This is a genomic window from Streptomyces sp. CNT372 (assembly GCF_000377145.1).
Genome location: NZ_KB897779.1, coordinates 230,136 through 287,806 on the forward strand (window position 1 = coordinate 230,136; position 57,671 = coordinate 287,806).

The window sequence follows — 57,671 nt, forward strand, 5'->3', positions numbered from 1 at the left end:
CAGATGCGGGGCGTGGTGGGGTGCGTCATGCTGGGGGTTCCTTCCGGCTCTTCGGGGTTCGGCAGGGGCAGGGCTCCCGGGCGGCGGAGACTTGGCGGTTGAGGCCGCCCGGGGGCCGGTCAGTGGCGCTTGGCTTCGGTGTTGATGAGCGAGCGGACGACCAGGGCGCAGACGGCGACCGAGGCGCCGGTGACGGCGACCGCGAGGAGCATCGAGACCAGAACGGCGCCGACCACCAGGACCACGGCCGTGCCACCACCGACCAGGGCCACGACTGCGCCCGGAGTGAGCTGGACCGTGGGCCGGGCCGACATCGCAGCCGGGGTGACCGGTGCGGGTGTGGTGGTTGGCTGGTGCTGGATGACGGCGGTCGGCTCGATGGCGGCGGGCGGGGTGATCAGGCCGGTCGGCTGGGGCATGGTCGGGATCTTCGGGCGGAACATCAGCGGATCTCCCTTCTCGGGCGGGTTACTTGACGGCGGTGTCGATGACGGGGGCGAGGAGGCTGTCGGCGATGAGGTAGCCGCCGAGGAGGAGGACCAGGACCAGCCAGAGCGGCGGGCGGATGAGCTTGATGCCGAGGTAGCCGATGGCGGCGAGGGCGAACCAGAGCGGTACTTCCACGGGTGGTGGCCTCCTAGCGGACGGTGCAGCGGTGGGTACGGGCGGCGAGCTGAGCGGCGGAGGAGCTGGAGTAGTCGGCGGACCAGCCGCAGCGGTCGTTGGTGCACACGGCGGCGTGCTTGGTGCGGCCGTTGCGGTCGCGGTGGGTGCCGATCTGCACGGGGCCGATCCGCATGACGGAGTGGAAGTGATCGCGGGCAGGCATGTCCGTGGTTCTCCCTTCGGGTCAGGCGAGTTGGGCGGCGATGGCGTCGGCCAGCTGCGGCGGGACGCCGAGGCGGGCGCGCAGGGTGTCGCTGTCGATCGGCGATCCGGTCCGGGCCTGGTGGTCGTCGGCGACCTTGCGGGCGTGGTCGACGAGCGCGGCCGGAACGGGCGGAGCGGTAACCGCGGGCGGAGACGGGACGGGCGCAGGTGCGGGAAGGGCCGGAGTGTCCTCAACCACTGGCGGCAATGAGGTCGAGGCGTCCAACTCCGTTGCTCCGATGTCCGGTTCGGGGTCGGGGTCGAGGTGGAGCGCGGGTGCCGGCGGATCCGGCGCCCGGTCTTCGGCGGAGTGGGCGAGGAGGGTGCCGCCCATGAAGGCCAGCGCGGGCCAGGCCGCGACGAGAATCCGCAGCCAGGCGGGGACCTGGTCGAGGTCGAGGAGTCCGGCGGTGGCGACGTTGGCGCCGAGCGAGGCCACGAGCGCGATCACGAACCAGCACCAGGCCAGCCGGGACGGGCCGTCGATGCGCAGGCGTCGCCAGGCGGCGACGAGGAGCAGGTCAACTGAGACCGGGTAGGCCCAGGCCTTCCAGCCGTCCTGTCCGGCAGCGGCGGCGAGGTCGTGAAGGTGGGCGAAGGACAGAGCCCCCGCAATGACCGCCTGGACGAGCACGGCGTCGATGCGCAGTCGCGAGGCCATCGCGGTCACTCCGCCACGGGTCGGCCGTTGGCCAACGTGATGGCCTTCAGGACCAGGGCAAGGTTGGTCGTGTCGAGGCCGGTGACGGCGTCGCCGAGCGGGATCCGGGCGGCGGTGTCGGCGAGCGATGCAGCGAGGGCCAGGATGCGCAGTTCCCCGCTGGAGGCGGGCATTTCCTTCGCAGCCAGGGCCTCGACGACCTTGAGCCAGTCGACGCCGTACGGCTCGGGGTCGGGCCCGGAGTAGTCGATCAGGAGCAGGCCGGGCCGTTCGGCCAGGCGCTTGATCCACAGGCCGTGGTCGACCAGGAGGCCGATCGCGGCACGCAGGGCCGGGGAGCCGTCGGCCGTGGCCTGGAGGGTGATGGTCAGCTGGTCAGGGTCGATGGTCACGGAGCCGTTGTCGGTGTCGTACCAGGGGCAGTCACGCTCGTCGTGGTCGATGCCGGTCTCATCGCCGTCGACGTCGCCGCAGTGCTCGCAGAACACGAGGAGGCTCCTTCCTGTCGTAAGGCATGGAGGGGGTAGGGACTTGGCACGAAGCGGTCGCGCCAGCCGGGGAAGCGGGGGTGAGGTCAGGCCGTGGCAGGGGCTGTCTTGGACGGCGGCACCGGGGCCGAGGGCGCCGGGGCGAGCGCGGGCCGGAAGGCTGCCAGGGCGGGCAGGTCCGGCGTGCGCTCAGCGTGCTTGTTGCAGATGTTCACGGCCTCGCGCAGCGAGGTGTGCGGGGCACGGATACGGGCCCAGCCGCCGGACGCGTCGCCCGTGACGGCGATCCCAGGGGTGTCGGTCGGGATCTGGATCGCGGCGAGGACGGCGTCCGGCGCGATGTCACCGAAGGCCATGTTCGCCGAGGATTCGTCGTTGACGCGGTGCGCGGTCCGGCCGGTGAGCTGGGCCCGGAGCATCGTGATGCCCTTGCCGAGTTCGGACCCGAAGCGCTGCCCGCAGATTTCCAGGTAGATGCCGGCGGCGCGGCCGAGCTGGGCGAGCCGGACCAGAGCGGTGATGATGCGGTCGCGTCGTTTCTCGTCGTCCTTGGTGGCGAAGAGGGCGAGTTCGGCGACCTCGTCGACCAGGACCACGACCGGGACCGGGCGCAGGTCGGCAGGCAGGTCCCAGATGTCGGCGGCGATCTCCGCATCCGGCACGTTCACCGTGATCCGCTGGTTGGCCCGGATCAGCTGATAGACCTCCTCCATGTGCGTGACGAGCGCTTCGAGCAGGGCGAGGGCGGTGTCAGGGTTGTCGGCGAGCGCGGAGAACCGGCGCGCCAGCGGGAACAGTTCCACCCCTTGCTTGCAGTCGATGCCCACCAATGCGACATCCAGCGGAGCCAGCCCGGCGACCAGATTGCGCTGGTAGACAGACTTCCCCGATTCGGTAGCACCGAGGGTCAGGCCGTGTGGGACGGTCCGGTAGTCGCGGTAGTGCACCGACCCGTCCTCGCGCAAGGCGACCGGAACCCGCATCGGGCGGGCGTCGGTCTTCGCGGGCATCTGCACCCGCCTGAGCACGTCGTAGCCGGTCATCCGCACCTCCACCACACCCGAGCGCAGCTCACGTGAGGTGACGCCGTACAGGCCGAAGGAGTGGCGCAGCCGGTCTGCGGACGCTGCGACGTCGAAGGCGTCCTGTCCCGGACGCAGACCCAGGCGCAGGACCAGGCCGGTGCGGGTCGGACGTATCCGCAGGATGCGCGGCGGGCGGGACTGCGGTACCTCCCGGTTCGCCACCCGGGCCAGAGCCAGACGCCAGCGGGACGGCGGAACCGTCAGCCCGCAGGCATCCATGACCGAGGCGTAGCGGACCAGGACCCTCACCGTGGCGAGGGTGACCCCGAAGGTCAGCCAGTACCAGGCGGGACGCCGCCACCGCAGGATCACTGCGGAGGCGACGACCAGCAGCAGAGCGACCATGAACCAGGTCATGATCAGGCAGCCTTGGGCTTCGAGGCAGCAGCGGCGAGCGAGGTGACCGCGACCGCGCGGAACGCGATGCCGTGGCGCTTCTGACCGTTGAACTCGTTCTCCCACGCCGAGGCGACCAGGCCCGTCAGCGCGACCGGGGTGCCCATGGTCAGGTCCTCGGAGACGCCCGACTGCGGGACGGTGAGCTTGAGGATCTCGACCTCGTCCGGGGTGGAGAACATGACCTCCACGGTCATCAGGGTCACGCCGTCCTTGTCGAGGGCGATCTCACCAGTACGGCGGTCCTTGACCTTCGGCTGCGGAGCCTTGGCCATCATCACGGTCGCGGCGGAGGTGTCGACGGGAATCTGACGCATGATGGAACTCCCTTTCAGGGGTGGGAGCGGCGTACTTGCTTGGCGGTGGGTCGCCGCTCCCGTGCGTTGGCGATGTGCCCGCAGCTAAGCCGCAGGCCTTTGCGCTTCCAACTGGTGCGCACCAACAGACTGCAACTGGTGCGCACCAGATGTCAAGCGGTGTCGCCGGTCCGGCACTTCAACTCGCCTTACGGCGACGATTCAAGAGAACCGTTTCCGCCAACGACCCGGTAGCCAACAGGGGTTAACACCTGTCGCGTTAACCCCTGCCGACCTGGGGTGATGTGAGGGATGCTGCTAGGAGGTCTCAACAACCCAAGCAGGGCGGCGCGACGTGACGAACGGACTCAAGGCAGCAAGGAGCGCACGAGAGTGGTCGCAAGAGCGGCTGGTCCGCGAGATTGAGCGCCATGCGCGACAGCACATGCTCACCGTCGCATCAACGGCGAGTCTGCGGGTGTACGTCTCGGAGTGGGAGAACGGTCGGCGCCCTATCTCGGCCCGCTACGCGAAGATCCTCCGCGCTCTGCTCGGCATCACCGACGACGAACTGATGGGCAGGACGGACACCGCAGCCGCGCCAGCCACGGCGGACGGATACGACGAACTCATGGGCCGGATCGATGCGGCTCGCACCGTCAGTCTGACCATGGTGAAGACCTTCATGGACCAGACGGAGCTTTTCAGGACCATGGACCGGCAGATGGGGGCTGCGAGCCTCGTAGACCAGATGGGCGCCCATCTGACTACCCTTGAGGACGCACTCACGTTCGCTGTACTCCCTGAAACCCGGCGTCCGGTCGCTCTGGCTCTGGTCGGGGCAGCGACGCTGGCAGCGTGGCAGGCGCTGGACGTCGGAGCGGTAGAACGCGCCTGGCGGCACTATGAGTTGGGCAAGCGTGCCGCCCAGGAAGCCGACGAGCCGATGTATCTCGCGCACGCCACAGCCGAGCAGGCCTACGTGCTCTGCGACGCGGGCCGCGCCCCCATGGCGGTCGAGTTGATACGCGACGCTCAGCGACTTGGAGGCAAGGCCATGTCCCCGCGCCTCACAGCGTGGTTGTACGCGGCCGAAGCCGAGATATGCGCCCGAGCGGGTATGGCGGACGAGTGCCGGCGGGCGCTGGAGAACGCTGCGCGATGCCTGCCGCCAGGAGAGGAAGCTCGGGACCCGGACATGCTCAGCATCTTCCTGAACGAGGGCCACCTCACCAGGTGGCGCGGCAACGCGCTCGCCCTCATAGGCGACGACGAAGCCGTCAGCAGCCTCTATGCGGCCCTCGATACTGCCGATCCCACGTTCATACGAGCCTCTGCAGGACTGCGCTGCGACCTCGCACAGGCGCACATGGCCCGCGGCGAGTACGACCAGGCCCACGACCACCTACGCCAGGCCCGCTTGCTCGCCAGCCGCACGGGATCGGTACGCCAGCGACGTCGAGTCGAACAGCTCACGCAGCGGTTGTAGGCGAAGCTCCAACACCCCGTGACGCGAGGACATGGAGTAGGGCGACGAGCGTCCCGGAGCCCATCAGTTCGCCGCGCGCCATGAGCCCTGGAATGTCGGAGAGGGGAACCCAAGCGATGTGCCCAGCTTCTTCGAGATCTGTCGGTTCACCGACGAGCTTGGCACCCTGGCCGACGAAGATCTCATGCGGCGAGTCGACCATGCCGACCATGGGCTGATAGGTGATCACGTGCTCAAGAGCGTCCGGGCGCCAGCCGGTCTCTTCCTCGACCTCACGCAAAGCCGTCTGCAAGGGCTCTTCGCCCTCGTCGACGATGCCGCCGGGCAGCTCCCAGCCGAACGAGTTGGGGACGAAGCGGTACCGCCACATCATCAGCACGCGTTCTCGGTCATCGATGATGGCGGCGATGGCCACGTGGTGCAGCTTCACTACGTGGTGCTCGAAGCGCTCAACACCGGGAGGCTCGACGTCGACGAGGCTGAGCGTCACCCAACGGTTGTCGTACAGCGTCCGCTCACCATGGATCTGCCACGGCTCGACATCCGTGGGCGCCTCAGTCGTCACAGACCGATCAGGCACCCGGTACGAGCTACGGCCATGCACCTCGATGGCGCCTTCGGTGATGAGCTTGGCGAGCACCTGGCGGAGTGCCGTACGGCCGATGTCCAGCTCTTCCGACAGGGTCCGCTCAGACGGGAGCTTGGAGCCTGGCAGGTACTTGCCTGTCGCGATCCACTCTCGGATCGTTCGGTAGACCCGCTCTGACTTCGGTCCCATCCGGTGAGCACGCTCCCTGTCGTCGTGTTGCGTACGCCAGCGCAAGCGTAGCGAGAAGGAGCACGTACGGAAATCCGTATGTGGTGGGTACGACCGCGTAGATCATCAAGGGGGCGCGGTACAACTTTCCCTACATCATCAAGAGCCCGCGCACGGCGCGGGCGCGCGCCGCCTCTGCGGCGCGGCCTGCCTCCTGTCTGCGCCCCGGCTGGCCGCGCCCGGCGGCGCGCTCGGCGGCTGCGGGCATGAGGTGGGAGACACCCCCTGTGGCTGGGGCGGTCGGCTCCACGGCTTTAGGCAGCCACTTTGGGGCGAGCCTCGAAGATCATGGCCCCAACGTCGTGCTTTACGGGCAGGTCCACTGACTGCCCGACTCGCCATGAGCTTACGGGGCCATGATCACTCGCCCCAAAGCAGCTCCAGCCCAAAGCCGCTCCACCGACCTCAGGCGTACCCCTCCTGCTTTGGTCCCGGAACCCACGGAAAGCCTGCTCGCTTCTAATCAGACGTCAGGATCCGGTACATCGCCTGACCATCTGCCCGGGCTTCCGCATCCTCCAGCGCCCTCCAGGCCTGGTGATCTGCAGCTAACAGAGCGCTTGCCAACCTGAGCCTTTTGCGATCTCCATTCGTCAACTGCTGCTTGATGCCGAAGGGGTCGACTGGCAATGAGAGCAAGAATGCCAGGTCACGATAGTGTTTTTCCTTAGGCGAGGTAGGGATCCCTAGGGCCGCAGCCTTGCCGACAATCGCACCTAGCAAGCTAGGCCGATGGATTGTTCCGACGCGATCGCCGAGCTGTACAGAGATGCTTTCACTGCGCTGCACCGCCTGCCGCCCCCCAGGGACTTCCAGCGTCGTACCTGGGGGCGTGGTGGTGAGATCAGCGCGCAGCCCAAGGTTGTCTGGAGCAAGCAAGTCAACGACGAGATTTCCCGTGGGATCATCACGCTTATATCTGTGCGTCTTACCTTCTGGAGATACTCCCGCGGGTTCAAACCCCAACTCGCCCAGGGCAGCTACGAGCATGCGCAGACTTCGCTGATCAGAGATGACATCTGCTAGCACGTCAAGATCAAGGCTCGCTGCAGGCGGATTTCTTTCGTGCTCCAACCCGTGCAATAGCACCATCTGACCGCCGATAAGCGTCCAATCCTGGGGGACCTTCTCAGAAAGGTCCAAGAGGGTCCCCCAAAGACCCACCAGCGGCCCAGTCAGTAGATCCGACTCAATTCGGACCTGGACATCCCTCACGCTGCCCCCGCCAGGCTCGCTGCAGACGAAGCAAGCAACGGTTCGAGAATGCCTGCTGCTGCAACGACCGCTCGGTCTTCCTTCGCATCGAGCAAGTCAGCCGCAATCACCGGAGCTGGAGCGTCTCTCCCTTCCTTCGCTTCTTGTACCGCGGACACAAGGAAAGACCAGGCGCTGGCCGGCGGCACTCGCACAACAAGGTTGCCTTTTTCTGCATCGAGGACGAGGCCAAATGCGGCCTCCAGCCGTACTAGCCGGTCTGGATGCACATAGACCTCAGCGCGCCCAGGAGCCACATAGTCAGCGCCCACCCTTGGAGCGGCGCTGGCGCCTGCACGCACTACATCCGAGTCAGCCAGCAAGACCTGCAACGCACTGCGGTGGACGCGGTAGCGTCGTACTTCAGCCCTAGCAGCAAGGAGCTTTTGCATACGCGCAGCTGGCAGATCCCCATGGGCAGCGAGATTCCGTAGGCGGGCGAGCAGGCGAGAGCGCTCCGGGTCCGACAAACCAGGAGGCCGACAGCCCGACAGCATGGCGAGAGCACCCCACGCGTTCCGTGCCGACAAGGGGCGACCAGGCTCAGGAGAGGCCAGCCTGCGTTCACGGACGCTGTCTTCGTCTACGATCCAGCGCCCACCAACCCGCGTGCCTCGCAGTTGACCGTCATGCAGCAACTGGCGCACGCGCGAGTCATCCACACCCAGGCTCTGTGCAGCTTGCCTAACGGATACGAAGTCCACGTCACACCTCCTTGCGCGTATCCTCCCGGCAGCAGGAGGGAACACGCAACCAGTGTCCACCCCTCCTTGAGTTGCGTCAAACCTCTCGACTCCAGGAGGGAACACGCAATCGACCGCACACTGCAAAGTTTCAGCCAAGTATAGGTAAAATTTCGACCAATGAGTGGCTGACTTCGGGTCTCCCTGGATACGCTCCGTGATCGTAGATCAGCGTAGCGACGGAGCGTATCCAGGGAGACCCATACAACTCCCCCATGCTGTGACTGTCCGTAGTCTCGGCAGGTCAGAGCCTGAGCAACCGCTGACATGATCGAGGCATCCCGCCCGCTAACGGCGATGTGACCTCCGACTTCGTGCCCTCCTTCGCAGAAGGCTCGAATCCCAGACGGTCGGCTGCCTTGCCAGCCCGAAGCGTGGACTCCAACGCACGGTGCCAACACTGCCGCTCTAGACCAAGCTAGCCATTCGTCTTAATCGACGGACTCGCCCGACCTTCTCGGGCCTGAAGAGCAACTCGTCGTGATGGGTCTGTAGCTCGCTGTGGCGGTGTACAGGTCGGCATGTCTGGTTGCGCTGGACCAATTGGTCAAACGGCCTCTTAGATGCCTGCCCAGTTCCAGAGCTGTTCTGCTGACATCCAGCGCTGACATCAACGAGCCCGGACAGCGGCACACAGCAGCACCCCCGCACGACCGCCGAACCAGCCGACGACGAGGCCAGGCGCGGGCGTAGATCGAACTCCTAAAGCGGGTGTCGCAGGTTCGAATCCTGCCGGGGGCACAACACGAAGGGCCGGTTCAGAGGAGCGATCTCCTCGAACTGGCCCTTTCGCATGATCGCGGCTGTGCCACGGACGTGCCACTACGACCCCGCGCCGCCCGGTCTCTCACGGATCATGGCTCCCAGTCGATCCGCAATGGCACGGTCCCGGTCGGCGGTCATGTGCTGATAGATCAGCGCGGCCCGCGCAGTGCTGTGACCCATGCGGGTCATCAGCTCACGGTGCTGGCACCGGCCGCCGCCAAGGTGTTGCCCGTGTGTCGAAGATCGTGGAAGTGCACATCACCGGAGAGCCCGGCCTTTGTGCGCGCCTTGATCCAGTCGTCGCGGAAGTTGCTACGCCGGAGTCGCCCACCCTGGGGCCCGAGGAAGACGTGACCGTCGCGGCCGGCCCCCGCGTAGCGCTCCAGGTGTTCGGGCACGTCGGCCAGGAGCTCGTCCGGGAAGGCGACGGGGCGGACACCGGCCGCGGACTTCGGAGCCTTGTCGAAGAGCCTGCCGTCCTGCATCTCCGCTTGGGCCCGCTGGACCAGGACCACGCGCCCGGCGAGGTCGACATCCCGTCGGCGCAGCGATGCCGGGCATTGTCGCCTGTTGGGGGCGAGACGAAGGCCGGGAATCGCGGCGGGCCCGGAGTCACCGGCACCCACGTCGGACAGTTCCCACTCGACATCATCGAGTCCGTCTGCCCTCACGGCGATGCCGGGAGGAAGCGTGAGACACCGGAAGAGCTACGGTCTCGCTTTCCACGGATGGGCCACCCGTGGTCACCAGAGGACGACGCCCACCTCCTCGCGCTCTACCAACAAGGAGAACGTGACTTCGACGCCCGTAGGAAGCAGTTCGGCCGGAAACGCAGCGCCATCCGGTCGCGACTGGCCAAGCTCGGCCTCGAGAGCCTCACTTGACAGCGGTCAAGGCTCAGACGGCTGTGGCTGGGGCGGTCGGCTCCGCGGCTTTACGCAGCCGCCATGGGACGAGCCTCGAAGATCGGGGCCCACATCGGGCTATTGCGGGCAGGTACAGAGACTGCCCGATTCGCGGCCAGCGTACGGGCCCCGATCTCTCGCCCCATGGCAGCTCCAGCCCAAAGCCGCTACACCGACCTCTGCCGGACCACTTGCCCTCACCGGTACGGTCCCGCCATGAAGCCTCAGCCCGGTAAGCGACAACAGTGGTTCGGAACGTTCGCCAGCGTCATGCGTCACGTAGGGCGGAAGCCTCTGCTGATTGGCTGGGGTGCGGTTCTCATCGCCCTGAATGTCATTGCTCAGCGCAACGTGCCACAGCCGTGGTCCGGGGTGATCAGTGCTGCGGTCTTGCCCTGTTGGATCATTCCGGCCTCTGCCAGCTATCAGCGCAGCCGAGCACACACTGAGGGCGCAGACCACTGACGCTCGTGCCGTACAGCAGAGACGTACAGCAACCGTCCCGACCGCTACCGTCCATAGTCGACTCTCAGGCCCCGGATGGGCAGGCGAGGAGACTCCAGCGACCTCCCTGCCCGTGATTCGCATCGAGAGGGTCAGCCCGTGCCACAGGCGTACCAGATGGAACGGGGACTCACGGGGAACGGTGGCTGGCAGCGGGGCTCAGGTGCCGCAGGCACCGAAGTCAGAGTTACCCAGGTCAGCGCCCAACTAGCCCCACCGTCTCCTAGAGCGGGTGTCGCAGGTTCGAATCCTGCCGGGGGCACCAACGCATGGCCCTGACCTGGGGATTCTCTCTCCAGAGAGAGTGCTCCTCGGCCTCGGACGCCTCGTCCGGGGCCGTTTGCGTAAGCGGAGGGAGAGATGGTCTCCGAAATTTCTCCCACAGAACTGGCTCTCGTCGTCGCGCTGCAGCTCGAAGGTCCATGTGCAGGTCTCGGGCGCCTCGCCGGACTGGAGGTCGAGTCGCCGGCCGGGTTCTGGGGTACGACGCGTGGTCGACGCCGTACGTGAGGTGGGAGTCAGCCGGACGTGCTGACCGTCGTTCCACCCGGCACGCTCGTCGGCCAGTTCCCACTCCCCCGTCCCCGAGGGCCGCCATCGGTCGTCGAAGTCGAACTCCTGCCAGTCCAGGAGCCTGACGGCCGCTCGTCCGTCGGGCCGCAGAGTGACCTCCGTTCCGTCGATGGCGACCCACGACCCCACGATTTCCGCCGACTTGACGTCGTGCCGCGCGGGAAGCGGGTCGTACATGCGGGGACCGCACCCCGCCAGGACGAACAGGCAGGCGATGACGGTCGCGACCGGCCGCATCGGGACACGGGAGGACCTGGGGCTTCTGCATCGCGTGGGAGGCGTAGTTGCGCGCCGTCCCGGCCGCCGACTTCCTGAGCCCGCACTCGTGACGCAGAACGCCCCGCCCGGCGTACAACCCTCGGCGCGCGCCGGTGGTCACCACTGCACCGGACGGCACAGGTGCGCGGGGTCCGCCTTGCTGTTCGGCACGGACCCGCGGCGCGGTGCTCGGTCCGGCACACCGGATCGGACGGCCGTCACGGCGTCCCGCGTGCCGTAGGAGAAGAAGACACGCATGCAGCAGTACCTCCGCACCACCCTCGCGACCGCCACCGCGGCCGCCCTCGCCGGCGGGCTGCTGCTCGCCGCCGGCGGTCCGGCCGCCGCCGCGCCGGCCGGGACGCCGGGCGACTTCAACGGCGACGGCTACCGCGACCTGGCCGTCGCCGCGCCCCTCGGGAAGGCCGGCGGCAAGGCGAAGGCCGGCTATGTCGCCGTCGTGTACGGCACCAAGAACGGGCTCGACAAGTCCAAGCGGACGATCATCAGCCAGGCCACACCGGGGATTCCCGGGGTGCCGGAGTCGGGCGACTACTTCGGCGACCGGCTCACCACCGGTGACCTCGACGGCGACGGATACACCGACCTGGTGGTGGGCGTGCACGGCGAGCGGATCGGGAAGACGGACTCCTCCGGCGTCATCACCGTGGTCTGGGGCGGCCCCGACGGGCTGAAGTCCGGCGTCGACATCTCCTCGCCGCTGCCCGAGTACCGCACCGAGCTGGGCTGGAGCGTCGCCACCGGGGACTTCGACGGCGACGGGCGCACCGACCTCGCCGCCGCCAACATCTCCATGCCCGAGCTGAACGTCTTCAAGGGGCCGGTCTCCCGCACCGGCAAGGCCGCCGGGCTCACCGGCATCGACACCTCCGCGCAGACCGGCATCAACGCCGACAGGCTCGTCGCGGGGAACGTCAACGGCGACAAGGCCACCGACCTGCTGGTCATGGGCCAGCAGGCGAGCGGCAGCGGGTACGCGACCCGCAGCGTCCTCTACAAGGGCGGCGCGACCGGTCTGAAGGCGGCGGGCAAGCTCGCGGGCGGCTACGAGGCCGTCATCGCCGACGTCGACAAGGACGGCTACGGGGATGTCGTCACCGGCAACTTCATGGAGAAGTCCGCCGGGGAACCCAACGGCGGTCCCGGGGGCGCGATCACGGTGACCTACGGCACCGCCGCCGGGCTCTCCGGCCGTACGCCGGCCCGGATCACCCAGGACACCGCCGGAATCCCGGGCACCGCGCGGAAGGGCGACAGCTTCGGCTGGAGCCTGGCCGCGGGCGACACCGACCGGGACGGCTACGCGGACATCGCGATCGGCGTGCCGGGCGAGGACGTCGGCGGCCGGACGGACGCGGGCGCGGTCACCGTGCTGCGCGGCTCGTCCAAGGGGCTGACCGCCACCGGCGCGAAGACCTTCACCCAGGACACGGCGGGAGTGCCCGGCGCCGCCGAGGCCCGCGACCGCTTCGGCGCCGCCGTGGAGCTGACGGACGCCAACAAGGACGGCCGCGCCGAACTGGTCGCCGGGGCCTACGCCGAGAACGACGGCGCGGGCTCGGTCTGGTTCTTCAGGTCGGGGACGGGCGGGGTCACCGCGACGGGTTCGACGACCTTCGGCGCCGCGTCGGTCGGCGGCCCGGCGGGCCTGGCCTACTTCGGCGACGTCCTGGCCGGGTAGCGCCCGGCGGGACGGCACGGTCACGGGTCACCGGCGACCACGCCACTGGATCCCAGGCACAAGGCCCACCCGGACCCGAGGAACCGGACCCGAGGCACCGGCCCACCCGAGCCGGAACCACCGGATCCGAGCCGGATCGGCCCAACCGGGCCTGACGCACCGGACCCGGGCAGGAACCACCGGCCCACCCGGACCGGACCAGATAAAGACACACCACCCCTCACCACCCCCACCGAAGGACTCACAACCCCATGCGCACACCCTCCCGAGGCGCCCTGCTCGTCGGCGCTCTCGCTCTCTGCGGCTCCGCCCTCGGCGCCGTCGCGCCCGCCCACGCGGCGGAGACCCCCGTCGTCATCAAGAAGGTGTCCGTGAACGGCGGCAAGGCCGTCGTCTTCGGCACCTCCCGGACGGAGTCGTTCACCATCGCGGTGACCGCCTCCGACGACTCGGGCATCAGCACCAGGCACGCGTTCCTCCAGCTCGACCGTGAACTGGGCGACGACTACTGGTCCTTCCACGGCACCCCCTCCTGCAAGGCCGACAGCGCCACCACCTCCACGTGCAAGCTCACGGTGAAGCTGCGACGCGACATCGACCTGCCCCGCAACACCCTCGCCGGGCCGTGGAACGTGTACGTGCAGCTCTCCTCGAAGGACGGGGACTACTACGGCGGCGACCACTCCAAGCACCTCGTGCAGCGCCGCTCCACCCTCACCGTCGACGCCTCGCCCGAACCCGTCGTCAAGAACCGGACCATCACGGTCACGGGCAAGCTCGCCCGTGCCAACTGGGACCGCTACGTCTACGCGGGCTACACCCAGCAGCCCGTGCAGCTCCAGTTCCGCCCCAAGGACAGCAACACCTACACGACCGTCAAGACGGTGAGGAGCGACGGGACGGGCAAGCTCCGCACGACCGTCAAGGCGACCCGGGACGGCTACTGGCGCTGGAACTTCGCCGGCACCGTCACCACCCCGGCGGTCAAGACGGCGGGCGACTTCGTCGACGTGCGCTGACCGGCTGAGCGGGTGCGTCGGTTGACCTTCACACCGGTGTGAGGGGCGACAATCCCCGGGAAGCCGACGGCCACTCCCGGGAGCACCGATCACATGAGGCAGACGCCCGCCCAGCACGCCCCGTTCGACCCCCGAGCCCTGCTCGCCGAGAGCAGGCTCGGGGTGCTCGCCACCATCAAGTCGGACGGGCGGCCCCAGCTCTCCCCCGTGATGCCGTTCTACGACCGCGAGGCCGAGCTGCTCTACGTGTCGATGACCGAGGGCCGGGCCAAGACCGTGAACCTGCGCCGCGACCCGCGGGCCGCACTGGAGGTCACCGGCCCGGACGGCCGGACCTGGGCCACCGCCGAGGGCGACGTGACCCTCACCGGCCCGGGGACCGACCCGCACGGGCCCGAGGTGGAGGCGCTGGTGGACTACTACCGCAAGGCCGCCGGAGAGCACCCGGACTGGGACGAGTACCGGTCGGCGATGGTCTCCGACCGCCGGGTCCTGATGGTCATGGCGGTCGCCCACGTGTACGGCGCCGACATCCGCTGACCCGGTCCACGAGGCGCGTTCCGCCGGGCCGGAGATGTCCCGATGAGTCCGTACAGCCGGGCGGAAGACGCGCAGAAACGATCCCAACGGGGCATTCACGGGCGGTAATCGGCGTCCCCGTGAGGCGTCCGGAAGCGCCCACTAGGGTGACGCGGATGAATCGACTCCCCGACCACAACCGCCTGCGGATATGCGTCGTCGGCGCCGGGCCCCGGGGGCTGTCCGTCCTGGAGCGGCTCTGCGCCAACGCCCGGGTCCTGACGCCCCGGCGGCCCGTCGAGATCCATCTGGTCGACCCCTGCCGGCCCGGGGCCGGACGGGTGTGGCGGACGGACCAGTCGCGGCGGCTCCTGATGAACACGGTGGCCTCGCAGATCACTCTGTTCACCGACGAGAGCGTCCGCGTCGACGGCCCGGTGGAGCCGGGGCCGAGCCTGTACGAGTGGGCCCGGCGGCTCGCGGACGGCGAGGCGGAGTACGCCGGGCCGGCGGAGTACGAGGAGCCCACAGTCCGGGAGGCCCGCGCCCTGGGCCCCGACGCCTATCCGACCCGGGCGCTGTACGGGCACTACCTGGAGTGGGTCTTCAGGCGCGTGGTGCGCGGCGCGCCCGCCGGGCTCACGGTGCGGACGCACACCGGCCGGGCCGTCGCCGTCGACGACACCGACGGCACGCGGTGGCAGGAGGTCCGGCTGGCGGACGGCACCCGCCTCGGGCACCTGGACGCGGTGGTGCTGACACAGGGTCATGTGCCCGCCCGGATGTCCGCCCCCGAACGGGAACTGGCCGGCCTCGCCGTCGACCACGGGCTGGCCTATGTGCCCCCGGCCAACCCCGCCGACCTCGATCTGGACCGGCTCGCACCGCCCGGCGAGCCGGTCCTGCTGCGTGGTCTCGGGCTCAACTTCTTCGACCACATGGCCCTGTTGACCGAGGGGCGCGGCGGAACGTTCGTGCGCACGGCGCACGGGCTCGTGTACCGGGCGTCGGGGCGGGAGCCGCTGCTCTGCGCCGGGTCCCGGCGCGGGGTGCCGTACCACGCGCGGGGCGAGAACGAGAAGGGCGCGCACGGCCGCCGGCTGCCGAGGCTGCTCACCCCGGACCGGGTCGCCCGGCTGCGCGCCGCCGGGCCGCTGGACTTCCGCCGCGAGCTGTGGCCGCTGATCGCGAAGGAGGTGGAGGGCGTCTACTACGAGGCGCTGCTCGCCTGCCGGGTCAGCGCGGGCGAGGTCGAGGAGTTCGCCGTCCGCTGGCCCGGGGCCGCGCCCGGCGTCGAGGAGGACCGGCTGCTCACGGCCGCGGGTGTCGGGGCCGCCGAACGCTGGGACTGGAAACGTCTGGACCGCCCGTACGGGGCACGGCGGTTCACCGGTCACGCCGACTTCACCCGCTGGCTGCTGGACCATCTGCGCGCCGACGTGCACGAGGCCCGCCGGGGCAATGTCTCCGGTCCGCTGAAGGCCGCCCTCGACGTCCTGCGGGACCTGCGCAACGAGATACGCCTCGCGGTGGACCACGGCGGTCTGGAGGGGCGCTCGCACCGGGACGACCTGGACCGCTGGTACACCCCGCTGAACGCCTTCCTCTCCATCGGGCCGCCCGCCCTGCGGATCGAGCAGATGACGGCACTGATCGAGGCGGGCGTGCTGCGCGTCGCGGGCCCGGGCACCCGGGTCGTCGCGGGCCCGGACGGCTTCGCGCTGGAGTCGGCGGTGCCGGGTGTGCGCATGACGGGCCGGCTGCTCGTCGAGGCCCGGCTGCCCGAACCGGATGTACGCCGTACGGCGGACCCGCTGCTGCGCCATCTCCTGGCGACCGGCCAGGGGCGCCCGTTCCGTGTTCCGGCCCGGAACCCCGCACCGCCCGGGAACCCCGCGCCGACCGGGCACCCCGCGAGCTACGGCGCGGGCAGCCACGGCACAGGCGGCTACGGCACGGGCAGCCACGGGACGGGCGGCCACGGCGCGGGCAGCTACGAGACCGGGGGCCTGGAGGTCACCGGGCGGCCGTACCACGTGGTGGACGCGGCGGGCCGGGCGCATCCGAGGCGGTTCGCCCACGGCGTGCCCACCGAGTCCGTGCACTGGGTGACCGCGGCCGGGATACGCCCCGGTGTGGACTCGGTGACCCTCGGCGACTCGGACGCGGTCGCCCGCGCGGTCCTGCTGCCCGCGACGGCCCCGACCGCGGCCACCGCCGCGCCGGCCGCCCCGGCCACGAGCACGGTGGTGGCACCGGGCCGTGCGACCGGGCTGGCGGAGGTGACGGCCTGACGCGGCCGCCCCCGGACCGGTGTCAGGCCCCGCACTCCGCCCGCATCTGCGCCGCCGCGTGGTGCGCCCCCGACCTGCCCCGCCCCCAGTCCACGCCTCGGTCGACGAGCCGGACGGTGAGCCGCCGGTCGTGCACCGGGACCTTCTCGATCACCACGCCCTGCCCCCGCAGCGCCGTCTGGTCGACGTCGAAGGTGCGCACCGCGCTGTCCGGGTCGCCCGGGTCCGCCAGGACGAGATACGTGGCCGGGTCGCCGGCCACATCGCGTTCCCGCCCGCGCGCCGGTTCCGGGACGACGACGGCGACCGTGCAGGTCCGGTAGCCGCTGCCGACGAACCAGGACCAGGTCGCCGAGCCGCCGCCGTCCTCCGTCCGCGAGCCGGACATGGGGACCGCGCTGAAGCGGCCGTCGCAGCCGTCGCCCTCGTGCCCGCCCGCGTGGACGGTGTACCAGCCGTCGTCGCCGTCCGTGTAGCGCCCGTCCTCCTCGTAGCGACCGCCGCCGGTGCAGCCGGGCCCGGCCCACGCCTCGTACGAGGGACCGTCCGGGTGCTCCGGCGGGGTGGCGGAGACCGGCGGCTTCGGCCGGGGGCGCGGCAGGGACGGGGAGGCGGAGGGTGAGGGGTCGGAGGGTGAGGGGTCGGGGGCCGAGGTCCGGTCGTCCGGGGAGGGGATGATCCGCTGCGGGGGTCCGCCGAGCCCGGGGCCCGCGGCGGTGGGTACGACCGCGCCGGTCGGCGGGCCGTCCTGGTCGCCCGGTCCGCAGCCCGTCAGGGCGGGGCCCAGCGCGAGCAGCGCCAGGGCCACCACCCCGGTGCGGAGCACCCGTGCGGCACCGTCGCCGTCGTTCCGTTCGCGCAGCTCGTGCCGTTCGCGCAGCTCGTGCCGCTCGTGCCGCTCGTGCCGCTCGTACGCCATGTCGCACCGGACCCCGTTGGCCGACTGATCGGTATGCCGTGAAGGCGGCTCCACTATGCACGAGCCCGCGAGGGCGCATAAGTGTTAACGGCGGTAAGAATCACGGCCGTTCACACCGCCGCGCACATGAGGTGCGGAGCGGGCGGCCGGTCAGCGCAGTTCTTCGGGGCAGGGTGTCCCGCGCGGGAGCTGATAGGGGGCGGCCAGGCGGTAGACGCCCGCGCGGGGGGCGAGCAGCTCGGTCCACTCGTCGCCCTCGACGTCCTCGTCGGCCTTCAGCAGACAGCCGTGCGGATTGGTGAAGTCCCTCGGCGCGCCGTCCTCGCGGAGCCTGGACGCCTCCGTCTCCTGCGGAACCTCGACGCTCTCGCCCTCCTCGTCCACCAGGCTGAGCCACGGCGAGTACGGAACGCGGATCAGGACCCGCCCGGGGGACGTCACCTGGATCGTCATCTCGCCCGCACCGGCGTGCCGCACGGTCGCGGGCGGGTCGGCGAGCGGTACCGGGGACTGGACGGCGAACACCTGCCAGTTCCGGTCGCCCCACACCCGGGTCAGATAGGGCAGGCCGCCGCCGACGAGTTCCGCCTCCTGCACGGCGCTGTTGTCCGGCCGGCCCTCGGGGAGGACCACGTAGTGCACGGCCCAGCGGTCCAGCCAGGCGCGGTAGTCGTCGGCGGTGAGGACCTTCTCCTTGTCGTAGAAGAGCGGGTTGCGCTCCATGTCGGCCTGCCGGTTCCAGCCGCGCGCGAGGTTGACGTACCGGGCGAGGGCCGAGGACTCGCGGTGGCTGCTCGCCGGGACCACCTCGACCCGGCCGCGTTCCGCGCCGAGCCGCTGGAGCCGGTCCACCAGCGGGGCGAGTTCGCGGTTCCAGGACGCGGTGGGGGCGGTGCGCACGATGTCGTCGACGCTCTTGAAACCGATCCAGGCGTTCAGCCCGGCGAACGCGAGCACCAGGGCGTACCAGCGGCGGGAGCGCGGCGCGGTCCACGGCAGGGCGGCGAGCAGCACCACCCCGGCGAAGAGCATCGGCAACCGGGAGACGTTGGACCCGATCTGGGAGTCGATCAGCCAGGTCAGCAGGGTGCCAAGGGAGTAGACGGCCGCCGCGACCCGTACGGTGCGCCAGTCGCGCGGCACCAGCAGGAAGGTCAGGACGCCGAAGAGGAACGGCAGCGAGGTCGTACCCAGGGACATCGGCTGGGTCCCCGAGAACGGGAACAGCCAGGCGGAGAGCGCGACCACGACCACCGGCGGGATGCCGATGACGTACGCGCCCGGGCGCCGCCCGCACAGGAACAGGGCGGCCGCGACGACGCCGAGGAAGAGCCCGGCGACCGGGCTGGCCGCCGTCGCGAGGCCGGCGAACGGGGCGGCCACGGCCGCCTTCGCCCAGCGGTTGTGCCGCCACCGGTGCGGCCAGCAGAACACCGCGCCCACGGCGGCGAGGGCGAACATCATCCCGAGCCCGAAGGTGACCCGCCCGGACAGCGCGTTGCACAGGAACGCGAAGACCCCGGCGAACCCGCAGGCCACCGGGTTGCGCACCTCCCGCAGCCGCACCAGGATCAGCGCGGTCAGCGCGGAGGACACGGTGCCCGCGAGGATCATCGTGGTGCGCACCCCGAGGACCGACATCAGATACGGCGAGACCACGCTGTACGAGACGGGGTGCATCCCGCCGTACCAGGCGAGGTTGTACGCGGAGTCCGGGTGGCGGCCGACGAACTCGGCCCACGCGTCCTGGGCGGCGATGTCGCCGCCGGTGTTCGCGAGGAAGAAGAACCAGAGGAGATGGACGGCGGCGGCCGCGGCGGTGACGACGGTGACGGGGTGCCTCAGCAGCTCCGCGCGCCGCCTCCGGGGGACGCCGGGTCGGGGGCCCTGGCCGAGGTCCGGGTCCTGGTCGAGGTCCGGGTCCTGGTCGAGGTCCGGGTCCTGGTCGAGGTCCGGGTCCTGGCCGAGGTCCGGGTCCTGGTCGAGGTCCGGGTCCTGGTCCGGCTCCGGGACCGGTTCCGTGGCGGGCGCGGGGATGGGGACGGGTGCCGGGTGTGCCTCGGGGTCGTGGGCGCGGGTCGGCTCGGCGGTGGTCACTGCGGCTCTCCCCGTCCTGTCCCTGTCTGCCTCGCCCCTGAGGACGCACCCCGGACGCCCCCGGGTTGCCCCGGCGCCCCGGACGCCGGGACGCTAGCACGCGGGCGCCCCGGCGGACCGGGGCGCCCGGGCGTCGTTATCCGATCCGGGTCAGTTTGTCGGAGAACCCGGGTTCGGTCTTGTCCGCCTGGAGGGCGACCGGGACGCTGATGGTCCCGGCCCCCGATCCGGCGGTCAGGCTGCCGACGACAGTGCCCGCCTCGGCGTTGTGCGGGATCGTCCTGCCGCCGTCCGTGATGTCGGACTTCACGGTCAACCCGGACCAGCCGACGACGGTCATGTCCTTGGTCGCGACGACCGGCGTCCGGCCGCCGAGACCGTCGTCCACGTACCCGACGACATCCCCCTTGGAGACGACCTTCCTGGCCTCCAGCGTCTCGCGGGTCTTCGTCAGAACCGCCTGGCTGACGTCGTTGGCGGTCTTGAGGATCGGGCTCTTGTGCTGGCCGAGGACCGCGCCGACGATCGTCTGCGTCGAGCCGCCGACGTCCTTGTAGGAGGCGAAGAGGAGGTTGCCGCCGGCCTTGGTGGTGGAGCCGGTCTTGATGCCGATGGCACCCATCTTGTACGGCAGGTGGTTGTAGTTCGGGTGGACCTTGCCCGAGGGGTCGGTCCACTGCGCCTGCCGGGTGATGTCCACCATGGCCTTGTTCTTCACCAGGGCCATGCCCAGCTTCACCTGGTCCGCCGCGGTGGAGACGGTCGTCGCGTCGAGCCCGGACGGGTCGGTGTAGGTCGTGTTCGTCATCCCGAGCTCCTTGGCGGTGTCGTTCATCTTCTTGACGAACGCCTCCTCGGAGCCCGCGTCCCAGCGGGCGAGGAGCCGCGCGATGTTGTTCGCGGACGGAATCATCACGGCGCTGAGGGCGTCGCGCTGGGAGATCTTCTGGCCCTCCTTGACGGTGTTGAGGGTCGACTCGTCGTTGGTCGCGTCATAGCCGCCCTCCTTCTCCGCGAGGGCGTCGATCGTGATGGAGGCCCCGTCCTCGCCCCGCTTGTAGGGGTGGTCGCGCATGATGATGTACGCCGTCATCGTCTTGGTGACGCTGGCGATCGGGACCGGCTTCTCCTCGCCGAACTGCCCGACCGTGCCGAGGCCGGACACCACGATCTGGCCCTGGCCCTCCCCGGGCCACGGCAGCGAGGGACGCTCGCCGTCGAAGGCGTACTCGGAGTCGGCGGTGAGCGCGAGCTGCGGCTCGGGGAGCGGGCGGAAGGACTGTGCGACCGCGAAGACGATCAGCAGGAGCAGGACCAGCGGGGTCCAGATCTTGACCCGGCGCACCAGGGTGCGGGTCGGCGTCTCGGGCGGCGGAGGTGTGTTGGTCAGCTCCGCGAGCAGGTCCAGCGGGGGCAGCGGCGGCATGGGCTGCTGCCGGGTGCGCTCGGCCTCGGCCAGGGAGGCGGCGGGCGCGCCGGCGGACGCGTCCGCCTCGACGCGGGCGACGGGCTCGGCCCGGGTCGCGCCCGCCGGGGCGGGGGCGGGCTCGTCGCGCCGCAGCGGCACGAAGGTGCTCGCGGGGCGGTCGGCCTCGGCGTCCGCCTCGGGGGGCGCGGGCTTCCCGGGGCTCGTGCCGGTGCCGGCGGGCTCCCCGGGGGCGGTGGGCTTCCCGGGGGCGGTGGCGGTGCCGACAGGCTTCTCGGTGCCGGTGGGCTTCCCGGGTTCGGTGGGCTTCGCGGGGTCGGCGGCGGGCGTGGGGAGCTTCAGCGCGGTGGTGGGCTGGTCGACCACCGGGCGCTTCGGCATCGCGAACATGGCGGTGGGCTGGTCGACGGGCTTCTCGTCGTCGGTCCCGGGCTCCGCGCCGGCGTCCGTGGCGGGTTCCGCGTCCGCCTTGGGGGTCGCGGACTTCGCGCCGGCGTCCGCGGTGGGGGCGGCGGGCTTCTCGTCGTCGTCACCGTCGGGCTCCGCGCCCGCCCTGGGGGCCTCGGGCCCGTGCTCGGTGTCGCCGGAGGCCGCCGGGACCTCGCCGGCGGCCGGCTCGGGCTCCGCGTCGTCTGCCTCGTCCGCGTCGGCACGGGCGGCGGCGGGCTCCGGCTCGGCGTCGCCGGGCGCCGGGTCCGCGCCCGTGTCCACGTCGGCGGTCTCCGTCTTTGCGGCGGCGGAAGCATTCTGCTTCGGCGCCTCCGGCTCCCCGGAGGCCGCCTCGGGGGTGTCCTCGTCGTCGTCCGAGGTCGCGACCCACGCCGCCACCGCTTCGCGCAGTCGCGCGTCGCTCCCCGCGGCGGGCGCCCCGGCAGCGGCGGCGGCGTCCGACCCGGCGGGCCCACCGGCGCCGTCCCCTCCGTCGCGGGAGGAACCGTCACGGGAGGAACCGTCGCGGGAGTCACCGTCCGCGTCGCCCCCGTCACCCGACGGTGACGCGTCCGCGTCCGCGTCCATGTCCACGTCCGCGTTCACGTCGGACGCCTCGCGCTGCGGCAGCCGGAAGACCGCCGTGCGCTGGTCCGTCGCCACGGGGGACGACGCCCGCTCCGCCTCCGGTTCCGTCGACGAGGAGGCCGGACCGGCGTCCGCCGGGGACCCCGGGGCCCCCTCGCGGAGCACCGCGAGACGCGGGTCCCGCCCGGTCTCCGTCTCCCCCGACGACTCCCGCTGCTCCGACCTGTCGGGGGACTCGCCCGCCACCGTGCCTCCTCCATGAGTCATGCGACATGCATCCTGCGTATATGCCACCGGTATGCCACTGGCGCATGATGCGTGTCGTACAGGTATCACTACGAGCGCTCACCGCCGAGCGCTCGCCGTGTCCGAACCATCTACCAGTGTCCTGTGTGAGCGCTTGGCCCTCGTGCTAGACGAGAACGACATACCTATCGGTTCCCTAACAAAGCACCCGGGCCCCCTCGACAGACCAATGTGAGAGGGGTCACCCTGTCATTCATCCACGCGGGGAGGCATGGATGGGCAGGAGCCGCAGAACACTTCCGGAAGAGCTGCTGCTGCTCGCTCTGGACCCGGCCACGGGTACCACAGCGCAGCCGCAGTCGCTCGACCTCGGTCTGGCAGGAGCTCAGCTAGTGGAGCTGGCCCTGGCAGGACGGATAGCCCCTGACGGGGATCGTATCGCCGTGGTGATGCCACGGCCGACCGGAGATCCGACTCTGGACTCCGCACTGGAGCTGTTGCGCAGGCGCGGCAGCCCGGTCCGCGCGGTCCACTGGATCGGCGGGCCCCGGCTGGGGCTGCGCCAGATCTATCTCTCGCATCTGGAGCGGTGCGGCATGGTCCATGCCGTCGAGGGCCAGATGTGCGGGGTGCTGCCGACGACTCGCTACCAGGCGACGGACACGGCCATCAGCCGGGACATCAGGGCCCGGCTCGACAGTGCGATCCGCACCGGTGTACCGCCGGACCCGCGGACCGCGGCGCTCGCCGCCCTGGCCCACGCGGTCGGGCTCGGCAAGCACCTGTACCCGGGCAACGAAGGTCGTTCCTCGCGGTCCCGTCTGCGGGACCTCATCCGGCACGACCCGATGGGCGGCCTCGTGGCGCACGCCGTGATGGACGTCCAGAACGGTGTCGCGGCCCAGCCGCGGCGCAACGCACCGGCTGCGGGCGGCGGCGTGAGCCGGCCGGGCCCCGTGCCAATGCAGCCGCGCCGCACGGGCATGGCCCGCGTCGCCGCGCACTGAGCACCGAGCACCGAGCACCAAGCACCGAGCACCAAACGAACACGCACCGAACGAACACGCACCACGAGGACCGCACCACGAGGACCGCACCACCACCGCCGCACCGACGTCCCCAGACCCGGTTCGGGAGCCGCAGGAACGCGCGGGACAGCGTCTGACGCTGTCCCGCGCGTTCGCGTGTGTGGCCATTTCCCCACGCGGATACGACCATTGGTGGCAATCTGCTGAGCAGTAGACACGCAGCGCAACGCAGATCACGCAGAACAACGCAGCCGGAGGTGCAGTTTCCGTGGCGTCCAACGTCAACCCCACCGTCAGGAGACGCCGATTGGGCCAGGAGCTGCGCCGGCTCCGGGAGATGAAGGGCATGACCGCGGAAGAGGTCGCGGAGCGCCTGCTCGTCTCCCAGTCCAAGATCAGCCGCCTGGAGAACGGCCGCCGCTCCATCAGCCAGCGCGACGTCCGCGATCTGTGCGGAGTGTACGAAGTCGAGGACCACCGGATCGTCGACTCCCTGATGCAGATGGCCAAGGACTCGCGCCAGCAGGGCTGGTGGCACGCCTTCGGCGACATCCCCTACAGCGTCTACATCGGCCTGGAGACGGACGCGGCGAGTCTGCGCGTCTACGAACCGCAGGTCGTGCCGGGCCTGCTGCAGACCCGTCCGTACGCCGAGGCGCTGATCGCGGGCGCACTGCCGGAGAGCGGCCAGGCGGACGTGGAGAAGCGGGTCAGCGTACGGCTGCGCCGCCAGGAGCGGGTCAAGGACGACGAGCATCCGCTGCGCCTCTGGGCGGTCGTGGACGAGGCGGCGCTGCGGCGGCGGGTGGGCGACCGGCAGCTGATGCGGGAGCAGCTGGAGCACCTGGTGGAGCTGTCGCACCAGCCGCACGTCACCGTGCAGGTGCTCCCCTTCGAGATGGGCGCGCACCCGGGCATCAACGGCCAGTACGCCATCCTGGAGTTCCCGGACGCCTCGGACTCCAGCGTGGTCTACATCGAGGGCGTGACCAGCGACCTGTACCTGGAGAAGGCGAACGACGTGCAGAAGTACAGCGTGATGTACGAGCACCTGCGCGCCCAGGCGCTGAACGTGGACCAGACCCGGCAGTTCATCGCGAAGATCGCGAAGCAGTACGCCCAGGAGTCGCCGGACGAGTTCGCGGAGTAGCGCGGGAAGGGAAGGGAACGGTCCGGAGCGGGCGGAAAGGTACACCATGGGTCGGGCGTGACGGAAGGTTCCGCCGGCGCACATCATCCGGTCGAGTGAATGCTTCCTTCACGCCCGGGGCCCGGCGAGTAGCGTCGATCACGCCAGCAAGAACGTTGGCGCACATCACCCCCACTTGCCGAAGCGGAGCAATCATGGCAATCACCCAGGGCGCCACGGAGACCTGGACCAAGTCCTCCTACTCCACGGGCAACGGCGCCTGCGTCGAAGTCAAGTCCCCTGTCGTACAAGCGATCTCGGTGCGTGACTCCAAGGTCGTCGCCGGCCCGGTCCTCACCTTCCGCCCCGACTCGTGGAACGCGTTCGTGGCCGACGTGGCCCACGCTCCGGCCGACCTCGTCTGAGCCCGCGCAGCGAAATCCGGCCACGGGCCCGGAAAGCAGGAACGCCCGCCGCGGAGCCCACTCGACTGGATCGCCGTCCCGGCCGAGCGGGCCCGAACCGGCCACCACCGGGGCCGCACGGACACCCCGTCCGTGCGGCCCTTCGTCGTACCCGGTCGGGGCGGACCCCCGCCGGCCCGGACCGGTCGGTCAGGGCCCCAGTTCGGTGAGCCCCCGCGGATAGCGCGCCAGCCACCCTGGCGCGGAGGCGGTCGGGCTGTGCAGGGCGGGGCCCTGGGTCATCTCCATCGCGAAGTCGTCCGCGATCTCCAGCAGAGTCCCCCGCCCCTCCAGTTCGCTCAGCCACGCGGGCGGCAGCGCCGTCTCCCCGTGCAGCGCGCCGAGCAGCCCGCCGCAGACGGCGCCCGTCGCGTCCGAGGCCCCGTCGTGGTTGACCGCGAGCCGCAGGCCGTGCCGGACGTCCTCCCCCACCAGGGCGCAGTACACCGCCGCGCCGAGGACCTCCTCGGCGAAGCCGCTCCCGGCGAGCGCGGTGACCCGCCCGGCGGCCGGGATGCCCTGGCGGACCGCGCCCAGGGCCTCCTTGAGCGCGTCCGTCACCGGCTGGTGGCCGGGCCGGGCCGCGAGCTGGGCCAGGGCCCGCTGCACGGCGCCGTCCAGCGTCCCGCCCCGGGCCAGACCGTGCACGATCACGGCGAACGCGCCCGCCGACAGATACGCCGTCGGGTGCCCGTGGGTCTGCGCGGCGCACTCGACGGCGAGCTGGCAGACGAGTTCCGGCTCCCAGCCGACCAGCAGCCCGAAGGGCGCGGAGCGGACCACCGCACCCGCGTCCCTGGCGGTCGGGTTCTTCGGGGCCTGGACGGTGCCCATCACCTCGTCGCCCAGCCCGGTCAGGCACTCCCGGGAGGGGGAGCGGCGGCTGTACAGCCACTCCTCGCGCGCGAGCCAGCCGATGTCCTTGCGGCGCTCGTCCGGTCCCCAGTACCGCTGGGTGGCGGCCCAGCGCAGATACGCGCGGTGCAGGTCGGTCGGCGGGTGCCAGGCGCCGGTGTCCCGGCGGACCTGGGCGCGGATCAGCCCGTCGACGGTGAACAGGGTCATCTGGGTGGCGGCGGTGACGGTGCCCCGGCGGCCGGCGACGGGGACCAGGTCGACCAGGCCCTCGGGACCGTGCGCCTCCCGGAGTTCGTCCAGGGTCCGGCCCTCGGCGCCGGCCCCGAGGGCGTCGCCGATCGCACCGCCGAGGAGGGCGCCGCGTACCCGGGCACGGAAGTCCTGCTGCTCGGCCCGGCCCCACACGGTCCCGGCTGCGCCCACCGTGTCCCTCCCCGACGTCGAACGAACACTGCCCCGGCGCAGCACGCACACACTGCCCGGCCCAGCACTGTAATCGAACGACCCCGCCCGGCCCGGCGCGCCGGAAGCCCCGGGGGCTCGCGCCGGGAGCCCACGCGGCGGAACGGGTCAGGCCGGGCCCTCAGTAGCCGGAGGGGCCGCCCAGGCCGCCCCGTACCGCCGGTGGACGTCCTCCGGGTGTCCGGGCCGGGCGGTCAGTCCGAGAGCAGGGGCAGCAGCTCCGGGAGGTGCCCGTCGGACGCGGCGGCGGCGCGCCGCCGCTCCTCGGGGACCTCGCCGTAGAGGGTGGTGCGCGGCTTCGCGGGGCGGCCGGCGGCCTCGGCGATGGCGGTGAGGTCGCGCACCGAGCGGTAGGAGCCGTAACTCGACCCGGCCATCCGGGAGATGGTCTCCTCCATCAGGGTGCCGCCGACGTCGTTGGCGCCGGAGCGCAGCATCTCGGCCGCCCCCTCGGCGCCGAGCTTCACCCAGCTGGTCTGGATGTTGGGGATGTGCGGGTGGAGCAGCAGCCGGGCCATCGCGGTGACGGCCCGGTTGTCGCGGGTGGTCGGGCCGGGCCGGGCGATGCCCGCGAGGTAGACGGGCGCGTTGGTGTGGATGAACGGCAGGGTGACGAACTCCGTGAAGCCGCCGGTCTCCTGCTGGATGCGGGCCAGGGTGCGGAAGTGGCCGAGCCAGTGCCGGGGCTGGTCGACGTGCCCGTACATCATGGTGGAACTGGAGCGGATGCCCAGGTCGTGGGCGGTGGTGACGACCTCGATCCAGGTGGCGGTGGGGAGTTTGCCCTTGGTGAGGACCCAGCGGACCTCGTCGTCCAGGATCTCCGCCGCGGTGCCGGGGATGGAGTCGAGCCCGGCCTCCTTGGCGGCGGTCAGCCACTCCCGGATGGACAGGCCGGTGCGGCTGGCGCCGTTGACGACCTCCATGGGCGAGAAGGCGTGCACATGCATGCCGGGGACGCGTTCCTTCACGGCCCGCGCGATGTCGAAGTACGCGGTGCCGGGCAGGTCGGGGTGGATGCCGCCCTGCATGCAGACCTCGACGGCGCCGATGTCCCAGGCCTGCGCGGCCCGGTCGGCGACCTGGCCGAGGGAGAGGGTGTAGGCGTCGGCGTCGGTGCGCCGCTGGGCGAAGGCGCAGAAACGGCAGCCGGTGTAGCAGACGTTGGTGAAGTTGATGTTGCGGGTGACGATGTAGGTGACCTCGTCGCCGACGACGTCCCGGCGCAGCTGGTCGGCGATCCGGGTGAGGGCGTCGAGGGCGGGGCCGTCGGCGTGCAGCAGGGCCAGGGCCTCGTCGTCGGTGAGCCGCGTCGGGTCGTCGGCCGCGACGCCGAGGGCGTGGCGGACGTCGGTGTCGATGCGCTGCGGGACCATGCCGGGGGCGGCGGCCTCGCGCAGGGCGTCCCAGTCGCCGTAGACGTGGTCGAAGTCCTCGCGGCGGTCGCCGGTGCGGCCCTCGGTGTCGATGGTGCGGTGCAGATCGGTGCGGCCGGTGGCGGTGAAGCCCTCGTCCGGTTCCTGCCAGGGCAGTCCGGTGGGCAGGGCGCCGGGGCGGGCGAGGCCGGTGGCCGGGTCGGCGAGCGCGTCGACGTGCGGGCGCAGCCGGGGGTCGAGCCAGGGCTCGCCGCGGCGCACGAACTCCGGGTAGACGCAGAGCCGTTCGCGCAGCTCGAAGCCCTCGGCGGCGGACCGCTCGGCGAGTTCGTCGATCCGCGGCCAGGGGCGTTCGGGGTTGACGTGGTCGATGGTGACGGGCGAGATGCCGCCCCAGTCGTCGATCCCGGCGCGCAGCAGGCGCGCGTACTCGCCGTCGACCAGGTTGGGCGGGGCCTGGAGGCAGGCGGAGGGGCCCATGATGTGCCGGGCGACGGCGACCGTGGCGACGAGTTCGTCGAGTTCGGCGTCGGGCATGCCGCGCATCGCCGTGTCCGGCTTGGCGCGGAAGTTCTGCAGGATCAGCTCCTGGATGCCGTGGTAGGCGCGGGCGATCCGGCGCAGCGCGAACAGCGACTCGGCGCGCTCCTCGTACGTCTCGCCGATGCCGATGAGGAGTCCGCTGGTGAACGGGACGGAGGAGCGTCCGGCGTCCTCCAGGACGCGCAGCCGCACGGCGGGCTCCTTGTCCGGGGAGCCGTGGTGGGGGCCGCCGGGCTCGGACCACAGGCGGGTGGCGGTGGTCTCCAGCATCATGCCCATGGAGGCGGCGACGGGCTTGAGCCGCTGGAAGTCCGTCCAGGACATGACGCCCGGGTTGAGGTGGGGCAGCAGCCCCGTCTCCTCCAGGATGCGGACGGACATGGCCCGGACGTAGGCGAGGGTGTCGTCGTAGCCGTGCGCGTCCAGCCACTCGCGGGCTTCGGGCCAGCGGTCCTCGGGCTTGTCGCCGAGGGTGATCAGGGCTTCCTTGCAGCCGAGTTCGGCGCCGCGCCGGGCGACCTCCAGCACCTCGTCCGGCGACATGTACATCCCGTGGCCACTGCGCCGAAGCTTGCCGGGCACGGTGACGAAGGTGCAGTAGTGGCACTTGTCCCGGCAGAGCCGGGTGAGGGGGATGAAGACGCTCTTGGAGTACGTGATCACCCCGGGCCGGCCCGCGGCCTTCAGCCCGGCGTCCCGCACCCGGCCCGCCGACTCCGTGAGCGCGTCCAGGTCGGCGCCCCGGGCCTGGAGGAGCACGGCGGCCTCGCCGACGTCGAGCGCGACCCCGTCCCGGGCTCGCCTCAGCGCGCGGCGCATAGCGTTCCCGGTGGGCCGTGCGGGCGGGTGTTCCCCCTGGTGATCGCTCATGCCCCGAGCATACGAGCGCGGCCCGCGATCCCGGCAGGACGCAGGTCACGCCCTGCTCATCGCCCGGCCACCGGGAGCCGGCGGGAGCGGTGGGGCGGGGCGGGCGGGGCAGCGGCCTCGGGCCCTCTCGGGCCCGGCACGGGGCGGCGGACGGGACGCGCAACTTGACCTGATCCCGTCGTCGCGCCCCTGCCCGTCGCGCCCCTCCCCCATCGCCCTGTCGCCACGCCGCTACAGATACTGCGCGTAGTCGTCGAGGGTCCGCAGGACCTCCAGTTCGGTGCCCGGCGGGAGTTGGAGGACGACCTCCTCGATGCCCTGCTCCGCGTAGTGGGCGAGCTTGCCCGGTGTGGGGCGGACGGCGTACGGGACGACGTGCAGCGCCTCCGGATCGCGCCCGGCCGCCTCCCACACCGCGCGCAGCTCGGGGACGGACTCCTTCAGGCCGCGCCCGCCGATGGGCAGCCAGCCGTCCGCGTACTCCGCGATCCCCGCGAACAGCCTCGGCCCCGCGCCCCCGCCGACCAGCACCCGCGGCGCTCCGCCGGCCGGCTTGGGATGGGCGTACGAGGCGCTCACGGAGGCGAGCGCGCCCTCGTACGCGGTCGGTTCGGCCGCCCACAGGGCCCGCATCAGATGCATCCGCTCCCGGACCAGCTCCCGTCGCGCGGACCAGGTGACGCCGTGGTCCGCCGCCTCCTCCACGTTCCAGCCGAAGCCGACCCCGAGGGTGAAGCGGCCGCCGGAGAGATGGTCGAGCGTGGCGATCTGCTTGGCGAGGACGATCGGGTCGTGCTGGGCGACGAGGGTGATGCCGGTGGCCAGGGCGAGGGAGGTGGTGACCGCCCCCGCCTGCGCGAGGGCCACGAACGGGTCGAGGGTGCGCGCGTATGCGCGGGGCAGCTCGCCGCCCCCGGCGAACGGGGTGGTCCGCGAGGCGGGGATATGGGTGTGCTCGGGAAGGTAGAGCCCGGCGAACCCCCGCTGTTCGAGCTCGCGGGCCAGGCGCACGGGGGTGATCGTCTCGTCGGTGAGGAAGACCGTGGTCGCGATCCGCATGGGGACACGGTAGGCGAGAGCGGGGCCGTGGGGGGCGGTACGGGCCGCGACCTCGTCGCCGCGCCCCGCCGCCCGGCCTCAGTCCGCCGCGACCAGCGCCGGCGTCTCCTTCGTCAGCACCTCACCGCGGAAGAACGCCGGGCTGCGGCGTTGCATCACCAGCATCAGCACCAGGCCGAGCAGCAGCAGCCCGACACCGATCACGAAGACCGAGCCCATGCCCAGGACCGAGGAGCCCGAGCCGTAGGCCGGGTCCCACATGTCGTACAGGGTCTTGCCGAAGACCGCGGCGAGGAGGGTGCCGCCGAGGACCGGGAAGACGCCCTTGAAGACCAGGTCCCGCCCGGAGCGGGTGAGTTCGCGGCGGAAGTACCAGGCGCAGGCGAAGGCCGTGAGTGCGTAGTAGAAGCAGATCATCAGACCCAGCGCGTAGATCGTGTCCACGAGGACGTGCTCGCTGACCAGGGTCATCACCGTGTAGAACGCGCCGGTGGCGATGCCCGCGATCACGGTGGCCCGGCCCGGGGTCCGGAAGCGCGGGTGGACGCGGGCGTACGAGGCGGGCAGCGCCTGGTACGCGGACATGGCCAGCACGGTGCGGGCGACGGGGATGAACGTCGTCTGGAGGCTCGCGGCGGCGGACGCGAGGACCGCGACGAACAGCAGGACGCCGAGCCCGGGCCCCATCACCGGGCCGGCCAGGGCGGCGAAGACGTTGTCGGAGGTCTCGGGGTTGGCGAGCCCGAGGCCCTGCTCGCCCGAGCCGACGGCCATCTGCGCGGCGACGCCGGTCGCGAGGTAGGAGCCGACCAGCACGACCATGGCGATCATCGCGGCCCGCCCCGGGGTCCTGGTGCTGCCGACGGTCTCCTCGTTGGCGGTCAGACAGGCGTCCCAGCCCCAGTACATGAAGATCGACAGGGAGAGCCCCGCGGTGAACGCGGCGAAGGACTGCACGGCGAAGGGGTTCATCCAGGACCAGGAGAAGTCCAGGGACCCGGCGAAGGCGTCCGCCTTGGTGAACGCCATGGTCACGAAGGCGGCCAGGACCAGCAGTTGGAGCCCGACCAGCGCGTACTGGACGCCCTTGGTCGCGGTCATCCCCCGGTAGCTGATCGCCGTGGCGACGGCGATCAGGAGCAGACAGGTGCCGATATGGACGCCCCTGTTCCCGTCCAGCGCGGCGACGGACGGGCTGCCGGTGATCTCCCCGGCGAGCAGCCAGAAGTACGAGGTCGCCACTCCGGCGAGGTTGGACAGCACGATGATCGTCGCGATCACCAGCCCCCATCCGCACATCCAGCCGATCCGCGGCCCGAAGGCCTTCACGGTCCAGGTGAAGGAGGTCCCGCAGTCGGGCATCACGCGGTTGAGCTCGCGGTAGGCGAAGGCGACGAGCAGCATCGGCAGGAACCCGGCCAGGAAGACGGCCGGCATCTGCACCCCGACCTCCCCGGCGGTCGAGCCGAGGGTCGAGGTCAGGCAGTAGACGGGGGCGACGGTCGAGATGCCGATGACGGCACTCCCCGTCAGTCCCACCGAGTTCCCGCCGAGCCCCTTCCTCCGCACCCCGGCCTCGCCGCCGCCCCCACCGGGCACGCTCCCTACCGGGTCTCCGGCCTGGGGCCGCGCTTCGAGCTGTGTCATGGGACAGGACGCTAAGTGCTGCGGTTTCCACATCCGGACGAACGGAATCCGGCAGAGCGACATACGAAGTGAAGACGCGCTTCCGCCTTCGATCATCGATCCGAAGGCTGTAGACACCTCTCGCTACGGAATCGCGAGGAGCGAGGCGCCATCTTCCACTCTGCGAGAACCGCAGCAACGTCCGTTTTGACCCGTTTCCAAATTTTCCCGCGCGCCTCCCGCACACGGGGCGCAGGCCCGGCCCGGCCTCCGATCGGCGTTCCTATACTGACCGCATGGACCAGGAACTGGAGCGTGCCGCCCTCGTCGCCCTGCTGCGACGCGGCGATCGCCCCTGGCCCGAGCTCACCGACCGGATCGAAGCCGTCGGCAGCGCCCGCGAGGTGCTGGAGAACGCTCTCGACGCCTCGGGGCAGGGAGCCCTCTTCAACCCGGAACCCCCGGTGGACCTGGAACCCCTCGTCAAAGAGATCGCGACCTGGGAACGCGAAGGCATGCGCCTGGTGACGATCCTGGACGAGGACTATCCGCTCTATCTGCGGCTGGTCCACCAGCGCCCTCCGTTCCTGTTCCTGCGCGGTACCTGCGTCGCCGAGGATCTGCGCGTGGCCGTGGTCGGCACCCGCACACCGTCGCCGGAGGGCGTCCATCACGCCCGTGCCATCGCGGGAGGGCTTGCCGAACGCGGCGTCACCGTGGTCAGCGGCCTGGCCGCGGGGATCGACACAGCCGCCCACGGGACGGCCCTCGCGGTCGGGGGCCGTACCGTCGCGGTCGTCGGGACCGGCCTGCGCTGTACCTACCCGGCGCAGAACGCCCGCCTGCAGCAGGAGATCGCCGACAAGGGGCTGGTGATCTCCCAGTTCTGGCCCGACGCACCGCCCTCGAAGACGTCCTTCCCGATGCGCAACGCGGTGATGAGCGGCTACAGCCTGGCCACCGTCGTGGTCGAGGCCGCTTACCGCAGCGGCGCGCGCATGCAGGCCCGGCTGGCGCTGGAGCACGGCCGCCGCGTCTTCCTGATGCGCTCCCTGATGACCCACGAATGGGCCCGCGAGTACGCGGCGCGGCCCAACACAACCGTGATCGACGGCCCGGACGACGTGTTCGACCGGCTCGGCTCCCTCGTGCCGGTCACCGGCGATCTGACGTGGGCCTAGCGGGCGCTGTCGGATGGCAACGGTCGCCGAACTGTCGGCACGCTACGCGAACTTCCTCGTCCACCCGTTTCCCCGGGGCCAGGCGTGTGCCAGGTGTGCCGGGGGCCGGTGAATGCCGGATACCCGACCTGCTGGCCCTGCCACCAGGCCCGCGTGGTCCACGGCCCGCATGTGGCCGATGCCGTCGTACCCATCAGCCTCTCCCTCAAGGGCGAGCAGTACGCCAACGAACTGTGGCGCTACAAGAACGCCGCCGGCCCTCAGCAGCAGTACTTCCGGACCGGCCTGTCGGCCGTCCTGTGGCAGTTCCTCGCCCTCCACGAGGTTTGCATAGCGGCGCACTGCGCACTGCGCCGCTTCGATGTCGTCACGACGGTGCCGAGCACCAGCGGCCGCAGAGAACACCCGTTGCGGACGATGGCCGCCGAGGTCGTCGCGATCACCCGCCCCCGCCACCGCGACCTGCTGACTCCGATCCCCGACGCGGCAGCCCTGGGCAGGGTCGCCTCGGCTTCACGCTATATCTCGTCGGCTCTCTGGGGTGAGAGCGTCCTCCTGCTGGACGACACCTGGACCACGGGCAACCACGCCCAGTCGGCCGCGGCCGCGCTCAAGGCGGCGGGCGCCGCCAACGTGGCCGTAGTGGTCCTGGGCCGCCATCTCAACGTCGGCTACGGCGACACCGCCGCCCATGTGGCGCAGGCGCGGCTGAGGCGCTTCTCGTGGAACGTCTGCCCGCTGGGGCGAGGGCGCCACGACTGACGGCAGGCGCCCCTGCGTGAGCGGCGCGGGCACGGACCCCTTCCCCGCGCCTCCCGGGCCGTCAGAACCCGGACGGGCACCGTTGGGAACACCATGTCGTGAAGCTCCGGCACCTGGCCGTGGCAGCCGTGGTCAACCAGCGGCGTGAGGTGCTGGAGGAGACCGGCTGGCGGCCCGGCCCGGTCGAGCCGTTGATCTACGCCGAGCCGGCCAACGGCATCACCGACTCCCAGCACCACGTCTTCCGGGCTCATGGGGCGACGTACGAAGGGCCACCGGCAGAGAAGAACGAGTCGGACCGGGTCGAGTGGATCCCGCTCGCCGACGTGCGGCGCATGATCGACCGTCGCGAGATCGTCAGCAGCGGCTCCCTCGTGGGGCTCCTCTACGTGCTCATGGACGAGGCGGTCCGCTGACCTGGCGGGGCAGTGCTCCCGGAGCCGGGCCTCGAACTGCCCCGTAACCAGACCTCCCCCTACCGGAGTTCCCCCGCCAGCAGCCCCATCGGGATCTCGTCGTGCCAGGCGCCGTCGCGGCGGAAGGTCTGGCGGAGGCGGCCCTCCTCGGCGAAGCCGACCTTGGCGTAGACGCGGCGGGCCGCGCTGTTGTCCGCGACAACGGTGAGGCGGATCTTGTGGAGGCGCATCGCGTCGAAACCGTAGCGGCAGGCCGTGCGCATCGCGTCCGTCGCGTAGCCCTTGCCCCAGCAGTCCTTCTCGCCGAGGTAGAGGTCGAGCGTCGCGATCCCCGTCTCCGGCTCGGCGTCCCGCAGGGCGACCAGGCCCACCAGCCGGCCGCCGTCGCCCGCGCCGTCGCCGTTCCAGAGCGCCTCGATGCCGAAGAGGACGTCGCCGTAGGTGTTGCGGGGGCGGTCGGTGAGCCACTTCTCGACGTGCTCGCGGGTGCTGGGATACGTGTCGTCCATCCAGCGCATCACCTCCGCGTCGTGGTTCCAGCGCCACAGCGCGTCCGCGTCCGCCGGGCCCATGGCCCGCAGCCCCACCAGTTCTCCGCGCACCATGACGGCCCGCCCTCCCCTGCCCTCGTCCCGTGCCCGGCCCGCCGGCCGAACCCGCAAGGGGTAGCACGTCACGGGCGGGCGCTCAACGCGATTTCGGCCTCCGCGCCGGGGCCGCGCGGCGGTATAGGCCCGCGGACGTCACCGCCGCCCGCAGGTCACGGACGGACCGGACCGGCGCACCGCCGCCCGCAGGGCACGGACCGGGATGGGTCCACTGCGCGCCCCACCGGATCGACGACCTCCCGTCCGGCACCCGGCCCCCCTCTATACACCACACGTATACGCGGTGTGTATAGTCAACGCGGCGCCCGCGGCCGACCAGCCGCGGCATCCCGCCGCCACCCCGGCGCGCCCGCACCACCGCACCACCGCACTGAAGCCACCACCGAGGGGGACCACCGCCATGCCCGCAGCCGCGCCGACCCCGGCGTCCACCGGACCGGCCGCCACGACCACCGCGCCCGCCGCCATGCCCGCTCCCGGGCCGGCGTCACCCCGGAAGACGGCCGCGACCCGGTCCCGGGTTGCCTCCGCCCTCGCCGCGGTGTCGCTCGCGACGCTCGCCCTCGGCGGCTGCGCCGGATCGGTGTCGCCCGCCGAGGCCCGCGCCGACGCCCCCGAGGGCGCAGCCGCCGAGCGCGAACCGAAGGCGGGTTCCGCCGGACGCAACGCGGCCGCCGCCGCCCGCCCCGCCGTCGACTGTGAGAAGGCGAAGTGCATCGCGCTCACCTTCGACGCCGGCCCCGGCAAGGACACCCCCGCGCTCCTGGACCACCTCAAGCAGGAGAAGGTGCCCGCCACCTTCTTCCTGCTCGGCAAGAACCACGTCCTGAAGTACCCGGACACCGTCCGCCGCCTCGCGGCCGAGGGCCACGAGGTCGCCAACCACACCTGGACGCACAAGCGTCTGGACCAGCTCGACAGGGAGGGGATACGCGAGGAACTGGGCCGCACCCAGGACGCGATAGCCGAGATCACCGGCGAGAAGCCCACCCTGATGCGCCCGCCGCAGGGCCGCACCAACGAGGACGTCACCGCCGTCAGCAAGGAACTCGGGCTCTCCCAGGTGCTGTGGAGCGCCACCGCGAAGGACTACTCGACCACCGACTCCGCTCTGATCGAGAAGCGCATCCTCGACCAGGCCGGCCGGGACGGGATCATCCTGCTGCACGACATCTACGACGGCACGGTGCCCGCCGTGCCCGGCATCGTCAGCGAGCTGAAGAAGCGCGGTTACACCTTCGTCACGGTCACCGAACTCCTGCACCCCGCGAGCCCGGTACCCGGAACCGTGTATCGACCCTGATCAGCGCGGCGGTCCGGCTGGGATGCGCGTCACACGACCGGAGCCCCGCAGGCGCCCTCCCGCTGCTGACGCGGCCACCACCCACAGGGCAGACTGTCGAGGGCGATTCCGGCAGTACCGGCAGGGGGCAGCCAATGGACCGTGACAGCGGGCCACATGTACCGAAGCAGCGCGTTCCGCACGCCGACGACGGCACCGGCCCGCGCGGCGAGAAGAGCGCCGGCCCGCGCGGCGAGGCGAGCGCCGACGACAACGCCGGCCCGCGCGCCGACGACAACACGGGCCCTCGCGGCGAGGAGAACGCCGACGACGGCACCGGCCTGCGTTTCACGGTGCTCGGGCCCGTCCGGGTCAGGCGGGGCTCCGAGACCCTGCCGTCCGGCTCCCCGCAGCAACGCGCCCTGCTCGCCGCGCTGTTGCTCCGCGACGGACGGACCGCGACCGCATCCGAGCTGATCGACGCGATCTGGGGCGAGCAGGCGCCCCCGCAGGCCCTGGCCGCCGTCCGCACCTACGCCTCCCGCCTGCGCAAGGCGCTGGACGCCCGGGCGCTGGTCAGCGAGTCCGGGGGCTACGCGCTGCGGATCGAGCGGGACGCGCTCGACCTGGCGGTGGCGCAGGAGCTGGCCGCCGAGGCGTACAAGGCGCACGCGGCGGGCGACCGCGCCCGGGCCCGGGCCCTGATCAACAAGGTGCTCGGGCTGTGGGACGGCGAACCGCTCTCCGGCGTCCCCGGCCCCTACGCGGAGAACCAGCGCGCCCGGCTGGCCGAGTGGGGCCTCCAGCTGCTGGAGACCCGCCTCGGTCTGGACCTGGAGGTCGGCCGGCACCAGGAGGCGGTCTCCGAGCTGACCGCGCTCACCGCCGAGCACCCGCTGCGCGAACGGCTGCGCGAGTTGCTGATGCTGGCGCTCTACCGCAGCGGCCGCCAGGCCGAGGCCCTCGCCGTGTACGCGGACACCCGTCGGCTGCTCGCCGAGGAGCTGGGCGTCGACCCGCGCCCCGAACTCGCGAGCCTCCAGGAGCGCATCCTGCGGGCGGACGCGGAACTGGCCGCCCCGGCCGAGGAGCCCGCGCCCACCGTGCGGATCACCCGGCCCGCCCAACTACCGGCCACTGTCCCCGACTTCACCGGACGGGACGCCTTCGTGCGGGAGCTGAGCGACCGGCTGGCCACCGCCGAGGGCTCGGTGATGGCGGTCTCCGCCCTCGCGGGCATCGGCGGCGTCGGCAAGACCACCCTCGCCGTCCATGTCGCCCACCGGGCCCGGGCGCGGTTCCCGGACGGCCAGTTGTACGTGGACCTCCAGGGCACCGGCAGCCGGGCGGCGGAGCCCGAGGCGGTACTCGGCGCGTTTCTGCGGGCCCTCGGCGCGGCGGACTCGGCCGTGCCGGACACCCTGGACGAACGGGCCGCCCTCTACCGCTCGATGCTGGACGGCCGCCGCGTCCTGGTGCTGCTGGACAACGCCCGGGACGCGGCCCAGATCCGGCCGCTGCTGCCCGGCACCCCCGGCTGCGCCGCCCTGGTGACCAGCCGGGTGCGGATGGTCGACCTGGCGGGCGCGCACCTGGTGGATCTGGACGTGATGTCCCCGGACGAGGCACTTCAGCTCTTCACCCGGATCGTGGGCGCCGAGCGGGTCTCGGCGGAGCGCGAGGCGGCCCTGGACGTGGTCGCCGCCTGCGGCTTCCTGCCCCTGGCCATCCGGATCGCGGCCTCCCGGCTGGCGTCCCGGCGGACCTGGACGGTCTCGGTCCTCGCGGCCAAGCTGGCGGACGAGCGTCGCCGGCTGGACGAGCTCCAGGCGGGCGACCTGGCGGTGAAGGCCACCTTCGAGCTGGGCTACGGCCAGTTGGAGCCCGCCCAGGCGCGGGCGTTCCGGCTGCTGGGGCTGGCCGACGGGCCGGACATCTCGCTGGCCGCGGCGGCGGCCGTGCTGGACCTGCCTCCGCACGACACGGAGGACCTGGTCGAGGCGCTGGTCGACACCTCCCTGCTGGAGTCCGCCGCCCCGGGCCGGTACCGCTTCCACGACCTCGTGCGGCTCTACGCGCGTGCGTGCGCGGAGCGGGACGAGCAGCGGCCGGCGGAGCGGGAGGCGGCCCTGTCGCGGCTGCTGGACTTCTATCTGGCGACCGCCGCGCGGGTGTACGCGATGGAGCGGCCGGGCGACCGCCTGGTGGACCACCTGGAGCCGACCGGTGACGCGGCGGGCCTGTCCTTCGCCGACCGCGGCACGGCCCAGGACTGGCTGTACGCGGAGGCCAACTCCCTGCTGGCGTGCGCCCGTCAGGCGGCCCCCGGGGCGCAGCTGCGCCGCGCGGTGGACCTGCTGTGGGCGGTGCAGAACCTGGCGGAGTCCGGGGCGAACGCGAAGACGTACGAGACGGCCGCGTTCGCCGCGGTGGAAGCGGCCCGCGCGGCGGGGGACGTGCGCACCGAGGCCCGGGCCCGGACCTCCCTCACCAACGTCCATCTGGTCGCGGGGCGTTACGCGGAGGCCGACGAGGAGGCGGGGCGGGCCGCCGAGCTGGCGCACCGCGCCGAGGACCCGGTCCCGGTCGCCTACTGGTCGGACAACGACCGGGGCATCATCGCGTTCAACCAGGGCCGCAACGCGGAGGCGGAGGAGTATCTGCGCCGGGCGCAGGAGGGCTCCCGCGCGGACGCCAACCTGCCGGGCGAGGCGAGCGCGCTGTGCAACCTGTCCCGGGTGCACGTGGTGACGGGCCGGGCGGACGATGCGATCACCCTGGCGCAGGAGGGCGTCGCGCTGTACGAGCGCATAGGGCACCGGCTGCGGCTGGCCAACGCCCGTTTCGCGCTGGGGATCGCGCTGACGGCGGCCTCCCGGCACAGCGAGGCCCTGGCGGAACTCCACGAGGCACTGGCGCAGTTCGAGGTGAACCGGCAGCGTCTGTGGGAGGGGACCACGCACTTCAGGATCGCCCAGGTGCATCTGGCGGCGGGCCGCCCGGCCCGGGCGGCGCGGCACGCGGAGCAGGCGCGGGCGATCGGCTGTATCGGCGGGGACCGGACCCTGGGCAAGGTCCTGATCACCCTGGGCGGGGCGCTGGACGGCCTGGGGCAGGCGGACCGGGCGCGGGCCTGCTGGCGGGAGGCGCTGTCCCTGCTGGAGAGGTCGGGGACGGCGGAGGCGGAGGAGGCCCGGCGGCTGCTGGCCGCCCCGGTGCGGGCGGCCTGAGCAGCGCCCCCGGGGCCTTGCGCGGGCCGCCCTGCCCGGCACCCCTCGCGCAGGGCCCCCGGCGCCGGGTTGGGCCCCGGGGCCGGGTTCGGGCTCCCGGGGGGCCGGTTCGGGCCCGTGGCCGGTCCCGGCCCCGGAAAAAACGCCGGGCCAGGCCGTTCATCGAATGTTTATGCTCGTCCGACATGCTCCTCGGCATGCGATGCGTCGCGTCGGGGGGCAGGCGGATCGCACGGACCGAAAGGTCCAGTGGCCTTCTGTCCGGCGGCCCTCGGGGGAGTTGCCGGGCAGGAGGCCACCGAACAGAAACCGGTCGAATTTATGGGGGACGACATGAGCGGCATCGAGAACGGACCCGACGAGATCACCACGATGGGCGACCACCACTCGCCCGCGCCGCCCGGGGACGGCGCCGTGAAGCCGCTGGGCGACCACCACGCGCCGGCCCCGCCGGCCGACGGCCCCCTGAAGCCCCCCAAGGGCGGCGGCGGAGCCACCACCCTGGGCGACCACCACTCCCCGGCTCCGCCGAGGGACTGAGACGGGCCCGGGACCGCACGACGGGGGACACGGAGGCGGTCCCGGGGCCAACCGACGGGGGACGGACGCGGCGGCGGGGAGGGGAGCCTCGCCGCCGCGTCCGCTTGCCGGACAGCGCATCCTGAAGGTCAACGTTCAACAACCGACTGTGGCCTGATGCACACTCAGACACTTCGCCCGTAATGGGGCAGCGTGCGGACAATTTCATAAGGATCTTGGACGGAAACCGAGCACAACCGTACGGTTGCGGTGTGTACTTGGGCGGGTCCGCGTCCCCGTCGCGGATCACACCCCCCTGCCTTCCCCCGAGGTCCACCACAATGATCGAGATACCGGAGCTGGCCGCAGGCGGCCTGGCCGCCGGGACACTGTCGGCGTTCGCCCTCGGCGGCGGGCTGCTGCGCGCCCGCCGCGCCCGCGCCCGGCAGCAGACCGAGATCGAGGCTCTGCGCGAGCGGCTGGACGCCGCGCGCGGCGAACTGGAGCGCGCGGGAGCGGCGTTCGCGGCGGAGGTGGAACACCTCACCGAGCGCCGGATGCCCGCCGAGGCCACCCGCAGCGCCCACCCCCACGTCCAGGTGCCCGGCCCGCTCGGGCCCGCCGGCGCCGGACTGGACGGCGTCCTCGACAGTCTGCGCGGCGCCATCGCCCACGAGCGCAAGCGGGTCGACGCCGCCGCCCGCGCCGGCATGCGGGGCGCCACCCGCGAGATCCAGGCCGGCCTCTACCGCCTCCAGGACGTCCTCCACGGCCTCCAGCAGCGCTACGACGACCCCGAACTGGCGGGGACCCTCTACGCCCTCGACCACGAGAACGAGCAGTCCCTGCGCCGCGCGCAGGTCGCCGCCGTGGTCTGCGGCGCCTGGGTGGGCCTCGCCCGCGAGGAGTCCCACCTGGTCGACGCGGTCACCGGCGGCCAGGCCCGGCTCGTCGGCTACCACCGCGTCCAGGTCCACCACCACCTGGAGCCGGGCACCGCGCTGGTCTCGCACGCGGTCGAGCCGGTCGCCATCATCGTCGCGGAGCTGCTCGACAACGCGCTGCGCCACTCCTCCCCCGACACCGCCGTCGTGGTCAACCTGGAGCGGGCCCACCACGGCGTCACCGTCACCGTGGACGACGCCGGTGTGGGCATGGCCCCCGACGAACGCGCCCGCGCCCAGCGGATGGTGGCGGGCAGCGACCCGATCCTCCTCTCCGAGCTGGGCGACCCGCCGCGCATGGGACTCGCCGCGATCGGCCAGCTCACCCGGCAGTTCGACCTGACCGTCGACCTCTCCACGCCCTCCCCGTACGGCGGTGTGCGCGCGGTCCTGCTGGTGAAGAACCACCTGCTGTCGTACATCGACCCCGTGCTGCACCCGGCCGCCGCCGGCGCCGCGCCCTCCACCCGGCCCGCCGCCGAGCCCGAGCACGAGCAGCGGCCGGACCACGACCACCCGGGCCCCGCCGAGGACGTCCGGGAGCGCCCCCGCTCCCCGTTCGAGCCGCCCGCCCGGCCCGCGGCGCCCCGGCCCGCGCCCGCCTCCGGTGCCCCCGTCCCGGCGAGGGCGACCGCACCCGCGGCCCTGCCCGGAACCGCCGCCCCCGAAGACGGTGACGACGACGCGCTCCCCCAGCGCCGCCGCCGCACCCCCGCCCAGTCCCCCGCGCCGGCCCGGCAGCCGGCCACCCCCGCCCGCACCCCCGAGGAGTCCGCCGCGGCTCTCGGGGCCCTGCAGTCCGCCACCAGGGCGGCGCGCCAGGCGGCCGCCGCCCCCGAAGGGAGCGACCCCCGATGAACGCCCGCGAGACCGGTGACTCCGCCTGGGTGCTCGACCCGATCCTGGAGATCCCGCACGTACGCGCGGCCGTGCTGCTGACCCGGGACGGTCTGGTGTCCGGCTTCTCCGCGGCCCTCGCCCAGGACTCCGCCGAGCGCGTCGCCGCCATCGTCTCGACCGTGCAGGGGGCCTGCCGCACCGCGGCGGCCGCCTTCGCCGACGCCCCCGCGGCCCAGCTCCGGCAGGTCGTCGTGGAGTCCGACCACGGCTACATCCTGGTCGCGCCCACCGACCACGGCACCTGTGTGGCCGCCTACGGCGGCCCGGAGGTCCGGCTCGACCTGCTGGGCCACCGCGTCCACTCGCAGGTCGCCCGGCTCGGCGAGAAGGCCATGGCCGCGGCGCCCCGCGCCGACGGCGGCTTCCCGGCATGACGGGCCGCCGCCGGGGCGGCCGCCCGCTGGTCCCCGCCTACCTGTCGACTGGCGGGGTGGCGCGGCCGAGCCGCAACAGCCTGGAGCGTCTGTCCGTGCTGACCGGGCCGGGCGGCCCCGCCCCCGCGGGGCTGCCCCCGGCCCAGCACGCCCTGCTGGACCTCCTGGACGGCGGGTCCCTGACCGTGATGGAGAGCGCGGCGCTGCTGCGCCTGCCGGTCTCCGCCGTGCGGGTGCTGGCCGCCGCCCTGATCGACCAGGGGCTGGTGAGCGCCCGCCCGCCGGTCCCCTCCGCCGCCCTGCCCGACCGCGACCTGCTGAAGAGAGTGGCCGATGGCCTCCGCGCCCTCAAGCTCTGACCGGATGCACAGCCCCGCCGTCCCCGCCGACGTGGCCCATCTGCCGGACTCCGCACGCGAGTTGGTGAAGATCTTGGTCACCGGCCCGTTCGGGGTCGGCAAGACCACCCTGATCGACTCGGTCTCCGAGATCCGCCCCCTGCACACCGAGGAGCACCTGACCGAGGCGTCCGCGCAGGTCGACGACCTCGCCGGGGTCCGGGACAAGACCACCACCACGGTGGCGATCGACTTCGGCCGGGTCTCCCTCGGCGACTCGGTCGTCCTCTATCTGTTCGGCACCCCGGGGCAGGAGCGTTTCCGCCCCCTGTGGGACGACATCGCCTACGGCGCCCTCGGCGCCCTGGTCCTGGTGGACACCCGCCGGATCGACGCCTCCTTCGACGTCCTCGGGCTCGTCGAGGAGTCCGGGGTGCCGTACGCGGTGGCCCTCAACACCTTCCCGGACGCCAAGCGCTACAGCGAGGAGCAGTTGCGCAAGGCGCTCGACCTGGCTCCCGACACCCCGCTCGTCACCTGCGACGCGCGCGACACCAACGCGTCCGTGGACGCGCTGCTCGCCCTCGTCCAGCACCTGATCGACCGCATGGCCCCGGAGGCGACGTGACCGCGTACCCCGCCCGCTCGGACGCCTTCACCCTCACCGCGCCGGTGCGGCTGTGGGAGGACGGCTTCGCCGCCGACCCGTACGCGTACTACGCGACGCTGCGCGCCCAGGGCCCGATCGGCTGGGCCGAACTGGCGCCCGGTGTCTTCGCGTACATCGTGACCGACCGGCGCGCGGCCCTCGACCTGCTGCACGACACCGAGACGTTCTCGGTGGACCCGCGCCCGTGGGAGAAGACCGTCTCGGAGGACTCCCCGATCCTCGGCATGATGCGCTGGCGCGCCAACGCCCTGTTCGCGGACGGCGCCGAGCACGTGCGCTACCGGCAGACCCTGCTGGACGCTTTCGACCTGGTCGAGCCGCACGAGCTGCGCGAGCGGGTGCACAAGGCGGTGGACATCCTGGTGTCCCGCTTCGGCCCGGACGGAAAGGCGGACCTGGTCACCCAGTTCGCCCGGCCGATGATGGCCCTGGTCTTCAACAACCTCTTCGGGCTGCCCGACAGCGAGTCGGGCCGGCTGGACGCGGCGCTCGGCGCGATGATGGAGGGCGGCGAGCGCTCCGCCGAGGGCGAGGCCGAGTACGGCCGGTACGTCATGGAGCTGATCGCCGCCAAGACCGCCCGGCGCGGCGACGACCTGACCAGCCGGCTGCTGGACCACCCCCTGGGGCTCACCCCCGAGGAGGTCGTCTGGCAGGTGTTCCTGACCCTCGGCGCGGGCCACGAGCCCTCGGCGAACCTGATCTCCAACGCCCTCTCCCGCATCCTGGGCAACCCCGCCTACTACTCCACCCTCACCTCCGGCGCCCGCCCGGTGATGGACGCCGTGATGGAGGTGCTGCGGTACGAGACCCCGCTGGCCAACTACGGGGTGCACTACGCGCGGGAGTCGGTGAGCTTCCACGGCGTGTGGATCCAGGCGGCCGTCCCGATCGTCATCTCCTTCGGCGCGATGGGGCACTTCGCGGAGAAGGACTTCGCCGGAAGCCACCATCCGCACGACGCCTCCCACGTCTCGTGGGGCGCCGGGCCGCACGCCTGCCCGGTGAAGCAGCCCGCGCTGCTGATCGCCACCGAGTCGGTGGAGCGCCTGACCCAGTGGCTGCCGGACATGGAGCCCGTGGTCGCCCGTGAGCGGCTGACCTGGCGTCCGGGGCCGTTCCACCGCTCGCTCACCGCGCTGCCGGTCCGCTTCACCCCGCGCACGCCCGACCGCATCCCTTCGCTCTCCCCCGATGCTTCCGACGCTTCCGTTGCTTCCGACCAGGCAGGAGACCGCGCATGACCGTGTCCTCGCGTGTGGCCATCGACCCGTTCGGCGCCGACATCGTCGCCGAGAGCGCCCGGCTGCGCTCGCAGGGCGCGGTCGTACCCGTCGAGCTGCCGGGCGGTATCCCGGCCTGGGCGCCGACCGGGTACGACACCCTGAAGCGGCTGATCCTGGACCCGCAGGTCAGCAAGGACCCGCGCAAGCACTGGGCGCTCTTCCCGAAGGTCCTCGAAACCCCCGAGTGGAGCTGGATCCTCGGCTGGGTCGGGGTGGTCAACATGCTCTCCACGTACGGCAGCGACCACACCCGGCTGCGCCGGCTGGTCGCCCCGAGCTTCACCGCCCGCCGCACCGAGGCGATGCGCGACCGGGTTGAGGCGATCACCGCCGAACTGCTGTCGGACGTGGACGCGGCGGGCGCCGACGACTCGGTGGTCGATGTGAAGGCCGCCTTCGCGCACCCCCTGCCGATGCGCATGATCTGCGAACTCTTCGGTGTGCCGGACCACTTGCACGAGGCGACCGCCGCGCTGATCGCCGCCATCATGGACACCTCCGACCCGACCCCCGAGCACGCCGCCTGGGTGCAGGAGCAGATCGGCACGGTGCTCGGCGGGCTGATCGCGTACAAGGCCCAGAACCCGGGCGACGACATGACCACCGAGCTGATCCGGGTCCGCGACGAGGACGGCGACCGCCTCGGCGACGAGGAACTGCTCTACACCCTGCTGCTGGTCATCGGCGCGGGCTTCGAGACGACGGTGAACCTGATCGGCAACGCGGTGGTGGCCCTGCTGAGCCACCCGGAGCAACTGGCCGCCGTGCGGGCCGGGGAGATCTCCTGGGACCAGGTGATCGACGAGGTGCTGCGGGTCCACCCCTCGATCGCCTCGCTGCCGCTGCGGTTCGCGGTGACGGACGTCGAGGTCGACGGGGCGCTGATCCCGGCGGGCGACGCCATCCTCACCACGTACGCGGCGGCGGGCAACGACCCGGCGCACTACGGGGAGACGGCCGCCGCCTTCGACGCGACCCGGGCCGCCGACGACCACATGGCCTTCGGTATCGGTGTGCACCGCTGCATCGGTGCGCCGCTGGCACGGATGGAGGCGATCACGGCCCTGCCCGCGCTCTTCGACCGCTACCCGGACCTGGCGCTCGCGGTGGAGCCGGACCAGCTGAAGCAGGTGCCCTCGTTCATCGCCTACGGCTGGCAGGAGATCCCGGTCCGCCTGCGCGGCTGAACCACCGCCCCCGCCGCCCCCGCCGCCCACAGAACGGGCCCGGCCCGGCACCGCGCGCTCGCGGTGCCGGGCCGGCGCCGTGTGTCCCGGGGCGGGTCCGGTGCGGCCGGCCCGGCTCGGGGTGGCCGGGTACGCGCCGTCGGCTGGGGCGTCGCCCTCGGCCGGGGCGTCGCCGTCGGTGCCGATGCGGGCGACAGGTCACTGCTCGTCCCGCTGTCCCCGCCCCTGTCCGGGGCCGGGGCCCGAGGGCCCGGGCCCGGGGCCGGGCAGCGTCGGCGGTCCGTCGGGCCCCCAGTGGTCGCCGCCGGGGCGCCCGTCACCGGGCCGCCGCTCGTCCGGGCGCAGCTCGTACGGTCCCCGGCGGTAGGGCACGGGGCCGGTCGGGTCCGGCCCGTAGGGCCCCCAGTCGTCCTCCGGGGACACGGTGTGCGGCTCCCCGTCGAGGTCCCGGCCGGCCGGACGCGGACGGCCGCTCATCACCAGCGCGGCCAGCAGCAGCACCACCCCGCCGCCCGCCGCGAGCGCCACCCCGTCCCCGAGACCGCCGCCGTCGCCCACCGACAGGCTGCCCGCGGCCTGGCCCTGGCGCACCATCCACAGCACGGTGAAGCCCAGCACGATCAGCCCGGACAGGGCCACCAGGAGCCGGGAGCGCAGCAGCACCCCGAGGACGGTGATCAGGGCGGCGAAGGCGAAGGGCAGCAGAACCGAGGAGGCCAGGGCCGCCCCCGTGTCCGTGATGCCGTTGAAGAAGTCCTGGATCCGGTAGTCGCGGCCGGGACGGCCGTCGTACCAGTCACGGAAGGGGCTCCATACGGCGGCCGCCGCTCCTGCGAGGGCGAGGATCGAGCCGAGGACGTTGCGGACCATCAGCGGCCCTCCTCCGAGTCAGCCGTCGGGGTCGTCCGGCGCCGCGCGCCGTCCCCCCGTCAGGTCGTGACCGCTCCCCGTCCCGACGCTACGCCCGCCCCCGGGGCACCGCCACCCGCCGCGGACCGCGCCCGCGACGGGCCCGCCGGCCGGTGTGCCGAGGGCCCCCGCCGTGCTCAGCGCGCGGCGGCGCCCCGGCCCGTGGCCGTGCCCTTGACAGCGTCCAGCGCGTAGACGCAGCGGTCCTTGCTGCACGCGTACACGACACCGTTGCGCACCACCGGGCTGCCGGTGATCTCGCCACCGGTGGCCAGCTTCCAGCGCAGCTGCCCGCCGGTCGCGTCCAGGGTGTAGAGGACGTGGTCCGCCGAGCCGAAGTGGACCCGCCCGTCCGCGACGACCGGCGCGCCCACGACCTCTCCGCCCGCGGCGAACCGCCACATCGGGGTGCCGGTGACGGCGTCGAGCGTGTAGAGCGCGCTGCCGCTGCCGACGTGGATGTTCCCGGCCGCGACGAGGACCGGCTCCACGGACTGCCGGGACTCGGTCGCGATCCGCCAGCGGTCCTTGCCGGTGGTCGCGTCGAGGGCGTAGACCGTGCCGAGGTAGTCGGCCAGGTACACCCCGCCGCCGGTGACGGCCGGGCCGGGCGCGAAGGCGGGCGGGCAGAGGAAGACGGCCGGCGCCTCGAAGTGCCAGCGCACCCGCCCGGTCGCGATGTCGAAGGCGAGCACCCGGGTGCCGGCCGAGACGTAGACGTAGCCGTCGGGCGCGGCGGCCACCCGGACGGGGACGTTTCCGCAGGAGGCCGCGTCCCCGATCGGGTAGGACCAGCGCTCCTCGCCGGTCCGGGCGTCCAGGGCGCGAAGCCGGGCGTCCTTCCACACGTAGACGGTGTCCCCGAAGATCGCGGGGCCCGCCTCGGCGGTCTCGAAGTCGGTCTGGGCGCCGGTGATCTCCCAGAGCTTCTCGCCGTTGGACGCCTCCCGGGCCTGCACCCCGCCACCGCGGGTGCCGGTCAGGACGGTGCCCCGGTCGACCTTGAGCGAGTACACCCAGGCGTCGCTCTGGAGCCGCCAGCGCTCGGCGCCGCTGCCCGCGTCCAGGGCGTACAGGGCCGGCCCGTCGGAACCGTGGATGCGTCCGCCGTCCACGGCCATGGACCAGGCGACGTCCCGGGTCTTGAACTGGCGCCGGCCGGTGCCGGTGTCCAGCGCGTGCACCTCGAAGGAGGTCACGTAGAGCAGCTCGCCGTCGACCGCGGGGGTCCCCCAGACGTCGTTGGACATCCGGAAGCGCCACGGACGCCAGTGCCCGGGGCCGCCCTCCTGCAGCGGCACCGGCGGGGCCTGGGGCGCGGGGGCCGCGCCGTGCGCCTCGGAGCCGTTCACCCCGCCGGGCGGGCGGATCCAGCCGGTGGCCGGTCCCGCGTCCACCGCTGCCGCGCGGGAGGCGTCCGCGACCCGCGGGCCGGGCCCGATCGCCACGCCCGCGCCCGCCAGGCGCACCGGCCCGCTGTCACCGGCCGCTCCGCCGCCCCGGGGGTCGCCGGACGCGGCCCACGAGGGCTCGGGCGGGGCGTGCGGGGGCCGGGGCGGCTCGGGCGGACGGGACGGGGCCGGACCACGCCCCGGGGTGCGCCCGCCCCCGCCGCGCCGGGCCTCGATCATGGCGGTGGCCCGGCCGGGCAGCCAGGCGGACGCGGTACCGCTGTCGTCGTGCCCGGACGAGAAGAGATGCGGGGCGAGCTGCGCCTGGAGGTCCTCCGGGGAGGGCCGCAGCCCGGCGTCCATCTGCATGCAGTGCTCGATCAGCGGCCGCAGCTCCTCGGGCAGCCCCTCCAGGTCCGGCCCCTCGCGCAGCAGCATGAACACGGTCTCCACGGGGTTCGCGCCGTGGAAGGGGGCGTGCCCGGTGGCGGCGAAGACCAGGGTGGAGCCGAGGGAGAAGACGTCACTGGCCCCGGTGACACTGCGGGAGTCCCGGGCCTGCTCGGGCGACATGTAGGCGGGGGTGCCGACGGCGACGTTGGTCATGGTCAGCCGGGTGTTGGACACCCCGGACGCGATACCGAAGTCGATCACCCGCGGGCCGTCCTCGACGACCAGCACGTTCGACGGCTTCAGGTCGCGGTGCACCAGACCGGCGCCGTGGATCGACTGCAGGGCCTCGGCGATACCCGCGGCCAGCCAGCGCACCGCCTGTGCGGGCAGCGGCCCGCACTCGTTGACGATCTCCTCCAGGGAGGGCGCGGGGACGTACGCGGTCGCGAGCCAGGGCACGGCGGCGCGGGGGTCGGCGTCGACGACGGCGGCCGTGTAGAACCCGCTGACCGCGCGGGCGGCCTCCACCTCGCGCGTGAAGCGGACCCGGAAGAGCTGGTCCTCGGCGAGTTCGGTGCGCACCGTCTTGATCGCCACCCGGCGGCCGGACGCCGACCGTGCGAGATACACCAGTCCCATGCCGCCGGCCCCGAGCCGGCCCAGCACCTCGAACGGACCGATCCGTCTCGGGTCGTGCTGCGTCAGCGCCTCCATACCTGCGTCCCACCTCCCCGTACGGGCCCGTTCGTCGTGGAGCCCGTCTCTTGCCGCCCCGTGCAGGGTCTCACCATTGAGCCCTCAGCGGTGAGCACCCTGATTCTTCCTGTCCGGGGCGGCTGTTGCGAACCCGGGGGCGGATCGGGGTGTCTCACCGTTTATCGGACACGGTGGTGAGGCCGGGGCGACGCGTGCGCCGCCCGCGGGCAGGTACCGGCAGGACGTCCGCCGGCCCCGGGGGCGCGGACCGGGCCGCGCGAACGCCCGGCCCGGCGGGTCATCCGCGCCGGGCGGGGGCGTCGTCGCCGTCCGGGCGGTCGGGGCCGCCGTCGCCGCCGCCCGGTTCGCCGGACGCGGGCCCGGCGGACCGGGGTGAGCCCCCGGGCTCGTCGCCGTCGCCGTCGTCGTCCGGCTTCCCGGGGCCGGGCTCGGCCGGGGGTTCCTCCGGAGCCGGGGCGGACCCGGCGGGCCCGGCGGAGCCCGCGGACTCGCCGCGTCCGCCGGCCGGGCGGCCGGGCTCCTCGGGCTCATGGGGGTCGTCGGCGCGGTCCGGCTTGCCGGAGGGCGACCCTGCGCCCTCGGCGGGCCTGCCCGACCCGGCCGAACCCGCCGATCCGCCGCCCTCGTCGTCCGGCTCGGCGCGCCCGACCGGGACCTCCGAGTGGCCGTTGCCCGGGGGCTGCTGCTCCGTGTCCTCGGCCCGGGCGGAGCCGGGGGACTCGCCGCGCCCCCCGGCCGGGCGGCCGGGCTCGGCCGCCGGGTCGGTCCGGTCGGGGCCGGGGGGCAGCTCCGGAGCCTGGGTGGTCCGGTCCGGACCGGGGAGCGGCTCCGGAGCCGGGGCGGGTTCCGAGGGCTCGTGGCCCGGGGGCGCGTCCGGGGCCGGGACCGGCCCGGGGGCGTCGTGCGGCCAGCCCTCGTCGTCGCTCGCGGCACCCGTACCGCCCCCGCCCGAGGGCGCCGCCGCCTCCGCCAGCACCGCGAACTGCGCGCCCTGGTCGTCGGCGAAGACGGCCATCCGCCCGTACGGGATGTCGTACGGCGCCGTCCGCACCCGGCCGCCCAGCCGGGCGACCGTCTCGGCCGCCGCGTCGCAGTCCTCGACGCGGAAGTAGACGAGGAAGTGCCCCGGCATCTCCGCCGGGAGCGAGTCGTCGATGACACTGCGCCCGCCGACCGCGGAGCTCTCGCCGGGCTCCGTTCCCGCCGGCGACCACATGCGGAAGTCCTCGGAGCCGAGCCCGTGCAGGTCCGTTCCCTGGAAGCCGAAGACCCCCTCGTAGAAGGCGTCCACCCGCTCCTTGGCCCGGGTGTAGACCTCGGTCCAGCAGTACGAACCGGGGTCGCCGTGCTTCTCGAAGCCCTCACGCTCCGCCGCCTGCCACAGGCCGAAGACCGCGCCGCCCGGGTCCGCCACCACGGCGGTGACCGCTTCCGTGCCCGCCGGCAGCGGGTCGTTGATCACCTGCCCGCCGCTCGCGGTGATCAGCCGGGCGGTGCTCCGGGCGTCCTCGGTGGCCAGGTAGACGCCCCACACGGTGGGCATCCGCCCGTCCCGCTTGGGCGTCAGCGCCGCGACGAGCCGCCCGTCGCTGTACGCGTCCGCCCAGCGTCCCCGCGTACCGCCGCCCGGCAGGGGCTCCCCGCCGCGGTCGGTGAACGTCCAACCGAACAGGGCGCCGTAGAACCGCTTGCCCGCTGCCACATCAGGGAGGGCCGCGTCCACCCAGCACGGTGTTCCCGGTACGAATCCGGCCATCGACGTGATCCCTTCACCGTGGTGCCCGTCACACTCAAGCTAACGGCGGCCCGGCCGGTGCGCGCGAAAACTATTCGAACAGAAGATCGACAAATGGCTTTTGTCCGAGTTCACACCCCACTTTCGGGGGGTTCCGACGTCACCTCGTCCACGAATTTTGTCCACAGGCTGTTGATAACACTTATCCCTCTGTGGATCGCCACCCCATTTGCAGTCGGCCGAATCGCGCGCTGATCACCCCTCGGTAAGCTGACGGCATGACAGGACAAGTACGCACCGTCGACGGTCGCGTGGCCGGTCGACGCGGTCAGGCGACGCGGCAGAAACTGCTCGACTGCCTCAGCGAGATGCTCAGCTCCTCGCCGTACCGGGACGTCAAGGTCATCGACGTCGCACGGAAGGCGGGCACTTCGCCCGCGACGTTCTACCAGTACTTCCCCGACGTCGAAGGCGCCGTCCTCGAACTCGCCGAGGAGATGGCCAAGGAGGGGGCGTCACTGACCGAACTGGTCGCCGGACGCTCCTGGACCGGCAAGGCCGGATGGCTCACCGCCGAGGAACTCGTCGAGGGATTCCTCGACTTCTGGCGTCGCCACGACGCGATCCTCCGGGTCGTCGACCTCGGGGCGGCGGAGGGCGACAAGCGCTTCTACAAGATCCGCATGAAGATCATGACCTCGGTCACCAACTCCTTGTCGGAGGCGGTGGCGGAACTCCAGTCCAAGGGCAAGGTCGACAAGGAGGTGAGCCCCGGCGCGATGGCGGGCTCCCTGGTCGCGATGCTTGCGGCGGTCGCCTCGCACCAGAAGGGCTTCAGCACCTGGGGTGTGAAGCAGGCCGAACTCAAGCCCAATCTCGCGCTGTTGGTGCACCTGGGCATCACCGGCAGAAAGCCGACGAGGTAACGCATAGCCCCACTGACCCCACGTCCTGTCACACCGGCGGCGGCCACCCCACGAGGTGGCCGCCGCCGCGTGTTTGCGCCACCGCGCGCTTCAATGGGGCCATGCACGAGGAGCACAAGGAGCACGAGGACCAGAGCGTCACCCAGGCCGAGTTCCGGGACCTGCTGCGCGCCCAGCGCGTATGGGACCTGCCGGAACTGCCCTCCTTCGACCCGGAGGCGGCACCCGGCGATCCCCTTCCCCTGTTCCACCGGTGGTTCGCCGAGGCGGTGGCGGCCGGGCAGACAGAGCCCCACACCGCCACCCTGGCGACCGCCGACGAGCGGGGCCGCCCGGATCTGCGCACCCTGATGCTGCACGACGCGGACGAGCACGGCTGGCACTTCGCCACCCACGCCACCAGCGCCAAGGGCCGCCAGCTCGCCGCCCGCCCGGAGGCGGCGCTCGGCTTCTACTGGCCCGCGCAGGCCCGGCAGATCCGGGTGCGCGGCACGGTCACGGCCCGCCCGTCCGCCGAGGGGCAGGCGGATCTGCACGCCCGGTCCACCGGGGCACTGGCCGCCGCCCTCACCGGACGGCAGAGCGAAGTCCTCGGCTCGGCAGCCGAGTTGGCCCGCGCCTCGGCGGCAGCCTGGGAGCGGGCACAGGCGGAGCCGGCCGCCCCCGTGCCGACGTGGACGGCGTACGTCCTGCGTCCGCGCGAGGTCGAGTTCTTCCAGGGCGAGGCCCGGCGCCGGCACGTACGGCTCCGATACCGGCGGGGGGACGGGCGCGGGGGCTGGATGCGGGAACTCCTCTGGCCGTGACCGCGGCCGGGGGTGCGGTCACGGCCCCGGGGCGGCCAAGGGTGCGGTCACGACCCCGGGACGGCCGGTGAAACGCCCCGTTTCCTGACCTGACGTCACTTTCACTCAGGGCACAGTCACCCGAGCGTGACCCTTTCGCAACCGAACCCGGTCTTGACTGAGACCCATCAAGAAATCGGAAGATTTACGCTCTCCGTTCATGGCCGGAGAAATGGGCAGCATCAAGGGCATCGACCGCACGGACGACCGGCCCGTCTATGTCGTCGGCGGTGGACCGGGCGGTCTGGCCGTCGCCGCCGCACTGCGGGGGCGGGGTGTGCGGGCCGTCGTGCTGGAGCGATCCGGCGCCGTGGGCGCGTCCTGGCGCGGCCACTACGACCGGCTCCGCCTGCACACCACCCGCCGGCTGTCCGCCCTCCCGGGCCTGCCCATCCCCCGGGCCGGCGGCCGCTGGATCGCCCGCGAGGACCTCGTCGACTACCTCGACGCGTACGCGGAGCACCACGAGCTGGAGATCGTCACCGGCGTGGAGGTCTCCCGGATCGAACGCGCCGACGGCAGCGACTGGTTGCTCCGCGCCAGCGGGGGGCGTGAGCTGACCGGACGGGCGGTCGTGGTCGCCACCGGCCACCACCACACCCCCCGGATGCCCGACTGGCCCGGACGCGAGGCGTTCACGCCCGAGCTGATCCACGCCCGCGACTACCGCAACCCCGGCCCGTACGCGGGCAAGGACGTCCTCGTCGTGGGCGCGGGCAACACGGGGGCGGAGATCGCCGTCGACCTGGCCCGGGGCGGGGCCGCGCGGGTGCGCCTTGCGGTTCGGACCGCGCCGCATCTGGTGCGGCGGTCGACCATGGGCTGGCCGTCCCAGCGGTCCGCCATCCTGATCCGCCGGCTCCCGCTGCCGGTCGCGGACGGCGCGGGCCGGGTGCTGACCCGGCTGACCATGCCCGACCTGACCGCACACGGGCTGCCGCGCCCCGCCACCGGCCTGGCCACCCGCGCCCGCGCGGGCGCGATCCCGGTCCTGGACCCCGGGCTGACCACCGCCGTGCGGGAGGGCGCAGTCGAAGTGGTCGCCGCCGTGGAGTCGTTCGAGGACACCAAGGTGGCCCTGGCGGACGGCACCCTGGTCGCGCCGGACGCGGTGATCGCGGCGACCGGCTACCGGCCGGCCCTGGAAGGGCTCGTGGGGCACCTGGACGTCCTGGACCCGTCCGGCCGCCCGCGCGTCCGGGGCGGACGCTGCACCGCCGGGGCCCCCGGGCTGTACTTCACCGGCTTCACCAACCCGATCAGCGGGATGCTGCGCGAACTGGCCCTGGACGCGGGCCGCATCGCCCGCGCGGTCGCCCGGGGCTGAACCTCCACCGGGGCCCTACGGCTCCTGTTTCCGCAGCACGTACAGCTCGCCCGCGTCCGGATCGCCGATCACCACGAAGAGTTCGGGCTTCTCCTTCGTACCCGCGAACAGCCAGGTCCGGCCCGCAGCCGCGCCGCAGCCGGGCGGCGCGCCGACGGTCACGCCCGCGCGCCGGTCCCCGTCGCCCGCGTCATGGGCCCAGGTGCCCGTGCCGTCGCAGAACGTGGTGGTGAAGAACTCGCCCCCCTCGTGGGGGACGCCGAAGAGGAACGCGGTGCCGTCGGCCCTCAGCCGGACAACGGTGTCGCCGTCCTCGGCCCGCCAGGTACCCACGGCCTCGGCGCGGCCGATCTCGGGCGGCCGGTAGAAGGCGAGGTGGCCGGTCGAGGTCCCGAACCAGAGAGCGAGGGGGACGAGTGCCAGGCCGCCGAGGGTGAACAGGGTCCACTCCCCGACGATCCGCCCGTGGGTGGCGAGCCGTCCGCGCGCCCTGCGGTGCACCGTCCACACCGCTGCGAGCACCGGGAGGACACCGGCGCCCGCGATCCACAGCAGGGCCGGGAGCCAGGGGGTGCCGGTGAGCAGCCGTGCGGCCAGGGCGTATCCGGCGGCAAGCGGCACGGTGGCCGCGAGGGCCCAGCCGAGGACGGGGTCACCGGCACGGCGGGCGGCGGCGCGGCCGAGGGCGAGGGCCGGCAGCACCAGCGTCCAGGCGTGCGCGAACCCGGCCAGGACCAGTCCGAGCAGGGCGCAGGGGAGCATGACGAGGAAGCCGACGGCCGGGCCGGGGGCGTAGTACGCCTCCTCCCGCGCGGGGAGCAGGGCACACACCACCAGCAGGACGGCGAGCTGCCCGCCGCAGGCCGAGGCCGCGGCGAGGACCGCGCTCCACACCCAGCCCTCGTACGCCTGATGCCGCACGGGCCGGGGCCCACCCACCGTCGTCGCGACCATCTCAGCCCCCCGCTTTTGAACGCGTTCAACAGAGTGACCGTACCGCACGGCGGCGGCTCAGCGCACCCCCGGGACCACCTCTGTCAGGGCCGGGCGGCGGATCACCAGGGCCATCAGGGCGGCGACCGCGCAGAGCGCGCCCGAGGCGTACCAGACGACGTCGTAGCTGCCGAAGACATCGCGGGCGACACCGCCCGCGAAGGCGACCACGGCCGCGCCGACCTGGTGGGAGGCGAGGACCCAGCCGAAGACGATCGCGCCGTCCTCGCCGTAGTGCTCGCGGCAGAGGGCGATGGTCGGCGGGACGGTGGCCACCCAGTCCAGGCCGTAGAAGACGATGAAGAAGATCATCGGCAGATGCACGGAGGGGGCCAGCAGCATCGGCAGGAAGAGCAGGGAGATCCCGCGCAGCGCGTAGTAGACGGCCAGTAGCCGGCGGGCCTCGAAGCGGTCGGTGAACCAGCCGGAGGCGATGGTGCCGACGACGTCGAAGACGCCGATGACCGCGAGGAGCGAGGCGGCCGCCGTGATCGGCATGCCGTGGTCGTGCGCGGCGGGCACGAAGTGCGTCTTGACCAGGCCGTTCGTCGAGGCACCGCAGATCGCGAAGGTGCCCGCGAGCAGCCAGAACGGCCCGGTGCGCGCGGCCCGGAAGAGGACCGCCACCGCTCGGCGGGCCGCCCCCGGCACCGGGTCCGGCTTGGGCGTGAAGCCCTCCGCGCCGTACGCGGCCGCGCCCACGTCGGCCGGGTGGTCGCGCAGCAGCAGCCAGACGAACGGCACCACGGCGAGTGCGGTGAGCGCGACGGTGACCGCGGCCGGACGCCAGCCGTGGCCCTCCACCAGCCAGGACAGCAGCGGCAGGAAGACCAGCTGCCCGGAGGCGCCGGCCGCGGTGAGAATGCCGGTGACCAGCCCGCGCCGCTTGACGAACCAGCGGTCGGTGACGGTCGCGGCGAAGGCGAGCGCCATCGACCCGGAGCCCAGCCCGACCAGCACGCCCCAGAACAGGACCAGTTGCCAGGCGGCGGTCATCCACACGGTGAGCACGGAGCCGGCGGCGATGACCGACAGCGCGACGGCGACCACGCGGCGGATGCCGAAACGGTCCATCAGGGCCGCCGCGAAGGGGGCCGTGAGGCCGTAGAGCGCGAGGTTCACCGAGATCGCGAAGCCGATCGTGCCGCGCGACCAGTCGAACTCCCGGTGCAGGGGCTCGATCAGCAGTCCGGGGAGGGAAGCGAAGCCCGCCGCGCCGATGATCGTCACGAAGGCGACTGCGGCGACGGACCAGGCGCGGTGGACACGGGGCGGGCGGCGCCGGCCGGGGCTTGGCCGGGCGGCCCCGGGGGTCGGGGAACCCGCGGGCGGAGAGCTTGTCTGGGTCACGTCACCCAGACTCGTGTCCGCGCGATCACCGGACGACTGGCCGGGAAGACAGGGTTCGCTAGGATCGGGCCATGGACCAGGAGACGGAGCCGGGCGCCAGGGCTGGGACGGAGCCGGGCGCGGGGACGGATCGGGCAGGGGCCGGGGCGCCGCACCGGGTGGTGGTCCTGGCGCTGCCCGGGCTGCTCCCCTTCGAACTGGGCATTCCGCACCGAATCTTCGGCCGGGCCAGAAGCGCCTGCGGCGCCCCGCTGTACGAGATCGTCACCTGCGGGATCCGCCCCGGACCGGTCCCGACGGACGCCGACTTCGCGATCCAGGTCGAGCACGGGCCGGAGGCCCTGGCCACGGCCGACACCGTCGTCGTCCCGGCCTCGTACCGGCTCGGGCCGGTGTACGGGGAGGGCCGGCTGACCCCGGAACTGTCCGGGGCCCTCGCCCGGGTGCGCCCCGGCACGCGGATGGTCTCCATCTGCACGGGCGGCTACGTACTGGCCGCGGCCGGCCTGCTGAACGGGCGGCCCGCCACCACCCACTGGTCCTCCGCCGAACACTTCCAGCAGCTCTTCCCCGAGGTCCGGGTGGACGCGGACGTGCTGTTCATCGACGACGGGGACGTGCTCACCTCGGCGGGTGTCGCGGCCGGCATCGACCTCTGCCTGCACATCGTGCGCCGCGACCACGGCACGGCGGTCGCCAACGACGTCGCCCGCCGCACGGTCGTGCCCCCGCACCGGGACGGCGGCCAGGCGCAGTACATCCGCCGCCCGCTCCCCGAACCGCAGCTCGCCACCACGACCGCGGCGCGCGCCTGGGCCCTGGACCGGTTGCACGAGCCGATCCAACTGCGCGACCTGGCCCGCCGGGAGGCGATGTCGGTCCGCACCTTCACCCGCCGCTTCCGAGAGGAGGTCGGGCTCAGCCCCGGCCAGTGGCTCACCCGGCAGCGGGTGGAACGGGCGCGGCAGCTGCTGGAGACGACCGAGCTGTCGATGGAACAGGTCGCCCGGGACGCCGGGTTCGGTACCGCGCAGTCCCTGCGCCAGCATCTGACGGCGGTCCTGGGCGTGACCCCGACCGTCTACCGGCGGACCTTCCGCTCGGCGACGCTCTGACGCGCACCGGCCGGGTCCGGGCACGCGGGCGGGGTACCACCCGGGCCTGCCGGGCGGTACGCGCCGTCACCGTCGGCCCGGCGGTGGCCGGTGGCGGAGCCGGAGGTGGTACGGGATGTATGGGAGAGCGGGGGCCGTTGGACCTGCCGCCGGTGGTGGGGGACGTCCGGGAGGGCCGTTGGACCTGCCGCAGGGGAGATCCCCTTCGGAGCCGCCCGAGTTGGGGCGTCCGGCGGGCCCGGACGGGAGGACTGGTCAGCCGGCCGTCGCGCGCAGGGAGCCGTAGGAGTCGGCGCCGAAGGAGGCCCGGGCGGGCCGGCTGCCGAGCGGGGCGGTGGCGGAGCGGGGACATCGGTCCACCTCGCACCAGATCGCCTTGCCGTCGCCCTCGGCCGTCCAGCCCCAGCGGTCCGCCAGCCCGTCGACGAGTTCCAGACCGCGGCCGTTGGTGTCGTCGCCCTCGGCGCGGCGGGGCCTCGGCGGGGCGGCGCTGGCGTCGGCGACCTCCACCCGGA

The 57,671-nt window shown here is 72.6% G+C and carries 47 protein-coding genes and 3 pseudogenes (2 of these 50 cut by a window edge); 24 read left to right on the forward strand and 26 right to left on the reverse strand.

Annotated elements, in window-relative coordinates; all coding sequences use genetic code 11:
• The 8 genes from C593_RS0108950 to C593_RS0108985 form a co-directional block, all read right to left on the reverse strand.
• Positions 1-29 carry the 5' end (the start) of a hypothetical protein gene (locus tag C593_RS0108950; RefSeq protein ID WP_018846962.1) on the reverse strand. 151 nt of this gene lie to the left of the window's left edge, so 29 of the gene's 180 nt are visible here — the first part of the coding sequence; it begins with the start codon at positions 27-29; its stop codon lies beyond the left edge, outside the window.
• 90 nt (positions 30-119) lie between these two features.
• A complete protein-coding gene (locus tag C593_RS0108955) occupies positions 120-443 on the reverse strand; it encodes a hypothetical protein (protein ID WP_018846963.1) in 324 nt (107 codons plus the stop codon).
• Positions 444-468: 25 nt separating this feature from the next.
• Positions 469-624 carry a hypothetical protein gene (locus C593_RS32375; RefSeq protein WP_018846964.1) on the reverse strand — a complete coding sequence of 52 codons (156 nt, stop codon included), beginning with the start codon at positions 622-624 and terminating at the stop codon, positions 469-471.
• Between the two features lie 13 nt (positions 625-637).
• Positions 638-829, reverse strand: coding sequence for a mobile element transfer protein (locus C593_RS0108965; RefSeq protein WP_018846965.1), 192 nt, complete (start codon positions 827-829; stop codon positions 638-640).
• 21 nt (positions 830-850) lie between these two features.
• On the reverse strand, positions 851-1,531 hold the full coding sequence (locus tag C593_RS0108970) for a DUF2637 domain-containing protein (protein ID WP_018846966.1): 681 nt from the start codon (positions 1,529-1,531) through the stop codon (positions 851-853).
• Positions 1,532-1,536: 5 nt separating this feature from the next.
• Complete coding sequence (locus C593_RS0108975) at positions 1,537-2,019, reverse strand: hypothetical protein (protein WP_018846967.1); 483 nt, start codon at positions 2,017-2,019, stop codon at positions 1,537-1,539.
• A gap of 86 nt (positions 2,020-2,105) precedes the next feature.
• On the reverse strand, positions 2,106-3,461 hold the full coding sequence (locus tag C593_RS0108980; RefSeq protein WP_026277505.1) for an FtsK/SpoIIIE domain-containing protein: 1,356 nt from the start codon (positions 3,459-3,461) through the stop codon (positions 2,106-2,108).
• Positions 3,462-3,463: 2 nt separating this feature from the next.
• A complete protein-coding gene (locus tag C593_RS0108985) occupies positions 3,464-3,817 on the reverse strand; it encodes an SCO3933 family regulatory protein (protein ID WP_018846969.1) in 354 nt (117 codons plus the stop codon).
• Positions 3,818-4,151: 334 nt separating this feature from the next.
• Between C593_RS0108985 and C593_RS0108990 the strand changes: the two genes are divergently transcribed.
• Positions 4,152-5,285 (forward strand): NsdA family TPR-like regulatory protein, encoded by a 1,134-nt coding sequence (locus tag C593_RS0108990; protein WP_486591093.1) that lies wholly within the window; start codon positions 4,152-4,154, stop codon positions 5,283-5,285.
• On the opposite strand, the gene C593_RS0108995 is transcribed toward C593_RS0108990, so the two are convergent.
• From C593_RS0108995 to C593_RS31440, 4 genes and pseudogenes are all read right to left on the reverse strand, one after another.
• Positions 5,269-6,063 (reverse strand): NUDIX domain-containing protein, encoded by a 795-nt coding sequence (locus tag C593_RS0108995; protein ID WP_018846971.1) that lies wholly within the window; start codon positions 6,061-6,063, stop codon positions 5,269-5,271. The two genes, C593_RS0108990 and C593_RS0108995, sit on opposite strands and share 17 nt — an antisense overlap.
• Positions 6,064-6,561: 498 nt before the next feature.
• On the reverse strand, positions 6,562-7,245 hold the full coding sequence (locus C593_RS32940) for a hypothetical protein (protein WP_158686809.1): 684 nt from the start codon (positions 7,243-7,245) through the stop codon (positions 6,562-6,564).
• A 68-nt stretch (positions 7,246-7,313) separates the two neighbouring features.
• Positions 7,314-8,165, reverse strand: a complete 852-nt coding sequence (locus C593_RS31435) for a helix-turn-helix domain-containing protein (protein WP_486591104.1) — start codon at positions 8,163-8,165, stop codon at positions 7,314-7,316.
• A 756-nt stretch (positions 8,166-8,921) separates the two neighbouring features.
• Positions 8,922-9,418, reverse strand: a pseudogene (locus C593_RS31440) (tyrosine-type recombinase/integrase); the annotation flags it as partial.
• Between the two features lie 1,942 nt (positions 9,419-11,360).
• Between C593_RS31440 and C593_RS29155 the strand changes: the two are divergent.
• From C593_RS29155 to C593_RS29160, 4 genes are all read left to right on the forward strand, one after another.
• Positions 11,361-12,806: an FG-GAP and VCBS repeat-containing protein gene (locus C593_RS29155; protein WP_018846976.1), complete on the forward strand. Its 1,446-nt coding sequence runs from the start codon at positions 11,361-11,363 to the stop codon at positions 12,804-12,806.
• Positions 12,807-13,057: 251 nt separating this feature from the next.
• Complete coding sequence (locus tag C593_RS0109035) at positions 13,058-13,825, forward strand: hypothetical protein (protein WP_018846977.1); 768 nt, start codon at positions 13,058-13,060, stop codon at positions 13,823-13,825.
• A gap of 93 nt (positions 13,826-13,918) precedes the next feature.
• On the forward strand, positions 13,919-14,365 hold the full coding sequence (locus tag C593_RS0109040; protein WP_018846978.1) for a PPOX class F420-dependent oxidoreductase: 447 nt from the start codon (positions 13,919-13,921) through the stop codon (positions 14,363-14,365).
• Between the two features lie 155 nt (positions 14,366-14,520).
• Positions 14,521-16,638, forward strand: coding sequence for an FAD/NAD(P)-binding protein (locus C593_RS29160; protein WP_018846979.1), 2,118 nt, complete (start codon positions 14,521-14,523; stop codon positions 16,636-16,638).
• Positions 16,639-16,660: 22 nt separating this feature from the next.
• Here C593_RS29160 and C593_RS30935 read toward each other — a convergent pair whose 3' ends face one another.
• The 3 genes from C593_RS30935 to C593_RS0109065 all read right to left on the reverse strand — a co-directional run bounded on the left by C593_RS30935 (position 16,661) and on the right by C593_RS0109065 (position 22,364).
• Positions 16,661-17,557, reverse strand: a complete 897-nt coding sequence (locus tag C593_RS30935; RefSeq protein ID WP_051093651.1) for a hypothetical protein — start codon at positions 17,555-17,557, stop codon at positions 16,661-16,663.
• A gap of 150 nt (positions 17,558-17,707) precedes the next feature.
• Positions 17,708-19,405, reverse strand: a complete 1,698-nt coding sequence (locus tag C593_RS0109060; protein WP_078521343.1) for a hypothetical protein — start codon at positions 19,403-19,405, stop codon at positions 17,708-17,710.
• Between the two features lie 385 nt (positions 19,406-19,790).
• Entirely contained in the window at positions 19,791-22,364 is a 2,574-nt protein-coding gene (locus C593_RS0109065) for a D-alanyl-D-alanine carboxypeptidase (protein ID WP_106434592.1), read from the reverse strand.
• Between the two features lie 254 nt (positions 22,365-22,618).
• Here C593_RS0109065 and C593_RS0109070 point away from each other — a divergent pair, with 254 nt between their 5' ends.
• The 3 genes from C593_RS0109070 (at position 22,619) to C593_RS0109080 (ending at position 24,925) form a co-directional block, all read left to right on the forward strand.
• On the forward strand, positions 22,619-23,350 hold the full coding sequence (locus C593_RS0109070; RefSeq protein WP_026277510.1) for a GOLPH3/VPS74 family protein: 732 nt from the start codon (positions 22,619-22,621) through the stop codon (positions 23,348-23,350).
• A gap of 289 nt (positions 23,351-23,639) precedes the next feature.
• Positions 23,640-24,521, forward strand: coding sequence for a Scr1 family TA system antitoxin-like transcriptional regulator (locus C593_RS0109075; RefSeq protein WP_026277511.1), 882 nt, complete (start codon positions 23,640-23,642; stop codon positions 24,519-24,521).
• Positions 24,522-24,715: 194 nt separating this feature from the next.
• Positions 24,716-24,925, forward strand: coding sequence for a DUF397 domain-containing protein (locus C593_RS0109080; protein ID WP_018846984.1), 210 nt, complete (start codon positions 24,716-24,718; stop codon positions 24,923-24,925).
• Between the two features lie 189 nt (positions 24,926-25,114).
• On the opposite strand, the gene C593_RS0109085 is transcribed toward C593_RS0109080, so the two are convergent.
• From C593_RS0109085 to C593_RS0109100, 4 genes are all read right to left on the reverse strand, one after another.
• The gene (locus C593_RS0109085; RefSeq protein WP_018846985.1) at positions 25,115-26,245 is read right to left on the reverse strand and encodes an ADP-ribosylglycohydrolase family protein; all 1,131 of its coding nucleotides are present in this window, start codon (positions 26,243-26,245) and stop codon (positions 25,115-25,117) included.
• A gap of 233 nt (positions 26,246-26,478) precedes the next feature.
• Positions 26,479-29,073 (reverse strand): bifunctional FO biosynthesis protein CofGH, encoded by a 2,595-nt coding sequence (locus C593_RS0109090; RefSeq protein ID WP_026277512.1) that lies wholly within the window; start codon positions 29,071-29,073, stop codon positions 26,479-26,481.
• 231 nt (positions 29,074-29,304) lie between these two features.
• On the reverse strand, positions 29,305-30,132 hold the full coding sequence (locus C593_RS0109095; protein ID WP_018846987.1) for an LLM class F420-dependent oxidoreductase: 828 nt from the start codon (positions 30,130-30,132) through the stop codon (positions 29,305-29,307).
• 78 nt (positions 30,133-30,210) lie between these two features.
• Positions 30,211-31,779, reverse strand: coding sequence for an APC family permease (locus tag C593_RS0109100; RefSeq protein WP_026277513.1), 1,569 nt, complete (start codon positions 31,777-31,779; stop codon positions 30,211-30,213).
• 275 nt (positions 31,780-32,054) lie between these two features.
• Between C593_RS0109100 and C593_RS0109105 the strand changes: the two genes are divergently transcribed.
• The 3 genes and pseudogenes from C593_RS0109105 to C593_RS29170 all read left to right on the forward strand — a co-directional run.
• A complete protein-coding gene (locus tag C593_RS0109105) occupies positions 32,055-32,939 on the forward strand; it encodes a DNA-processing protein DprA (protein ID WP_018846989.1) in 885 nt (294 codons plus the stop codon).
• A 108-nt stretch (positions 32,940-33,047) separates the two neighbouring features.
• Positions 33,048-33,701 carry a hypothetical protein gene (locus tag C593_RS0109110; RefSeq protein ID WP_486591094.1) on the forward strand — a complete coding sequence of 218 codons (654 nt, stop codon included), beginning with the start codon at positions 33,048-33,050 and terminating at the stop codon, positions 33,699-33,701.
• Between the two features lie 62 nt (positions 33,702-33,763).
• Positions 33,764-34,117 (forward strand): annotated as a pseudogene (locus C593_RS29170) (NUDIX hydrolase); the annotation flags it as partial.
• 59 nt (positions 34,118-34,176) lie between these two features.
• On the opposite strand, the gene C593_RS0109120 reads toward C593_RS29170, so the two are convergent.
• On the reverse strand, positions 34,177-34,722 hold the full coding sequence (locus tag C593_RS0109120) for a GNAT family N-acetyltransferase (RefSeq protein WP_018846992.1): 546 nt from the start codon (positions 34,720-34,722) through the stop codon (positions 34,177-34,179).
• A gap of 469 nt (positions 34,723-35,191) precedes the next feature.
• On the opposite strand from C593_RS0109120, the gene C593_RS0109125 reads away from it, so the two are divergent.
• From C593_RS0109125 to C593_RS0109165, 9 genes are all read left to right on the forward strand, one after another.
• Entirely contained in the window at positions 35,192-36,028 is an 837-nt protein-coding gene (locus C593_RS0109125; protein ID WP_026277514.1) for a polysaccharide deacetylase family protein, read from the forward strand.
• Positions 36,029-36,162: 134 nt separating this feature from the next.
• The gene (afsR, locus tag C593_RS0109130; protein ID WP_018846994.1) at positions 36,163-39,237 is read left to right on the forward strand and encodes an SARP-family global regulator AfsR; all 3,075 of its coding nucleotides are present in this window, start codon (positions 36,163-36,165) and stop codon (positions 39,235-39,237) included.
• Between the two features lie 333 nt (positions 39,238-39,570).
• Complete coding sequence (locus tag C593_RS29175; RefSeq protein ID WP_037745286.1) at positions 39,571-39,777, forward strand: hypothetical protein; 207 nt, start codon at positions 39,571-39,573, stop codon at positions 39,775-39,777.
• 320 nt (positions 39,778-40,097) lie between these two features.
• A complete protein-coding gene (locus tag C593_RS0109140) occupies positions 40,098-41,558 on the forward strand; it encodes an ATP-binding protein (RefSeq protein ID WP_018846996.1) in 1,461 nt (486 codons plus the stop codon).
• Positions 41,555-41,974: a roadblock/LC7 domain-containing protein gene (locus C593_RS0109145; protein ID WP_018846997.1), complete on the forward strand. Its 420-nt coding sequence runs from the start codon at positions 41,555-41,557 to the stop codon at positions 41,972-41,974. The genes C593_RS0109140 and C593_RS0109145 overlap by 4 nt, the downstream gene beginning before the upstream one ends.
• Complete coding sequence (locus C593_RS0109150) at positions 41,971-42,333, forward strand: DUF742 domain-containing protein (protein ID WP_018846998.1); 363 nt, start codon at positions 41,971-41,973, stop codon at positions 42,331-42,333. Before C593_RS0109145 ends, C593_RS0109150 begins: the two co-directional genes overlap by 4 nt.
• A complete protein-coding gene (locus C593_RS0109155; RefSeq protein ID WP_026277515.1) occupies positions 42,308-42,940 on the forward strand; it encodes an ATP/GTP-binding protein in 633 nt (210 codons plus the stop codon). The genes C593_RS0109150 and C593_RS0109155 overlap by 26 nt, the downstream gene beginning before the upstream one ends.
• The gene (locus C593_RS0109160) at positions 42,937-44,226 is read left to right on the forward strand and encodes a cytochrome P450 (RefSeq protein WP_018847000.1); all 1,290 of its coding nucleotides are present in this window, start codon (positions 42,937-42,939) and stop codon (positions 44,224-44,226) included. The genes C593_RS0109155 and C593_RS0109160 overlap by 4 nt, the downstream gene beginning before the upstream one ends.
• Positions 44,223-45,455, forward strand: coding sequence for a cytochrome P450 (locus tag C593_RS0109165; RefSeq protein WP_018847001.1), 1,233 nt, complete (start codon positions 44,223-44,225; stop codon positions 45,453-45,455). Before C593_RS0109160 ends, C593_RS0109165 begins: the two co-directional genes overlap by 4 nt.
• Positions 45,456-45,653: 198 nt before the next feature.
• On the opposite strand, the gene C593_RS33650 is transcribed toward C593_RS0109165, so the two are convergent.
• The 3 genes and pseudogenes from C593_RS33650 to C593_RS29185 all read right to left on the reverse strand — a co-directional run.
• Positions 45,654-46,325, reverse strand: coding sequence for a hypothetical protein (locus C593_RS33650; RefSeq protein WP_018847002.1), 672 nt, complete (start codon positions 46,323-46,325; stop codon positions 45,654-45,656).
• Positions 46,326-46,501: 176 nt separating this feature from the next.
• Complete coding sequence (gene afsK / locus C593_RS0109175) at positions 46,502-48,862, reverse strand: protein serine/threonine kinase AfsK (RefSeq protein WP_018847003.1); 2,361 nt, start codon at positions 48,860-48,862, stop codon at positions 46,502-46,504.
• A 973-nt stretch (positions 48,863-49,835) separates the two neighbouring features.
• A pseudogene (locus C593_RS29185) lies at positions 49,836-50,621 on the reverse strand (VOC family protein); the annotation flags it as partial.
• Between the two features lie 257 nt (positions 50,622-50,878).
• Here C593_RS29185 and C593_RS0109185 point away from each other — a divergent pair.
• The 3 genes from C593_RS0109185 to C593_RS0109195 all read left to right on the forward strand — a co-directional run bounded on the left by C593_RS0109185 (position 50,879) and on the right by C593_RS0109195 (position 53,698).
• Positions 50,879-51,526, forward strand: a complete 648-nt coding sequence (locus C593_RS0109185; RefSeq protein ID WP_037745177.1) for a TetR/AcrR family transcriptional regulator — start codon at positions 50,879-50,881, stop codon at positions 51,524-51,526.
• Between the two features lie 101 nt (positions 51,527-51,627).
• Positions 51,628-52,332 carry a pyridoxal 5'-phosphate synthase gene (locus C593_RS0109190; RefSeq protein ID WP_018847006.1) on the forward strand — a complete coding sequence of 235 codons (705 nt, stop codon included), beginning with the start codon at positions 51,628-51,630 and terminating at the stop codon, positions 52,330-52,332.
• 199 nt (positions 52,333-52,531) lie between these two features.
• Positions 52,532-53,698 carry a flavin-containing monooxygenase gene (locus C593_RS0109195; protein ID WP_486591095.1) on the forward strand — a complete coding sequence of 389 codons (1,167 nt, stop codon included), beginning with the start codon at positions 52,532-52,534 and terminating at the stop codon, positions 53,696-53,698.
• Positions 53,699-53,713: 15 nt separating this feature from the next.
• Here C593_RS0109195 and C593_RS29190 read toward each other — a convergent pair whose 3' ends face one another.
• Entirely contained in the window at positions 53,714-54,619 is a 906-nt protein-coding gene (locus C593_RS29190; protein ID WP_018847008.1) for a hypothetical protein, read from the reverse strand.
• A gap of 90 nt (positions 54,620-54,709) precedes the next feature.
• Positions 54,710-56,050 (reverse strand): MFS transporter, encoded by a 1,341-nt coding sequence (locus tag C593_RS0109205; protein WP_037745179.1) that lies wholly within the window; start codon positions 56,048-56,050, stop codon positions 54,710-54,712.
• A 62-nt stretch (positions 56,051-56,112) separates the two neighbouring features.
• On the opposite strand from C593_RS0109205, the gene C593_RS0109210 reads away from it, so the two are divergent.
• Positions 56,113-57,156 carry a helix-turn-helix domain-containing protein gene (locus tag C593_RS0109210; protein ID WP_078521307.1) on the forward strand — a complete coding sequence of 348 codons (1,044 nt, stop codon included), beginning with the start codon at positions 56,113-56,115 and terminating at the stop codon, positions 57,154-57,156.
• A 255-nt stretch (positions 57,157-57,411) separates the two neighbouring features.
• Here C593_RS0109210 and C593_RS29195 read toward each other — a convergent pair whose 3' ends face one another.
• On the reverse strand, positions 57,412-57,671 hold the 3' portion of the coding sequence (locus C593_RS29195; RefSeq protein ID WP_018847011.1) for an ATP-binding protein. It continues 232 nt past the right edge of the window; the window shows 260 of its 492 coding nt (coding positions 233-492); its start codon lies beyond the right edge, outside the window; it ends in the stop codon at positions 57,412-57,414.

Excerpts from the sequence above, each read along its gene's own strand:
- C593_RS0108985 (WP_018846969.1), bottom strand. The coding sequence starts at position 3,817 with ATGCGTCAGATTCCCGTCGACACCTCCGCCGCGACCGTGATGATGGCC.
- C593_RS0109210 (WP_078521307.1), top strand. The coding sequence starts at position 56,113 with ATGGACCAGGAGACGGAGCCGGGCGCCAGGGCTGGGACGGAGCCGGGC.
- C593_RS0109145 (WP_018846997.1), top strand. The coding sequence starts at position 41,555 with ATGAACGCCCGCGAGACCGGTGACTCCGCCTGGGTGCTCGACCCGATC.
- C593_RS0108995 (WP_018846971.1), bottom strand. The coding sequence starts at position 6,063 with ATGGGACCGAAGTCAGAGCGGGTCTACCGAACGATCCGAGAGTGGATC.
- C593_RS0109105 (WP_018846989.1), top strand. The coding sequence starts at position 32,055 with ATGGACCAGGAACTGGAGCGTGCCGCCCTCGTCGCCCTGCTGCGACGC.
- C593_RS0109080 (WP_018846984.1), top strand. The coding sequence starts at position 24,716 with ATGGCAATCACCCAGGGCGCCACGGAGACCTGGACCAAGTCCTCCTAC.
- C593_RS0109065 (WP_106434592.1), bottom strand. The coding sequence starts at position 22,364 with ATGACTCATGGAGGAGGCACGGTGGCGGGCGAGTCCCCCGACAGGTCG.
- C593_RS0109185 (WP_037745177.1), top strand. The coding sequence starts at position 50,879 with ATGACAGGACAAGTACGCACCGTCGACGGTCGCGTGGCCGGTCGACGC.
- C593_RS0109125 (WP_026277514.1), top strand. The coding sequence starts at position 35,192 with ATGCCCGCTCCCGGGCCGGCGTCACCCCGGAAGACGGCCGCGACCCGG.
- C593_RS0109190 (WP_018847006.1), top strand. The coding sequence starts at position 51,628 with ATGCACGAGGAGCACAAGGAGCACGAGGACCAGAGCGTCACCCAGGCC.
- C593_RS0109165 (WP_018847001.1), top strand. The coding sequence starts at position 44,223 with ATGACCGTGTCCTCGCGTGTGGCCATCGACCCGTTCGGCGCCGACATC.
- C593_RS29175 (WP_037745286.1), top strand. The coding sequence starts at position 39,571 with ATGAGCGGCATCGAGAACGGACCCGACGAGATCACCACGATGGGCGAC.
- afsR (WP_018846994.1), top strand. The coding sequence starts at position 36,163 with ATGGACCGTGACAGCGGGCCACATGTACCGAAGCAGCGCGTTCCGCAC.
- C593_RS0108955 (WP_018846963.1), bottom strand. The coding sequence starts at position 443 with ATGTTCCGCCCGAAGATCCCGACCATGCCCCAGCCGACCGGCCTGATC.
- C593_RS0109095 (WP_018846987.1), bottom strand. The coding sequence starts at position 30,132 with ATGCGGATCGCGACCACGGTCTTCCTCACCGACGAGACGATCACCCCC.
- C593_RS0109150 (WP_018846998.1), top strand. The coding sequence starts at position 41,971 with ATGACGGGCCGCCGCCGGGGCGGCCGCCCGCTGGTCCCCGCCTACCTG.
- C593_RS0108980 (WP_026277505.1), bottom strand. The coding sequence starts at position 3,461 with ATGACCTGGTTCATGGTCGCTCTGCTGCTGGTCGTCGCCTCCGCAGTG.
- C593_RS0109140 (WP_018846996.1), top strand. The coding sequence starts at position 40,098 with ATGATCGAGATACCGGAGCTGGCCGCAGGCGGCCTGGCCGCCGGGACA.
- C593_RS0109040 (WP_018846978.1), top strand. The coding sequence starts at position 13,919 with ATGAGGCAGACGCCCGCCCAGCACGCCCCGTTCGACCCCCGAGCCCTG.
- afsK (WP_018847003.1), bottom strand. The coding sequence starts at position 48,862 with ATGGAGGCGCTGACGCAGCACGACCCGAGACGGATCGGTCCGTTCGAG.
- C593_RS0109100 (WP_026277513.1), bottom strand. The coding sequence starts at position 31,779 with ATGACACAGCTCGAAGCGCGGCCCCAGGCCGGAGACCCGGTAGGGAGC.
- C593_RS0109120 (WP_018846992.1), bottom strand. The coding sequence starts at position 34,722 with ATGGTGCGCGGAGAACTGGTGGGGCTGCGGGCCATGGGCCCGGCGGAC.
- C593_RS0109035 (WP_018846977.1), top strand. The coding sequence starts at position 13,058 with ATGCGCACACCCTCCCGAGGCGCCCTGCTCGTCGGCGCTCTCGCTCTC.
- C593_RS0109070 (WP_026277510.1), top strand. The coding sequence starts at position 22,619 with ATGGGCAGGAGCCGCAGAACACTTCCGGAAGAGCTGCTGCTGCTCGCT.
- C593_RS0108965 (WP_018846965.1), bottom strand. The coding sequence starts at position 829 with ATGCCTGCCCGCGATCACTTCCACTCCGTCATGCGGATCGGCCCCGTG.
- C593_RS33650 (WP_018847002.1), bottom strand. The coding sequence starts at position 46,325 with ATGGTCCGCAACGTCCTCGGCTCGATCCTCGCCCTCGCAGGAGCGGCG.
- C593_RS30935 (WP_051093651.1), bottom strand. The coding sequence starts at position 17,557 with ATGGCGTACGAGCGGCACGAGCGGCACGAGCGGCACGAGCTGCGCGAA.
- C593_RS29155 (WP_018846976.1), top strand. The coding sequence starts at position 11,361 with ATGCAGCAGTACCTCCGCACCACCCTCGCGACCGCCACCGCGGCCGCC.
- C593_RS0109155 (WP_026277515.1), top strand. The coding sequence starts at position 42,308 with ATGGCCTCCGCGCCCTCAAGCTCTGACCGGATGCACAGCCCCGCCGTC.
- C593_RS0109195 (WP_486591095.1), top strand. The coding sequence starts at position 52,532 with ATGGCCGGAGAAATGGGCAGCATCAAGGGCATCGACCGCACGGACGAC.
- C593_RS0109090 (WP_026277512.1), bottom strand. The coding sequence starts at position 29,073 with ATGAGCGATCACCAGGGGGAACACCCGCCCGCACGGCCCACCGGGAAC.
- C593_RS0108970 (WP_018846966.1), bottom strand. The coding sequence starts at position 1,531 with ATGGCCTCGCGACTGCGCATCGACGCCGTGCTCGTCCAGGCGGTCATT.
- C593_RS29160 (WP_018846979.1), top strand. The coding sequence starts at position 14,521 with ATGAATCGACTCCCCGACCACAACCGCCTGCGGATATGCGTCGTCGGC.